The following is a 45,062-nucleotide window of genomic DNA, read 5'->3' as shown; positions in this document are numbered from 1 at the left end:
ATAATTGAGGGTCATGTTTATTTTCTCTCCTATTATTTTTTCAGAGATTTCTCAAACCATGCTAGATAATTTGTGTTATGTAATTGAATTTTTTTGATTATAATAGAATGTAGTTAGGGATAATAAAATGATCAAAAGTTATTTAAGCAAAGTGTATAAGCTTAATCTTTGATAAGAAACTCAAGCATCCAGTGATGTGGAATCAATGTTTGATTTTAGGGTTTAATAGGAGGAGAAAATGGAAAACAGCTATTTTTTTAAACAGTTATCAAATAATTGGGAGGATAAAAAATGGTTTAATGCCATTAAGGGATATGCTAACGATAACTGTATACAGACGTATGTTGTAGACCGGCCATTAGGCGTTAGTAAATTTGACTATGCCTATGATAGAGCGGTTGTATTATTAATTCCTGGGCATAAAATTGTTTTCTTGAATTTTGGAGATCCAACCAGCGATGAATTAGATGATTACATAGAGGATTTTATTGAGGAATTAACCTATAGATCTTTAAGATTTGAATATAATAGTATTCTTGGGGCAACAAGAAAATGGCGAAGAAATTATACTGAAATTAAAAATTTAAGTGAAATTGATCTAGATAATATTGGCGAGTTTTTAAGAGGTGTTAAATTTGAAGAAACTGAAGGTCAAAGAAAATCAGATTTAATTATTTCTTTAATTATCAATAGTATCAACTCAATAGAGCAGGTTGGCCTTGAAACCCCTGAAAATTTGTTAGATAAAGTTAGACAGAAAATTGTCTTGTTTGATGGTGATCAAACAAGATTTATTTTTGAAAAAGTCAATAAAAACAGAATTACAATTCAGGGATTAGCTGGAACGGGAAAAACTGAGCTGTTACTGCACAAATTGAAAGAGTTATACACAAATGGTGAAGAAAATAAAATTGCATTTACTTGTCATAGTAAAACTTTGAATTCTAGTTTGAAAAATAGAATTCCTAAGTTTTTTGATTTTATGAAAGTAGAGGAACAAATTGAATGGAATAAGAGACTATGGGTATTTCCGAGTTGGGGTTCGGAAGCTAACAAAACTACGGGCTTATATTCTTATATTTGTAATACCTACAGTATTCCATTTTACAGATTTTCAAGGAATGGAAGTAGCTTTAAAAATGTATGCAGACAAGCAGTTAAAGATTTAAAAGCATTAGGGAGTATTCCTCCTTGTTTCAACTATATTCTAATCGATGAAAGTCAAGATTTCCCTGATGAGTTTTTTGAATTATGTGAGTTAGTAGTCGAAAATGCTGTATTTATTGCTGGAGATATTTTTCAAAATATAACAGATAATGATTTAAAAGAAGTTCATCCAGATTATTTGCTCAATAGATGTTATCGTACAGACCCTAAGACTTTAATGTTCGCACATGCCGTCGGCATGGGATTGTTTGAAAGACCTGCTATAAGATGGTTAAATGATGAAGAATGGGAAGCTTGTGGATACAAATTCGAATCAAAAACAGTAGGGAATAATGAAGAATATAATCTAACTAGAGAGCCAGTTAGAAGATTTGAAGATGCGGAAGTATATGAAGTTGCTGCGACAAAAATTGTGAAAATAGCTAATATGGATTTTAGATCTGATGTTATGAACATCATTAAAGAGATCAAAACTAATCATAATACAGTGAAGCCAGATGATATAGCAATAGTGTTTTTAAATCAAGAAGATGTAAATTATACTTATATTGATTCTTTAGCAGTTAGGATAAGTAATGAGTTTGGATGGGCGACAAATATAGCGTATCAACAAAAAGAAATAGTAAAAGATCATGTGTTTGTGAGTAATAGATATAATATTAAAGGTCTAGAGTTTCCGTTCTTAATTTGCATCGCAAATATGTCAATGACGAAAAGTACTACATTTAGAAATACCTTGTATATGACTTTAACAAGATCTTTTATAACATCTTACTTAGTAGTTAACGAACACAACTCTCCGGAAATTATTAATATCGAGACTGGATTGGATGCTATTTTAAAAACCAACACCTTGAAAGTGTTCAAACCTAAAGCCAATGAAATTATGACTAGCGAAGAACCGATTATTTTGCAAGACAGAAAATATAAATCTCAAAATGAGATTATCACGGAAATTTTTGATGATCTCAAAATTCCTCAAGGGAAAAGGGATAGCTTAAAACAAATAGTTGGAGTAGTACTTCATGATAGCAATGATGAAGAGCGTATCAGAAAGATCATTGAGTCTAATAAAGGACTACTTTGATATGAGCAAATTCTATCAGTATTATATAACAGAAAACCTAAGAGAATTGTTATCAAAACCATTGAGAGATAAAGATGATGTTCTAAAAGTTCTGTTTGAAATATCATCTTATTTACTTATTGAAGATAAACCAATAAATAAAGGATTTGGAGAATTCATTATAAAAGTCGATAAAATGAGTAGAGTATTTATTACACTCTTAGAAGAGGGACAATTGTTAAAACATTATTCATTTAATTTTCCATTCATTATTCAACAAGAAGATTTGCCTAGCTTGGAATCAATTAGGCTTATCTCATCAAAAAATAGAATTGAAATTGATACCGTGTTTCTTTCGGTCTTGAAAAGTGCATCAGCCTCAGGGTGGTTTAGTACGGATGGAGAAATGTCTTTTAATTGTTTACTAGGACATTACGAAGTATTAGAGGAAATTTTAAAGGAATTAGAAGGGACTAATGATAAATATATTGATAATGTTTGGTTAGTAATGAAGGAGTTAATGCTTAGCGAACCTGGTTACTTAAGATATGATTATGATCAAGAACATCAAAACGGTAGATTACACCCTTTGCACCATCTAGATGTTAACTATACAAATCATATTACATTTAAATTAGGATTAAGTTCAGCATTTGAACAGAACACTTTTATGGACTTATTAGATTTAAGAACCAATTGTCATTATGTTTCTCACTGATAGAAATACAAAAAATATATTACAATTGATAAATTCCTACTGGTATGATAAATTATTATTAATCCGAAAGTATCGGTAAGATTCCTCGTGCGAAAGTATCGCCGAGGTTTTTTTTATTTTCTCTAACCCCTCTGAATTTTTAATGTCATTATTATTGACATTTCCTACAGCTTTATCTTTCATATTCATGCTCCATATCCTTTGTATTCTTCTTCTCATTTTCTTTCTCTAGTGTTATAAAAAATGCTAAATCTTCGTTTACATCCTTTTTTTGAGGTTTCTCAATACTTACTTGATAACTTAAGGTTTTATATTTTTCCGAAAATTTAAAGGCAGCCTCTTGTCCCCAATTGGGAGCCGGGCTGCCATCTTGATAAGTGGCGTTATAGTCGTTGTCTAAACAGAAGATGATTTCATGCATACTGTATTTGGTTAGGAAGCGCTCTAAGGCATTATCTGATAAGCAACCAAGGGAGATTCGATGATCTGTTCGCCAGTCCAGCCCGTTCAGCTTGGTGAGTGTGGCATGGCTCATGGCGTCGATGGGGCTTTCAAATACATAGACTCGCTTACAGTTGTTACTACCAGGAATGAGAAATGGGTAGCTTTTGTCTGAATGTATTCGATCCTGCTTAAAAGGGCGATTAGGGTTGCAACCTCTCATCGAACAGTACTTAGGAATTCCATCAGGATCGTATCCGATGAAAACACAGTTTCCGGTTTTGGATTGCTGATAAAGCTTTTTTTCGTGCATGAGGTGGGACAGTATTTCGGAGTCAATTCCTCGAACGTTTACGAGATACCAAGCGACTCGCCTATAGTTGGATGCCTTGTCTGGAAGAATGAGCTGGCCGGCTGTTTGAGGAGAATGGGGAGAGGAGTGAAGCGTGGGGTTTCACTCTCCAGTAGAAAAGCTACAGCTTCTTTGAAATTCATATTCCAGAATTGCATTACAAAGTCGATTGGACCGCCATGAGTATCGGTGGAGAAGTGATAGTATTTGTTGCTGTCTTTGAAAAAATAAAGACCACCACTGTGTTTTGCATGAAGAGCGCAGCGGCCGCCATTTTCAAGAATGTAGCCGTGGGATTTGGCAAATTCAATAAGCGTGATTTTGTTTGCTTGGGAGATTTGTAATTGATTAAGAGATTTGAGTTCTCTAATGATCATAACTCCTTTTCTTAGAAATAAGTATTTAACTATAAAAAAGAGATTTCACATAAACGTCATTTAAAGCCTTGAAATCATGTGTTTTATTTGAGAACAAAATATCTAAATAGTAGATAATTAACATTAGATTAATTCTGCTTATTTACAGTGCATAATAATAATTCGAAGGGAGTGGATGTTAATGTATGAAGCCATAGATATAGTCACTAATGAGCTTTATGGAATTGATGATTGGTTAAAGAATTGCGAAAATAGAAAAGAAGGTTTATGCCGTGTTTGTGGTGAGAAAATTTATATTCGGGCTGATAAATCAGAAAATACAAAAACTCATTTTTCTCATTATAGGGACTCGAAATGTCCAACAATAGAAAAGAATCATAGACCCTTCGCTCATTTAAATGCGAGTGAACTTGATCTTGAAAATGGGAAAATAATTAAAGGTAAGGTTGCTGAACATTCATTTCTAATATTTGAGAAATGTAAAGGAATGGCCGAGAATTTGAATGCTAAAGAATTTAGAGATTTAATCGATTTTGCGACGCAAAAAGAAGTCTGGAATTATAAGGGACTTACGTTTACTTATGTTCCATACATTCTTTTGACCTGCAGGGAAAAATTCACAAAAGGTGAGAGGAATTATAGGAAAAGTGATTTTTATTTTGTATTTGATCCCAACATTAAGAATGTGGACGAGCTTTGGAATCAATCAGGAAAAAAACAAAAGCTTTGGAAAGTTGATTGTAAAGATAATAATGTAACTGAATATTCTATAGACAGCGCACTTTTACCGATATGGTATGAATTCACAGACGAATATATTCGAAATAAATTTACTTAATTAGTATTACAATTCAAACAAATTAATGAATAGATGGAGGCATATATCCTCTATCTTTTTTTGTTTTCTATTAGCAGGATTTCTCACTTTCTTACATTCATGGTTAATTGTATTACTCTTAAACATCTAGATAACAAAATGTACGAATTCAATGTAAAATTAGGATATAATTACATTGTGTATTCCATTAGTATTGTTGAACTCTTTAAAGAATGATGTTGACTTTTCAAATTTAAATTGAGGAATTTAAATTTATCTGAACGGTGGGACACAAATGCTTCCAAAATTAAATTTGTCATCTTTACCTTTATGGTTAGAAAATGATGTATCTTCTAGTGAAAATGGAAGGTACAAACACAATTTACTAAGAGAGAATCCTGATGTTAGACCAACTGTACTCGAAGATTTAAAAACTCTTGTTCAAAAATCTCACGATGATGCAAGATATAGGCTTCGAAGTTTCTTAGAGGATAATTTAGACCCACTCGATGAATGGAAAGATGAGATTGATCCAGCTGAGGGATATCCTCATTTTTTTGATTTGACAACGCTCAAAGGGTATTTTGGAGAATTTTTTTCTGGATTGATTGCTGAGAATCTGACTCTTTTTGACGAAGCGCATTGGAAAGTACCAGTTTTCTCCTTTAGATGGCACGACACCGCTTTTGACCAGCTTGAAATGATGCGTCAAACTGGAAATATGAAAGGTGCTATATTTGGCCGTACTGGAGATGACTGTGTTGCTTTTGTTATGGAGAAAGGAATAATTAAAAAGATCCTTTTCTTAGAGGCAAAATGCTCAGCTGCATATGATATGGGTATGATTAATGACGCCCATGTTAAAATCAGTACTAAAAATTTGGCACCATTGGAGATAAGGCGTTTAATCGAAATCTTGCAAGATTATGAATCTAATCCTGATGCGGGAGTATGGATCCAAGCTCTTAGAGGTCTATATAGGGAATATAAAAATGTAGATAGATATGATTGTGTAAGTTACATTTGTGGTCAATTTCCAAAAAGGCCAACGGAAAGAGTTTGCTGGATGCCACGTCTAGAGCCACATCCAAGTTATAAAGGGGAAAGAATGTTAGAAGTTGCTGAGATTCATATTAATGACGTTAACAAACTTGTTAGCTTCGTTTATGGAAAGGAAGAATAGCAAGTGAATGAAAATGATTTTACATCAGAAGAGTTTGAAAACATTTATTTAGAACTGGCGGGCGATACGTTGTCCCCCTCAATAGCAAAATTATACAGTCATTATACTCGTATTAAAATGAAACAGCCTGGACTTCTTGGTTGGAGGACTGACGAGTTTTCTGAAAGATTAGAAGAAGCTGTTACATTAATTGATGTTGGACTCTTTGAGAAAGAGCATGGATTAGCAAACTGGCGTAATGCATTAAGACGCGCTGGTGAACTTTTGGAGTGGTTGTCACTTCCTGATTTAAATGACAATCAACTTCCGCTACGTTTACTGGCAGCTGCTGTATACCAGTTAGCTGGGTATCCAGCACTTTCTTTGGGTTTATTAAATAATGAAATATTAGATTCGAATGATTCTCAAATGTTGACCATGCTACTGAAGGGGGATTTTCCTCATCTTTTAAGTTTAAATATAAGTTATTGGACAAAAGAGAGAAGCCGCAAAAACAAACAAAATGATGTGGAACCCGATTCAATAAATAGCATTATAAATAATCGGATTGTAGATGAAGTGGTACGAGCTCTTGGGATATTCTGTACATATATGCGTTGGGGTGATGCAAAACGTTTGTCAACTGCACAGAAAAAGCTGCATGACTTATCAAAACTTATGATTTATGGTAATGATAGTTACTCGTGGTTACTTTCTAAAATTGTCTCTGAAGTAGTAAAGGAATTTGTTACTAATTCATTACGATCAAATGTACAGTATCTTTTGGATGGTGTATCTGCTGATGGTAAGAAAGCATTTGAAAGATATCTAAGAAACAACTATCGAATTCAGAAATCTTTAGCTTGGTATTCACAAATTAAGGGTATTGAAAGACTAATAAAAGATGAATCCTTTACACTCTGTACACCTACCGGTTCTGGAAAAACAACAATTGCTGAGCTGGCCATAATTCAAAGTATGTTTCTTAAAATAAATGAAGGTTCTTTAAATTTGTTAAACGTTGCTCCTATTACAATGTATTTGGTTCCTTCAAGAGCGCTTGCAACGGAAGTTGAATCAAAGCTTGGCAAAGTTTTAGGAGACTTAGGAAGTTCTTCGGTTAGAGTAACAGGACTATATGGCGGTATAGATTGGGGTCCCACAGATGCTTGGATTACTTCAAATGATCCAACTGTTTTAATTTGCACTTACGAAAAAGCAGAGGCGCTAATTAGATTTTTGGGTCCACTTTTTTAAATCGTGTTTCACTAATTGTTATTGATGAAGTTCATTCAGTTCAATACAATAGCATTAATCATGAGGACCTAAGAAGTGGCGACAATAGGAACCTGAGACTTGAAACGTTAACAAATCGATTATTACGTTACACTGAAGATAAAAGAACTATTGCCTTATCTGCGGTTGCCGAAGAAAATGAATTTCTTGCTAAATGGATATCTGGAAATGAAAATGCAGAACCAGTAATTTCTAGCTATCGTAGCACTCGTCAGCTCATAGGACGACTTGAGTGGATTCAGACAGGTGAGTATGAAATGCGCTTTGATATCCTCGATGGAAGTGATTTACTGTTTAATGAAACTAATGGTTCGGAAAATGTACCATTTATTCAAAGACCTTTTGATCCTTTTCCTATACCATATAAAGTGATACCCAAAAGCTTTACAAATGAGAAAAATGGTGTTAGTAAGCGGCAAAGACCACATTTATTTTGGGCTGCAATGCAGCTAGCACAGCCAGACGAACAAGGAAATCAACATTCGGTATTAATATCAATTACACAACATATTGGTGGTTATGCTGAAGATTTTTTGATTGTCTTGAATAAAGTATTAAAAGGAATAGAACTCCCCCATTCTTCATCCCCCCTCTGAAACAGAGCATATTAAATTGTTTGAAAAATGCTTACTGGCTTGCGAGGATTATTTTGGTATTGAGTCAAATGAATATCAGTTATTATTAAAAGGTATTGCTGTTCACCATGGAAACATGCCAGGGGTAATGGCTCGGCTAATGGTAGAGCTTCTACAGAAGCATATTGTTCATATTGCTCTAGCTACATCAACATTATCAGAAGGAGTGAATTTACCTTTTGAGACAGTAATAGTTCCAACATTAACTCGTGGTGGTGATGTTATTCCATTATCAGAGTTTAAAAATCTAGCAGGTAGGGCAGGAAGACCAGGATCTGGAACAGAGGGTAGAACACTAGTGTTTTTGGAAACAGGAACTAGAGTATACAGTAGTCTAAATGCTCGTCAGAACTATGATTTACTTATCGATACAATGAGAAAAGAACAGCTTATGGAAGTTAGGAGCACACTCAGCCCTTTAGGTGCATTAATTCAACATATTGCAGATGAATGGCGAAAAATTACCGGATCAAATTCTTTAAAGGAATTGTTGAATTGGCTTGAAAAAACAATTCCTTGTAATGTTGTAAATGAAGAGGATTTAGAACCTCATTATGCTGAAGAGGCATTGGATTCATTGGATGGTTATTTACTCTCTGTAATTGTTGAACAGGAAGAAGTAAACAACAAAAGTTTGAATCTAATAGAACTAGAAGACTATCTTCGCGATGTATGGAAAAAAACATATGCTTGGCAAGTGATGCAGAATAAAGAAACATGGGAAAAAGTCTTTTTAAAGCGAGGCATATCAATACGTGAAAATGTATATCCAGATCCTGAAATAAGAAGACGTCTTTATCGGACTAGCGTAGCGCCGCGTTTTGGTAAAAAAATTATTAGTGAGTATCATTTGGTAAAAGCTCATTTGGCTACAGGATTTAATTATGCCAGTTGGTCTTCAGATGAAAAAATAAATTATATTGTTGAAGCTGTAAAAGTAGTAGGAGACTTAGGGAAATTCAAAGTAAAGGAAAGCGTGAAAAGGGGCAAGAATGCTGGTAAATGGGACGAAGTATTAACATGGTGGTTGCACCCAATTAAAGTATCGAAAAAGCCAGTGAAAAATGAAGTGTCCGAATGGATCAAATTCGTTAAAGGAAACTTTGAGTATAAATTCAGTTGGGGACTAGGTACAATTATGGCGTTGATTTTAGATGATCTTAATAACGGGGTCTTGGTAGAAACCAAAATTGAAGATTGGCCCAATACGGGTCTTCCATGGGTTGTGTTTTGGTTAAAGGAGCTAATTACTTGGGGAACTCTAGATCCTGTAGCTGCATTGTTACTTGCCCACGGTGTAGAATTTACTCGTAAAACAGCAGAAGCAAAAGCAGAAGAGTATTATTCAAGTAGTGAGCTTTCCGAGGAAGAGATATTAAACCCTATAAAGATTAAAGAGTGGGTAGACATATATTCTAGAAAAGATATTAATATCCTGGATTTTTCTATAAAACCAATTAATGCGAACCTTACTCGAGATTTTAGCAATGCAAGTAATAGAAAATGGAGAGTTCTCCCGATTATATTGGAGAATAATATATCTTGGATTGATCCAGCAGGATATGAATTGGCTACGAGTGATAAATCATTGCAATGGGGTAATAATATGGAATCCAAATATGATTTTATATTAGATGTTGATACAAAGATGATTGACACCTCCACATTTTTATAAAAAAAAACTGTTTAATAATTTCTATTAAAAAATGATCAAGAAAGATTATAGGCATGAAAATAAGAATAATTAAATAAGGATGATAAATTGATGGATAAATTAACGTATCATTACCCTCCCGAAGTATTTAATTTATTAGTTGATACAATCCCTTTATTAAATCGTTCAAAGAATGACGTGCTTTTATTTTTTAAAGGAGCTGGAGTAAAGAACTCATTATTATTGGATATTGAAAATACTATTCTTACAAATAGAGCTTCAATAAATAAATATGATATGGTTCGTACAATACTGGCACGACTCAATGAGTCAGGTGAGAATACGTTAAGAGAGAGAAGAGAGGTTGTAAAAAGAGTAGTAGAGTTTGAGAGTTATGAAAGTTGTTGGGATACAGATAGATTAAAAGCAAAAGGACTAGTTTATGAAGTTAGGCAATTAGTTAATGTAAAAGATTCATTCACCAGAATGAAAAATGCAAAAGAAGAGGCTGAGCTGGAGATAAGAAAAGAATATCTTAAAAAAGCTGCTGAAGCTCAAAAACTCGCTCAAGCTAAAGAATTATTTAAGAATGAGATAAGTACACTGTTTGTTATGAAAGATCCACATAAACGTGGGAAACTATTTGAGGATATTCTAAATAGGTTGTTTAGTTCATTTGGTATTCTGATTAAAGAGGCCTTTACCTTAACTGGGGATAGTAACGAAGGGATAGTAGAGCAAATAGATGGTGTGATTGAACTAGATGGCGACTATTATCTTGTTGAAATGAAATGGTGGAATCAGGCTGTTGGCCCCGATGAAATTGCTAAACATTTAGTCAGAGTATTTACACGAGGGCAAGCACGAGGTTTATTTTTTTCAGTAAGTGGATTCACAGAAGGTGCTCTGAGCATGTGTAAGCAGTCATTAGACAAAGTTGTTATAGTTTTAGGAGATCTCTATGAATTTATAACCATGCTTGATAATGATGGAGATTTGAAAAGATTTCTAAAGGATAAAATTCAAGCGGCGATTATAGATAGAAATCCATACTATAAAAGAGAATATTGATCTCGGATTTTCGTGTGGGGAGTTGTTGTAACTTCAGCGACTCCTCAAATGGCTTGCTCCATCCTCGTTTTTGTCGTGGAGAGTGGTTCCAGTGTTTTTCCTTTCTTTGTGATGCTGTGTCCCTTGATCATAATGTTGCCCTAGCTCATTTTAATCAGTCAAACAACCATCATGCGGATGCCGGTTGTTTTTCCAGCATCTTTGGTCCCGAAATCCAAACACCTTTCGGCTGGAACATCAAAAGAAGATGATCAACAATTGTTTACTCTGATTCTTTTGGTTTCATGCTACATTTGTAAAACTGGTGGTTTATCCATACTTGCTTCCTTCCTATAATCATTAAAGTTACCTAGCGGTATTCAAATTGATTATAAAATTTCAAAGTATACATACGGTAAACGGAAAACAAACAGACTCATAACTTTATAAATGATGCTTATTCCAAGAAGATCTTCCTTGAGTACACTTTGTCTAAATAGCCTGCTAAGTGTTACATTTCATCAGATGAGCTATATTTCCGTCTCCAAGTCTTTCTCCGCTTCCTGGGCTGCTGACGTTACATGATCCTCCATAACGATCTCCTGTCCTTGGAGCTCCTTAAATTCCAACGCAAAATTGATCTCAGATTGCCGCGTGACCAGTTGTTGCAGCTTTTGCTCTTCCTCAAATGGCCTACCTAATTCTTTTTGTGCTGCAGCAAGCTGCTCCAGTGTCTCTTCCTGATTCTGTATTGTAGCTTGAAGCATTGAAGGCAGCTTCTCGATCAGATTTTCGAGACGAGAGATATTTCCCAGTGCTGCCCCCCAAGCTCTGCGGAGTGTGTTTCTGCTCCTTGGACCCGTATATGGACGTTATCATAAATTGAACGGAACAAGGAGAGCAGAAAACCACGATACTGACCAATAACTTTAGATGGTTGGTCTCTCTCGGTTAGTTTGGCTAACAGAAGAAGTACTTCCCCGGCTTGCATTCTTTCTTCATAGTTGATTCCATCTAGTTGGATCAAGAAATCCAGTTGCCGATTTTGCTCAGCTACTTGAATATCGGCCTGGAGCTTCTCCATTTTATCCTTACAGACCTCGAGCATTAGAGGATACTGCTTATGGATACGCTGCTCCAACATTACCTGTTCATTTTGCCAATTGGCCTTCAGAAGCTTGAGGCGGGAGACATCGTTATCCACCTGCATCTTTTCGGCAAGCATGGGATTACCGGTAGCTACGGCCTTGACTTCGGCAGCAGATAGGACCGTTTCATCCGTATCTTCACAGGAGCGGGAGATACTTTTCCGGTCATCACTTGGGAGATATAGCGTAACTTCTGCTCCTGAATTTGCCACAAGTACGAGTCGAAGGTTCCCTTTGTAACATAACGGAAAATTTGCACTACTGGATTGCGATTGCCCTGCCGCAGGATTCGGCCATCACGCTGGATAATGTCAGAGGGTCGCCAGGGACAATCGGTATGATGAGCAGCAATGAGACGATCCTGAATGTTGGTTCCTGTCCCAAGCTTAGAGGTGGAACCGAGCAGAATCCGGACTTCGCCGCGGCGCACCCGTTCGAATAATTCCTCTCGCTGAGCATCCGTCTTGGCATCATGGATAAAGGCGATATCGTCCTCCGGTACGCCGCGGAGTATAAGTTGACTTTTCACTTCATCATATACATTAAAGACTCCCGGCTTGGGTGTGCCGCTATCGCAAAAGACAACCTGGGTCAGTTTCTCAGTCTCTGTTTGCTGCCAGATATAATAGAGATTGTGGATGCAGCGATTTAATTTGGAGTCGGGATCAACGGGAGCGTCTTCATGAACTAACCGGGGATCAATGGACATCAGTTTGGCTTCATGTGTCAGCTTAAGCATGTTATCCTCGGAAGCGTCCACATCATTGTTCCGGATCTGCTCAGCACGTACCACAAACTCGTCCATTAGCTGCTGCTGAAACGGAGAACACTCACTGATAATAACGGTGGCTTTATCACCTTCAAGTTTTGGCGTGGGCAATTGCAGCATATCAGCGGTTTGAATATCTGCCACTAGGCGAAATAGATTCAATAGTTCTGGCAGGTTGTGAAATTTGGCAAATCGGGATTTCATCCGGTAGCCACTGCCTTCTGGTGTGATTTCCAGAGAGGATACCACTTCACCAAAGGTCGCCGCCCAGTTGTCAAAAAAGTTTAGCCCCAGCTTTTGCAGCAAATGCGTCTGGAGAAAACGCTGCATCACGTACATTTCCGATATACTGTTGCTAATCGGTGTACCTGTTGCAAAGACCACGCCACGTCCACTGTTCATTTCCTGTAGATACTGGCATTTGAGTAGCATATCGGTGGCCCGCTGGCTACTGGTTTTGCCGATTCCGGCTACATTTCTCATTTTCGTGAATGTAAAACAGTTTTTATAGGCATGAGCCTCATCTACAAATAGCATATCTACACCTAATTGTTCAAAGGTGAGCAGGTCATCCTTTTTGCCTTCATTCGCCAGACGCTCTAAACGGGATTTCAGATTATTTTCAAACACCACCATCTGCTTGATGCTCCAGTTGTCTCCCTTTTCCTTTTTCACCTGGTCAATGGTTTGAGACACATTGCGAATTTCATCTTGTAGGAGCTGCTCCTGACGTTCACTGGAAATGGGGATCTTCTCAAACTGGCTATGTCCGATAATAACTGCATCGTAGTTTCCCATGGCAATGCGTGAGACAAAACGTTGACGATTGGCCAAGGCAAAATCCTTTTTCGTAGTCACGAGAATGTTTGCTGCAGGGAAGAATCGCAAAAACTCATTCGCCCACTGCTCCGTGAGGTGATTAGGTACACAGTACATTGGTTTTTGAATTGCTCCGATGCGCTTCAACATCATGCCGGCAGTAATCATTGCGGCGGTTTTGCCTGCGCCGACTTCATGGGCCATAAGCGCCGTACCGGAGTAAAGAATTCGGGCCACTACATCTTTTTGATGCTTTCGGAGATGCATTTCCTCATTCATCCCTGCGAATACGAGATGATCACCGTTGTAATGGCGAGGACGAATATTGTTGAACTTATCGTTATAAATCGCTAGCAGATTGTCAGTGCGGTCCTTATCCCGGAATAACCAGGAAGCAAAGGCTTCCTTCATCTGCTGCTGCTTAGCACGGGCAATCATCGTTTCCTTAGCATTCACGACATACTTGATTTGTTCGTTGCCACTAGAGTCCACAAAGGTAAAAGGATCGCGGATAGTGATACTTTGCAGGTTCAGGCTGGATTCGTAAATCTCATAAGCGCTGGCGCGACGTGTTCCATAGGTTTGGTTCACTTTTATGGAATCACGCTCCAGTGATTTGCCTGATACACGCCATAGGTTAGTGAATTCTAGATAATCTAGGTCGACAGTTTGCGTGGTCTGCAGCACCTTAGCGGTGCCGAAGATTTCATACATAAATTCCCGGTAATACTGTACCGGAATCCATGGACTGCCAATGCGAAAATCAATTTCGCCGGGAAGCAGAGGGGCGGGCTGAACAGTGGTTAGTGCAGATACATTGCGCTGAAACAGATCTGGGAGCTCTTTCGCTTTTAGGATGGCGTAGGCTAACTTGTCCTTAACGTTACCGGATAGGTAATCCTCATCCAGCTCCCATCCTTCTTCTTCATCACCTGTATAGTTCTGAGGGTTTAAAAAGATACGCTCGCCCAATTCCTCACGGATTTCGGCTGTCGTTGTACGGCACAAATGAGCCATGTAGGGCAAGTCAATGCGCAGCCGTTGATTCAGACAGATTTGCAATGCTTCAATCGCAGACTCTGCGTGATCGGGGAGATGGTTGGAGCGGATTGTAGGGCGAAAAAAGATAGCTGCTTTACTCCATGTTTTCTCTGGATTCAGGTCTTCAATGGAACGAAGTAGCGGCAGTTGATCATCGTCGGCAAAAGCGGCTGTATTGGCTCGATCATTAATATAACCGCAGGAATCGACAAAGCGGTCATAAGCACTGTTTAATGTGTGCTGAGCTGCTGTCAGTTCAGTTTCTTCATAACCATATTCACGGGACTGAAGTGAAATTACTTCCAGCAGCGCAGTTCGGATTTCGCATAATCCTTTAATGCGTTCTGCCTTTTTTCCTTTAATGTTTTGGGGGAACAACTCACCCATTTCGCAATAATAGATCTGTCCTTGTTCGATGATATAGGTGAAGTTTTTGGTGCCCGCTGGTGCTTCTAAGCGCTTCGGTTCATCCGTGTCTATCAGCACCGATGGTTTTGACTCACTCTCTGAAGGTGGAAGAGAAGGGATGACAGCCTGCAATCTTTCCAGCGCCTGCTCCAGTACGTCGTATAATTGTTGGTTTTCATCGGGCACGCAAGCGGTTTGCTCGACCCCGTGCATCCCACGATCCCAAATCATCCGACCCAACAAATGGTCGGGGTTACTGAGGTAATAGCGATTTATAGGAATTCCGTCTGACGTTGTCCCGATGAACACCCATTCTGGCATGTCTTCTTTATTCAGTGAAAGCGGCTGCTCCCGTTTTTGTAAAAAGACAATATCCGTGGTTACGGTAGTTCCAGCCAGAACTTGAAAGGTCGTATTAGGTAGCCGAACAGCACCGATAAGGTCAGCTTTTTGGGCCAGAATTTCTCGAACTGAAGAATCCTGTTTGTCCATCGTTCCCTTGCTGACAATGAAGGCGAGAACACCACCGGGTTTCAACAGGTCTAGAGCTTTAATGAAAAAGTAATCGTGAATTAAATGATTGCTTTGATAGTGCTGGTCAAAGATGCGAATATTGTTGAACGGAATATTAGAAAACACCGCATCAAAACGAGTATTTCTCCAATCTACTGTTTCAAAGCCCTGAAGGTGAACTGTGGCTTGAGGGTACAACTGTCGAGAAATTCTGCCGGTCAGTTGATCCAATTCCACCCCGTGAAGCTCGGCTTGATTCCATTCCGGCGGCAGTACAGAGAAGAAATTGCCTGTACCCATGGACGGCTCTAACAGCTTGCGTCCAATTCCATCTGTTAGCCCAAACCGCTGTAAGGTAGTATAAATCGGTTGAATAACTGATTGTTCGGTGTAAAAGGCAGTAATTGTAGAATTACGTGCTGCGTCGTACTCTTCATTATCAAGTAATTGTTTCAACTCGGTATATTCACCCTCCCAACCAGATGCCGTAGAGTGGAAAGCATTTGCTAATCCGCCCCAGCCCACATAACCGGCCAGGATCTGTTGTTCTTCCGGTGTAGCCTGACGCTGGTCGGCTTCTAGATGTTTAAGCAAGCGGATTGCTTCTACATTTCGCTTATACTTGCTTTTGGGGCCGGACACATAGGGAGAGGCTTCAGGATTAAAGCGATAGTTGACGGCATGGATAGGATCGGCGATAGAAGACGGCTCTGAGTTGAACGTACCTTCCTCAAAAGCGTCTTCCTTAGCCTCGCTAGGAGGTATTGGAACAGTAGCTGTATCTTCTTCAGACAGTTTAGGTAAGATTTCAACAGACTCCATAGAGTGGATGTCTAATTCCTGTTTTTCTTCATGGGATTGTTGTTCGGCAAAGTCGAATAAAGTCCACTCCGGTTCTTCCAGCGGGAAGGGGGCGAATTGTTCATCATAACGCCCTTCCTGAATTAGCTGTAGTATCATAGCTGCTACCCTATTCCAGGTAAGCCCTTCTCGATGGGTTCCATCGGCTTCCTTCCATTCCAATTCCATTCCTTTGCTATTCGTCATATATCCCTTCAGGTCATTGGCAAAGCTGCCCCATGCGCCTCCAATTCCATAGACTACTTTGAGCAGTGAGACTAGAGCGGCAGGTTTAACGGGATGCTGCTCAGTCACGAATTGGTAAATGCGTGGTTTAATCACTGATTTTCCCTGATCACTACGCAACAAGTACTCGAGCATTTCCTCGGCAGTATGTTTTTCTGCACCGTCGTCAATTTCAGGCATAAAAAAAGAACCGCTTGCAGGCGGCTCCGGGGAAGGGGGGTGCTTATGAATAGCGGGAGGTGAAGGTGCGGTTATCTCGGTCTCAGCACGATTTCGTTCAGCACCAGTTCTTCTGCTGTCGATTTGATCTGATTCAGATGGCGCGTCCGCACTAGGGTATCCTCGGTCTCCGGCATCGGCTGGAGTCGAAGCAGTTGCTCGCTCAACTGCTCCAACCGTTCCAGTGCTTCCTGTTCGACTTGGTGTATTTTCTCCATCAGATCGCCTTGCATTTGAAGAATTAGGAAGCGCTGTGGGTGATGGTTGCGTAGATGGTTCATCGCCATCCGCCCATACTTGCCTAGCGGCTGCTGGTTCGCTTCCAGATTGCCCGAGATTTGCAGGTCGGGATATAGCAGACCGTCGATCTCGTGATAGGTTAGGCTCGGATGTTCCTTCTTGTTCATAAAAGGTACTCCTTTCGTTTTCCATGATTTTAATAAATCGGGCAATATCGTTAAGCAAGCTGCGGGCGATGTCATTTACCTGATAGCCCAAACGAGCGACAAGAGGAAGAGTATCCAAATGTGTAATGGTAGCGAATTCAATTCCATTAGGTTCTGGCAGCTGGCAGCGGCGGTGGATAAGATAGCGAACGCTGTCCATAATTAGATCAGCCATATGTTGCTCTAAGCCATGCAGGGGGAGTGTACCGAGAAAGTGATTCTCGACATCGTGCTCGAAGTCTTGCAGCAGCTCATCCCAAGCAGAACCAACAGATGCTTTGGTCAGATCGAAGATGGCATTGGAAAGGTCCATGGTGTCATAGGAAGTCAAGCGTCCCGCTAATTCAACTTGGTCTATTTGCTCCAGGTTCCAGAGTGCAGGAGCCGATTTCCCTGTAGTTTGAGTGATATCAAACAGGTGATTCAGCACAGGACTCCCCAGCTGAAAATCGCAAACGGCGATACTCTTTTCCCCTTTTTCACATAACGACCTATCTGATTCCAAAGGGGGAGAGGAGCCAGCATGGTGGCAGTTGGGTTCTGAGCATAGATCAGCAGACTGTTATCAAAGGAGTATTTATAGATTCCGGCAGCGAATTCCAAATAATTCATCCAATTTTTCGGAGAGAGAGAAATCTGTGATACAGCAGATTTATAGATTACCTGGAGCATATCAACACGAGCCACGATGGTTATCCTCCCTTCCTGTGGATCGTGTGACTTTTATTGTTCCAGCTCATCATAGATGTCTTTATCTGGTACAAAGGGGAGCCAATCTCGTTTGATATCCACGGCATAGGCTGGATAGCGAAGCTTGATCCCTTCAAAGAAATATGGCATGAGTCCATTATCGAACAGATAATAGGGGCTGAAAGAGAGGGTCTCTTCTTCATGTTCTCCCGTATAGCCCGAATAGAGGTTAAATGCGAGACGGGTAAGACGGACTGTTGTGCCTGTCTGCCAGCCGTTGTTTAAGCCATCTAGCCTAATGCTGTCTTCTCTGAAATCATAAAGATCATTAATGTGACGGCGTGTATCTTCTGTAAGGCCTAACAGATAAAACAGAGCGGATCGGTAAGAATCGTGTTGACGCTCAGCGCGAATGACATTACCTTCATAAAACTGTTCATGGGCCAGATCTTTGAATACCATTAAATTTCCTCCTCTTCAATTAAGGGATGTTGTTCAGGCTCTGACTGGAGCGAAAAATATAGGGTTAAAGCTTTATCGATGATTTCCTCAACTTCTGCGGCTTTACTCTCAGGAGAGAAATATTTGGCATATACTTTATGCTTTAGTTTGAATGGAGCAGGAACCTTATTTTTTGGTTTCCGGCTAGACTCACCGGAAAGGATCGCTGATGCGGCTTGCTCAGTTAAATTATGATTTTCTGATTTTGCTCGAAGCAGCTCGGATTTTTTCATATCTACTTTAAAGCCTTGTTCATGAATTAAAGATTCCACGGTTTGTTGTTCTTGCAGTTTCAGGTAAGAGAGATCGACGGCCGGGCGAAGTTTGATTTCACCTTGATCGACTCTTTCCATGAGTTCTGGTAGAAGATGATTCAAGCGCAAATATCGTTTGATATTGGTTGGGCTCATATCGTTTTTCTCGGAAACTTCATCCACACTCCAAGTTCGCTGTCCCACTGGGACAGAGGACTCAGAATCCTCGGTGTTATAAGGGATCACGCCGTTTTCAAGCTGAATAATTTTACTTTGTTTTTGCTTAGCTTCTTTACATGCTTCAAGCTGCATCTGCAGGGCACGAGAAAGTTCACTGGGCAACATGTCCTGAATGGAGCGTTGATGAAAATTGGTGTCCACCACGATAATTACTGCTTCTGCTTCCGTCAAATGTTCTTTAACAATGGAAGGGATAGAAAGTAACCCAGCGGCTTTAGCGGCATTGACGCGATTATGCCCAGAGAGGATTTCATAGGAATCTTGTTCCATTGGGCGGACTATAACGGGAATTAGGACACCATTTTCCAGGACGCTTTCGATTAGGTCATCCAGTTTTTTGCCCTCATACAGCTTAAATGGATGTTTATGAAAGGGAAAAAGGCTGGAGAGTAGAAGAGAACTGACTCCTGAATTTTCTGGAGATGATGTTGTGTGATTTGATCCTTCAGACAAAAGTAAAAGCTCATCAATGCTTGAAAGCTTAGGAGTAGGTCGCTTATTGCTCACCTTGCATCAGCTCCTTCGCTAAACTGCAATAAGCTGTGGCTACCTTCGACTTAGGATTGAATTCAATAATGCTTTGACTATAGAAATTCGCCTCTCCGACTTTGACGGAAAGAGGGATCTGAACATCAAAGATGCGGACAGTTTCCTGGTAATAAGCTTTCACTAACCGAAAGGCTTCTTTATATAAATTGGTTCTGGTATCACACATGGTCATTAAAATCCCGGTTATGCTAATCCGCGGATTAATTCGTTTCTTTACCTTGATGATAATTTTCAGAAGCTGAGTTAAGCCTGTCGCTGACCATAACTGAGGATTTACCGGTATTAACACACTGTCGCTGGCAGCAAGAGCATTTATCGTAAGTAGACCAAGAGAAGGATTTGTGTCTATAATGATATAGTCATATCTTTGCTTCATGGATTCCAGCAATGTGGTGAGAGTCTTTTCACCACCCATTTCATCTCTTAAATTAATCTCAGCAACGGATAGTTCAATGTTACTTGGGATGAGGTCTATATTGCCATGATTATGAATGTATTCATCTGGAGCCGGCAGTGGTTCGTCGCTCATGAGGGCATTCATAATATTGAACATTGAAAACTTAAGCTGGTCTGGATTTTCAATTCCAAAGCACATACTTAGATTGCCTTGTGGGTCGAAATCAACCAGCAGCACTTTCTTATTTTCATGGGACAAGGCGCACGCCAGATTGTAGGCGGTGGTTGTCTTGCCTGTGCCACCTTTTTGATTGGCAATGGTGATAACGGTTGTTCGTGTCATTGTAAAAACCTCCCCGGAGGTTTGCTCCGAACATATTGTCAATGGTAGGGAGCGGGCTGGTTCTCTCATTTTTCTCTCCGAGTTCTCTCGCAGTTCTCTCCAAAGGCTAAATTTGCTCTTTCTGTTGCTTGTTGCCGGAAACCCTTGTGGCTCTAAGGAAAACACGAAAAACCGTAAAAAATCCTTGATTCTACAAGGTTTTTTGCGGATTGTAGGTTCCCTTATATTCCACTGCAGGGGGTTAAAGTCCAAATGACTTCTGGGACTTAAAATCCTGCGGTACGTGAGTACCGTACGGGTTCGACCCCCGTCCTCGGCATCCTTGATTTATAAGGGTTTTTCCGAAAAACCTTGGTTTTTGAAACAGCTTAGGAGAGAACTTTTTATCGAGTTCTCTCCTGCAGTTCTCTCCTTTTTCCGGAGGAGAGAACGAGGAGAAGATCGCATGACTCTCATGTAGTATTGAGGGCAGTGCGATCTTTTTTATTAAAAGACCAAAACACCACTCATTGTTGATGCTGAAGATACTTTGGAACTGTATTCCAAGTGAGAATAAATTGGCCGTTGTAGAATAGTTGCTGTGTCCCAGCCATTCCTGAATTTCTTTCATACTGACTCCATTAGCGAGTAGAAGGCTTGCACAACTATGACGCAGGTCGTGATAACGAATATGACGAAGACCATTTTTTTTAAGCGTTCTAGTGAAGTTCTGTGTGATATAGCCGGGTTTAATTCGTTGTCCTAACTTATCCAGATAGATATACTCCTCGTAATCAGTGCAGTAGGATTTACCACATATGGCTTTATTGAGAGCTTGAAGCTCACGAATACGCAGCAGTAATTCCTCAAAGGCTGGCACAAGAGGTAAGGTGCGGCGACTTGGTTTGTTTTTAGCCCGGTCCTTTTCAATGATGTGTTCCTGACCTTCAAAATAAACCGGTGTTACAGTGTGCCTAATACTAATCGTTTTGTTTTCAAAATTTATAGCTGTCCATTTCAACCCAACTACTTCACTTCGCCGCAATCCATAAAAAGCGGCAAGAATGACTGCTAGCTCTATCAGTTCGCCTTTAACTTTTTCAAACAGAATATTAGTCTCCTGCTTGTTGTAAAAACTGCCTACAAAATCATTTTTCTTTGGTCTTTCAATCTTATCTGCCGGATTAGTGTTAATTAAATCATTTTTGAGAGCATGTTTTAGAGCTTTGCGAATATTAGCGTGATAATGGAGAACCGTGTTGGTTGTTACTCCATTTTCTTCAAGCTCATATTGATAGTAATCTTGTATGTGACTTGGTAATAATTCTTTGAGAAATAACCCCTTTTCTTCGAAGTAAGGAACAATATGATTAGTAATGACATTGTGGTACGAAGCATAGGTGATAAATTCAACTTGATGTTTCATCATTGCTAGCCACTGAAGCATGAAGACAGAAAATAGGGGGCCCTGATCAAATGGCTCTTCGGCTGGCATTTCTTCGATAATTTCTTCAACTATCGGTTCTTTCTCAGTAGCATTTAAAAGAAGAGTAAATTCCCTCCTTGTCTCTAATAGCAATGCTTCTGCTCTTTTTTTGTTACCTTTCACCGTAAGTCCAGTAGGAATCCACTTTGGTTTTCTCTTACCTTCTTCGTCCTTGCAATTCAAGACTATATAAAAAAGACCCTTTTTTTCTTGTAGGTGGCCTGCTACCATGAGTATTCCTCCTTCATAGCAGCCCGCATTGATCCTACCATTGACGCATTAATTATAACACGTTGGGTGGAAAAGGTTCAATGCGGTAAAGCGCGAAAGTGAATTCTGGATTTATCAATTAGAATGCTGGAAAGATAGACTATGACATGGATTTTAGGAATTTTATATGTTCGGCCAATCTTAAAATACGAGATGGTATCGGTGTGAAGAAGTTTGTATGCGCTCTTCGTGCTAATATTACCTAGCATGATACATAACTGATTAACGTTAACGACGTCGGGATAGTCACGGTACATAAGTTGCAGGATGGTTTCAATTTCTATTTTTATTGCATCACTTTGCATATACTAATCCTCCTATTATGAAGAAATCCTATTACAAGCAGCCGTTGGTTATTCGGCATCATAGCTTTGATCTCAAAGCTCCCCCTCATCCGAGCGAGCTGCCCCCAATACCGAAACGTTGGCCGGGCAGAAGTATCATTATCCCAAATGCTGGTCATCGCGATTCATCCCACCAGAGGATGATTGGAGCCGGAAAACTAATCGCTCTGGTCCTTTATTTAGACCGTCATGGCGCCTCCGCTCTGTCGCTTTAGCTGGTCGCAGTAGCAAAAGGAATGTACCTGTATAGGAAATATGGGGTTGTCAAAGGGCATGCAGGATTACGCTTAATAACTTGTCTCCTGTAATATATATGGGGAAGAGTCATAACAAGGGCAACTCAATATTAATAAAATACAGAGACGTTTCCTGACTAGTACAGTAAAATGACTCACTGTAGTAGTGAGTCAACGAAGGGTAGCATTATTGTTTTGAATGAACAATTCGTAATCGTTGAATTATCCATCAGTGATAAAAGCGATAACGATCAAGATCAAACCGACGAATTGCTAAAATAAACTCTATGGTTAGATGTTGTTTACAATCTTCGTCAAGATATCCATTAAGTCGAGAATATTTGTTGATCAATGGTTGATAACGGAAAATTAACTCTTCTTCGGCATCACGATTGCCACTTTGAGCTAACTCTATTAAGAACTCTATTTCTTCCATGATGATACCATCCCTTATGAAGGTGTTTTTCTCTAATTTCGAATTTGAAAGTGCGAGTTGAAATAACTTTTTATTTTTATTAATGTATGAGCTTTGGTTTTGCTCACAGCTTGTCTGGTTATACCGAGGCTGTTAGCAATATCTTTATCTGTTTGGTCTCTAACATATTTTAAATACAAGATTTTCTTTTCGACAGGACTTAAATTAAGCTCATTGATTATTTGTAAGATGGCTTGCTTATCTTCAACCTGTAATAAAGATGGCAAATAAATACTTACACTGAGACTATAATTACGAATTTTCCTTTCATCAAGTAAAGTCGTATGCGCAGAATGGTGAAGCATTTTTCTGAAGTAATCCCTACTTGAATGGCGTAAGCATGTTTTTACATAACTACTAAAGGCCTTCTCTACCGCTTCATTATCTTTGTTACCATTTCGCATCATTCCATCTCCTTTCAAGTATTAAATGGGGATGAACTTAAAAAAGGCAACCAAGATACATGAATATAAAAAAGTGTTATAAATATACATATAATGGGATATGCGTTGTGCATGTTTGTTTTCTTTATCAGAAATGAAAAGACGACAGTTCATTCAGAATAGAGAATGAACGTCGCCTTTTGTGCCGAAACTAATATTCGTTAATTACTGTTCTAAACAGTACCTTGAAAATTAAATCTGAATATAAATCAAATCTTGTTCCTCCAAAACATAACTGCCCATTAGTAATTGTTAGTAAGTACTTCTGTGGTAAGCGTCAAAGTTTGTTAAAGAGGGCAAGATGTAGTTTCTCGGTCGTTTGTTAATAAGTATGATTGTTCTTTAAGATGGGGAAACCCGAATTAACTAAAGTTTTCTAGAAAAGGGGTATAACATATTTCTTTATTGACGAAGTAGTTTAAATCTGGTTTTGTATAATCTTCTCCCTTGTTTCTCCGTGAAAGTTACATCAAAAATGATTAATAATTCTAAATTAATTATATGCATCTCATAGCATAAATGAAAATAACGGAAATTAAACTTCGGATAGCGTACTTTTAACAATAACTTAGAATTAATGTATCTGTTTGATCGTCTTTCACTTTATAAGAGCCTTTCCTTTATCGTTGCTCTGATTTTTAGTTCAGCTGATCTTGTTTCTGTTCCTACAAGAACATGATACTTTTTTATTGTTTGACTATTACTCATAAAATAACGAAGGAATGGGGAACGGAATATGAAAATAGCGAGAGCCCTAACATTGTTGCAAGTTTGTTCGGACATTACAAAAAGCATAAAGAGTCTTATTTAATGCTTTACCGCTCTGGGTTATCCTATTTGGTATTAGATAACATTAAGGCAGTATGCGGCCCGAAGCCTGATCAGGAGGATTTACCTGCTTATTTCAGTGCCTGGTTTGCCGGTGCTTTGTTTGGTTGGATTGATGAATGGATTACACTGGGGATGAAGCAGGAACCGGAAGAAATGGCAGGGCTGCTGGAGGAAATGGATCGTCGTTCTAAAGCAATGTCTTAATTTGATATGGGAATGAGAGGAAGGGGGAACTGCGGCCCCTTCCCGCCTGATTCTATTCTGCGCTACTGCCTTTTGTATACTTATCAATAAATTTCACTAATCTCCCGAAACCTTCCTGTGCGTTCTTGTCTGTTCTTATATTTGCTAAATAACCATGGGCGATTTTACCATGTGCCTTATCAAGGTAGAAATAGTCATTATCTATCTGATATGACGTAAGCTTATCGGATAAGGCCTTCATATCTTTAGGAAACCCATCTCCATTGGCAGCATTGATAAATGATGGTGGATAATCGCCAGTTACATGTAATATAGCGTTATATTGATCTGCAACTTTGCTGCTTTTGAATTCATTAGTACCTATACCTAGGTAATTACCGATTATTACTCTTGTAGCAAAATTTAGTTCGTCAGTCTTTATAGGCGCATCATCAATAACTAAAGCTTTTACTTCTTTAGTAGTAAGTAAGGGATGGATATTGAAACTGTCCGCATAATCTTTGTTTGAAATGATTGCGCCATACTGACTAGCAAGTATTGCTCCTGCAGAGCTACCCATAACAACAACATTTTCCATATCCAAGTTATACTTTTCGCTGTTATCTACCAAAAAGTTAATCGCTTGATTCATTTGGATAACAGGAACCGGGAACTTATAATCTGGCACTAAAGCATAATTGACGTTAACCAGGTTGTATCCATTTTCCACGAGCTTATTGAATAGCATATTGGCGTCATCATTTACTGCCATAGGATCTCCCATTGCCTTGTCTCCTCCGAAATATCCTCCACCATGAAAGAAAACGATCGTCGGTCTTTTAATTGTGGTATCCGTATTAGGATATGATATATCCACATAACTATTAGGATATTCATCAGCATACTTGATGTCATTCACATAGAGTATGCCATTACTCTTAACAATTTTCCCCGGCGGATTAAAAGGTTCAAAGGAATTGATCGGATTTCCTTTGTATAATGCATCTTGAATAAAGCCAATAATAATTCCTGGATGCGAACGTACATATAAAAACATGCCGCTAAATATTAAAGCTAACGTTAATAGAGAGATACCCATAATCTTTAGAACTTTGTTCCTTTTTTTAGGTTTTTTATTCCTCATTTCAGAGATCGTTCCCTTGTTCTCGAGTTGTACGTTATCATTCGACTTGTCCATTTTGACTCCTCCTGGTGTTCATTAATCGTTTTTTATCGCAGACAATATTAATCCTTTAAGGCACTCTCATAAAATTGATTAATCTGATTCAACAGTTCTTTGTTTGGGGCATTCATAATGTCTCTATCTATATTGCTGTATATAGATTCCATCTTATGACCTCCTACCGGTGATTTTTAATGCTTTATGCTTTTTCTTTCTTCTAGCCGCAATTTTTAACTTTTTCGATAAATAGCTTTCCTCCTTAAACTTTTCATCGGTCGCTATATGTGGCAACAGCTCTAGTGTAGCTGTACAATATAAACTGAAACTCAACTGCATATGTTTATTTTCAATTTACTTTTCAACGGTAAAATGAGACATCTTATTGATGATAAAAGGAGATTCTTTATATGTTAAATATATTAGTGGTTGAAGATGACGAAAGTACCAGGAAATTGATGTGTGTGGTCTTACAAACGAGAGGCTTTAAAACATGCTGGGCAGAAGACGGGATAACAGCGCTTGAGATTATAGGAAAACAGCATATAGATTTAGTGGTTCTTGATTTAATGATGCCCAATATGGACGGCTATGAATTGACACGACAGCTTCGGGTATTGTCGGAGCATTTGCCGATCCTGATGGTTACAGCCAAACAGGAACCGAAAGATAAAAGACAGGGATTTCTTGCTGGTACGGATGATTATATGACAAAACCTGTAGATGAAGAAGAGCTTGTACTACGGATCAGAGCTCTTCTGCGGAGAGCAAGGATTGCTAACGAACACAAGCTGACCATCGGGAAAGTTGTACTGGATTATGATACGCTGACGGCAACACGCGAAGATGAAGTTAACCTTCTTCCCACCAAGGAATTTTATTTGTTGTTTAAGTTACTATCTTATCCGAACCTGATCTTTACCCGTTTGCAGCTTATGGATGAAATCTGGGGATGGATTCCGAAACGGATGATCACACACTGACTGTTCATGTCAATCGCTTACGCAACCGTTTTCGAGAGTGGCCAGAATTTGAGATTATTGTGATTAGAGGACTTGGCTATAAGGCGGTGCTGCATACCAAATGAAAGAATTTTTTCATAAGAGAATAAGTCTGGCGATAACTTTGGTATTGTTTGTTTTCGGTGTGCTGGTGGCGACATTTCTCCTGCTGTTCGGCTGTACTATTCTGCTGCAGTATATCGGTGTTATTTCACTTACGCCTTCCCCGAGTCAAGGATTCGGCGAACGTCTGCTCTCGATTTTTTTCTCTTTGGCTTATGTGTTTTAATAGGAACCGCACTTACTGCCTTTCTCAGCAAAAAAGCATTGAATCCCATACGAAAGGTCATTGATTCGATCCATAGGGTTGCGGATGGCGATTTTAGTGTAAAGGTAAATTTGAAGGGTATCGGAGAATTGGAAGAATTGTCGGAGAGTTTCAACAAAATGACTAATGAGCTTTCAGGTATTGAAACGCTGCGAAGTGATTTTATCAACAACTTTTCGCATGAATTTAAAACACCTATTGTCTCGGTTCGCGGTTTTGCCAAAATTCTTAAAGAGAATTCGCTATCTGAGGAAGAAAGGCAAGATTATCTGGACATTATCATTAAGGAATCCGAGCGTTTAGCCATGCTTTCCAGCAATGTTCTTACTTTGGCAAAATACGAGAATCTTGAGATTATGATGGATAAAGTCCCATTTAGGCTGGATGAACAGATCAGAAGGAGCATCATTTTATTGGAGCCCAAGTGGTCAGACAAAGACATCACTATAAATCTGGATTTGGATAAAGTAATTTATAGCAGCAATGAAGAAATGCTACAGCAGATTTGGATCAATCTAGTGGATAATGCAATTAAATTTTCCCACAAAGCTGGTTTGATCGAAATCACCCTTGCCAATGTTAATGAAGAGATTCATTTTAGTATCCAGGATTATGGGGTTGGCATGGATGAACATACGAAAGCCCATCTTTTTGATAAGTTTTTTCAGGGGATGCTTCTCATTCCAAAAAAGGGTATGGACTGGGACTTCCTTTGGTAAAACGTATAGTAGAACTTTGCCAAGGCAATATTATCGTAAACAGCGAGCAAGGCAGGGGCAGTAAATTAACGGTTGTCCTTTATAAATAAATTTTCGTGAATATAATAAGGCTAGCTTCGGCATAAAACGGAGTTAGCCTATTCTTGTTTAACCTAAATAGCTGCTAAGAAAAAATTCGTCTGGTGCAGATACAACAAGGCATGATTCTGTTAAAAAGTAAGAAGAGAGAGGGTCTCTAGCATATCGGGAACCTCTTTTGTGGTGCTTGATGAGGACCGGTCCCCTTGTATTAATTACTTAAACAATTTTTGGAGTGCCAAACTTTAGAATGCGATATATATGTTTAAATTCCTTTATTTCACCCTTAGGGCCCCTGTTCTATACTTAGGGAAAATAAGTCTACGCTAGCTTGTATAGGTCACAAAACTACGGCAAAAGGATTGGAATCTGATAGGAAGCGATAAGGCCATGCTGATTGATACCAGCTATGGCCTGACCGACATGCCGCAGGCCATTCGGAAAATCACTGCTCTCCCGCTGCTGGTCGTCAATACACACGGCCATATCGACCATACTCACGGGAATCACTTGTTTGATACTGTCTTTTTATCCCATTTAGACAACGAGGTTTTCGAACGTCACAACGATGCTCAGGCGGTGTTCGAGCTGTTTAAAAAAATGATCCCAATTCCCCTTCGACCCTTTAATTGGTTGTTATGGCCTGCCTTGAAAAGAAGGATTAAATACAGCCCGCCGGTACATCAGCCGTTGCCGAAGGAGGGATATTTGAACTGGGCGGACGCCGGGTGCGGATTATTGAAACGCCTGGACATACGATGGGATGCATCTCTTTACTGGACGAAAAGAAGTGGTGGCTATTCGCAGGCGACATTAATTGTTTTGGCGGCGTGCTGCTGTATTTCCCGGAATCCTCCAATGTGGAAACATTCCGAGATACCATCCGCAAGCTGCGTAATTTTGGAGACTTATAAACAAGCGTGCGACCGAGCCATAATGGATTGTGAATTCAAGGAGGATAGACGGGATGGTAAAAAGGCTTAAAATAGCTTTGATAAAATACGTATTAAGAAAAAAACGAAAGAAACTAATGAAAAAAAATCTTATTGGAGAGCGCTTTATTGTCCCAAGAGTTGGATTGGATGGAGTGGAGACGATTTTGTATCGTCCAAAGACAGCCGGCTCAGGAACAATTCCGGTTCTATTTAATGTACATGGCGGAGGATTTGTAGGCGGAGATGCTTCGCAGCTAGATTCTTATTGCAGTGAAATGGCAGAAAGAATTCCTGCATTTATCGTCAATATAAATTATAAAAAGATTGATATCCATCCCTTTCCCTATCCTCAAATGGAGTTGCATGATACGGTTCTATATTTTTCGGATCATGCAAACGACTATGGAATTGATCCATCAAAATTTGTCTTAATTGGTTACAGTGCCGGCGGCCATTTATGTGCGGGGGCAGCAATGAAATTAAAAGAAAACGGGTTTTCTCTCGCTGGTCAAATTCTTGCATATCCATTTCTAGATTTTACTTTTGGTAGAACAGACGATGTAAGTATAGATAAAACGGGAAAGGTGATGGGATTGATTGAAGAAGTTCTCTTTCCCGATTTAAATGTAAGAGAGGCGTTAGTTTCGCCTGTATTAGCAAGAAATGAAGATTTGGCAGGCCTAGCACCTGCAACAATTATTGTATGTGAAGAGGATGAACTTCTTCCACAAGCAGTTCAATACGCAAAGCGGCTGGAAGAGGTTGGTGTTCCTGTTCGTTTCAAACAATATCCGGAGGCCAAGCATGGTTTTTTAGAAGTAAACCACCCTGAATATGCTGCTGAGAAGAGTGTCGCTAGGTCCCCTGAGCAGGAAAAAATTATGTGTGAGTGTAAGGAGTATCTCATACAAGAATTAGCCCAATATTTCAAGGATTCGTCCGAACGGGAATGGAACATTTAAACGGAAATCCTCCGACTATTAGAACGAAAAAATTGTGAAAGCTGCACTAAGTATGTAGTAACCAATACAGAAACGACCGCAAACTGAAGCGAATGGGTTGTTGGAAAAGTGAGGATTAATATGGAATCAAAAAATCAATTGAACGCGTGGGCCAATCCGGCCCCGGCAGGATTAGTTGCATTGGCTGTTTCATGCTTCTGTTTTTTTGCTTTATTCACTAATCAAGTAACAGATGCCGCGAAACCTCTTTTGGGATGGTGGCTTATCGGAGGCTTTGTGGTCCAATTGGTGGTGGGGATCTTTGAACTGAAAGCTGGCAATACAGCGGGAGGCAATACGTTTCTCTATTTTAGTGCTTTCTTTATGTTAGTCGGAGGTTCTGAACAGCTCTTTAAATTTTATATGGCTCATAATCAGATTCTTTTGGACTCTCGTATCGATGGATGGGCATGGTTATGTCTTTCTATTTCTTTACTGCTCTGTACTCCAGCTTATTTTAAATCACCATTTTTTCTATGTCTTGTTATAGTTATTTTGGATGTTGCACTGCCGATACTGGCTTTAATGGACTTGGGAGTCTTATCGTATCGATTTTCCCATATCCCCGGCTGGCTATTATTGGCAGCTGGAACGTGTGGAATCTATCTGGCCTCAGCCATTGTGGTCAATGATTCGTTTGGACGAAAAATCTATCCGAACCCGGGACCACTAATTAAAGATAAGGAAGGTTCGATGCTGGGGGGAGATGTGCATCGAAAATATTCCATTACAAAGTGAAGCTGATTAAAAGCGATAGAATCGTTTTCGCCGGATAAGAGCGCCAAGCTGGCCATATTCACAGCGCGGTGTAACTACCCAGTAAAACGTACTCAAATTAAGAATGCGTTATCCATGTTTGATTTCCTTTATATCGAATTCTTAGTGCTTGGGCCTATAATTTGGGTAAGTCTTAAGATTAACCATGTGGGGGGAACAAGTATGAAGAAGCGATGTTTGTCAATTATTTCTGCTTTATTAGCCTTTACTTTTTTTGCTACAACGGTTATGGCTTCGGAAACGTCAATTTCAAAGGAAGTGTCTAATCCGTCAGAAACAGTAGATAGACCAGTTAAAACAGCTGCAAACTTTAAAGATCTAGCAACTGTTGATGAAGATTTAAAAGTGAAGATAGATTCGCTTCTTAAAAAAAATATTTTCGAGGGTGTTTCGGAAACATCATTTGGCATTGATGAAAACACTACCCGTTCACAATTCGCAAAGATTCTTGCCTTGGTATATAAAATTGATATTGATAAAAATGTAAAAACTTCTAGCTTTCTTGATGTTCATGCAGACGACAGTGTTAATGGATGGGCCATTCCATATATTGAGGCTGCGAAGAAAGTCGGAATACTTGAAGGGGTAAAGAAAACTGCAGAAGGCTCATTATTTTCTCCTGGAGATGGTGTAACAATTGGTGAATTTGCAGCGGCTCTAATAAGAGGTCTGGGGCTTAAAGTAGATACATCCGGTAGTCCATGGTATGAAGATGCTGTGAAGCAAGCAATAGCTAATAAGCTACTTCCCGAGCAAATAGATGGCAGTAAATTAGCAACACGATTGGACCTTGTAATTGGAGCATATGGAGCAATAGAGGCATTTGCGAAGAAACTCGGAAGCGTAAATGTGAATGATAAGTTCGCCTTAAATAAAGATAGATTTTTCGCAAAAGCATTTTCTAAAACACTTGATATGAGCCAACCGGTTACTTGGGGAAGCACAACATTGGAACAATATAATTCTTTATCAGATACGAACAAAGAGACCTTAAATCATATAAAGAGAGTAGATGAGGTTTATGAAAGCGCCAGTTTAACTTTCTATCCCAATGGTAAAGTAAGAGTTGCTAGTAAAATCACGGATAAAGTTTATAATGCATTGGCAGAAAACGACATTTTCAAATACCTTCAGAAACAGACGGTCAATGAGGTGCTGGACTACTCAGTTGACAGCGAGAAGAGGCTCATTGCTTTAGGAAATGGAGCAACATACATCTACAATCCGGAAGTTGATTCGGTATATAGACAATCCATATTAGCCAATGAGGTTTTTTCTTCTTCTGGTGAAGTAGGAGACATTCCTACGGATGAAAATGAAGATGCTTATACTATTTTTAGAAATGTTCAATATGGCTCAGATCCGACAGATATCCGAAATCAAATGGATGTGTATGTACCTAAGAATTTGGATTCGAGTAAGGAGAATGGGGCTTTCCTCCTTCTTTATGGCGGTGGATGGATATCTGGAGGGAAGGAATCCACCCAGAAGCTTGCGCGGTTTTATGCTTCTAAAGGTTATATTTCGGTCGCGATTAATATGCACAATACCTACATCAATCCAAAAACTTTTAAAGCGGAAACAACTGTTTTTGATATGTTGAATGATATTCAACATAGTGTCAAAAAGCTTAAAGAATTATCGGATGAAAAGAAATGGAATATTACGCAAATGTCTACGTACGGCGAGTCAGCTGGAGGAAATCTGGCTATGATCTATGCTTACTCCAGAGGAACGAAAATGCCTTATTTCGATACGCAAGAAATTTTGCCTGTTAAATTCGTGGTAGATCTTGTAGGTCCAGCAGATATGCATTATTCTGCCTGGGGAGGGGATAAAGAGTGGAAAGATCGCGAATTTCACGAGGCATTTGGTTCAGGACCGGGATATGCAGTTATGATGACGGGGGCAACAAATAAACCGGATTTAACGGAAGAAGAAAAGGAAAAATATATACAAGCCATGTCACCTGTATCCTATGTTGAAACATATGGTGGAGTACCAACTGTGATGGGGTATGCCAAGAGAGATACCGCACAGAATCCCAATAACGGTAAACTTTTAAAGGGATATCTAGATAACAAATCAATTCCAAATGATTTATTCACATTTCCTAATTCAATTCATGGTTTAGATAAAGATCCAAAAGAGGCTGAAGCATTCTATGCTAAATCGATCGAATATGCGCAAACCTATTTCAATAAAGCGAAATAGAGCAAAGAGTATTTCATAAATTAATAGAACCTTTACGGCTGACGATACGCATTAGCGATGTCAGCCTTTTTGTCGTTCATCCTGAATCAGATCGAATTTAGAATGCGATATGTATCATCGTCGAAATACGCAGAAATATAATAAAGCTGAAGATGTTTTGATCCTGAATTGTCAGGATTATAAATATTTTGGATGTTGCACTGCCGATACTGGCTTTAATGGACTTGGGAATCTTATCGCACCAAATCTCCTATATCCCCGGCTGGCTACTCTTGGCAGCTGGAATCTGTGGAATCTATCTGGCCTCAGCCATTGTGGTCAATGATTCGTTTGGTCGAACACTTTATCCGAACCCGGGACCCTTAGTTAAAGATAAGGACGGTTCGATGCTGGGGAAGATATACACCGAAAAATATTCCACTACTAAACCGGCGCTGAAACGTGACGGTGCGGATGCTTAACCGAAATAAGGCTCCCGAGGAACTCGCTATGAGATTCTCGGGAGTTTTTTGCATCGCTTCGTGTTTATATTCTCAAGAAATTCGATAACACGTTTGATCAATATGAATTGAATAGAAGTAGGTTCATATAGAAATGGTATTTGTAAATATAGATAGTTGGAGTAGGCTATATGACTTTCTTTTCCCAATTGTACCTATAAGAAGATGATGGTAAGTGTGGTTCGGAAAGTTGAAGATGAAGGAGTGTTGCCCCTGATCCTTGTTTACTTAATCACAGGAGTCATGGTGGCGGAAAACTGATGCTTAACTGTAAGGAACGCCACAAGGCAGTCTGCCAGTGCGATCTTGGCAAACATTCTACTGAACGAATTGGACAAAGAACTGACCGAACGAGGCCTGCGATTCGTAAGCTACACGGACGACTGTAATATCTGTGTGGGGAGTAAGCGAGCAGGAAGCATCTTCAAAAACTGGACCAAGGGATTCGAAGGAGACTCTGAATGTGTCAATGAAAGCAATGGGAACGAGAACGCACACGAATCCTTGAACTCCGGGCACTTGTGGTGCCAGAGTGGGCATGTTTCGCCATGGCTAACACGCGTTGAAGCGTATGATAAATGTCCCGGAACACGAATAATGCCCTTTCACTTCCTATAGGGAAGTAAAAGGACTGAAAAGTTCGCTTTCACGTTATCTAGAACTTTGTTCACCTTTTGGAACAAGAACTTGTACTATCGATCAGACAAATAGATGTTAGTGTTTATCTGAATAATAATTTAATTTGACTTTGAAAAGAATGAATTAAATACTTCAATCAAATCGTCCTCTGCTTGAAGCCCGAGTTTTTTTTGCTCTTCAGTTGTATATTTTAGTTCCTCATCATTTTCAGGTTTCATTACCTCTGACGTATCCATAAAAGGATGGAATGCCTTCTCGTAAGAGAATACCTGAGTCGGTACGCCTGCCTTATTCAAAACGTCTATATATGGCTTAGCAGTATTAGAAATCTCATCTTGACCGGCTAAGACAAAAGCAGTTGAGGCAAGAGGCACTTGTGAATCACTCTTGATCCCTTCCTCAATCAAATTTGGCGTAAGTATTGGAATAACATCAATTAGGTATGGAACTACTAGGACTTGTCCTGCCAATTTAAAATTTTCTGATTGCAGTAATAGGGAGGCATTTGCTACATGATAACTACCCGCACTAAAACCCATAGTCGCAAATTTACTGGAATCAATATTGTACTCATCCTCATGCTCAGCAAAATAATAGATGGTGTCTCTAATTTCTTCAGCAGGATAAGGAATAAATTTTTCATCCAGTTTTTTATAGTTAATCGAGACAATCATCGCCTGCCACTTTTCCATAACTCTAACATTAAATGAATCTAGCATGTCTGCTGCCCCACCAAAAAATCCTCCACCATGCACCATGAATATAACAGGTAATTTTTTATCTTCACTACCCTTTGGACGATATAGAATGGTTTCTACATCATCAGCTCCATCTCGTGGTACAGTAAATCGTGTTCCCAACAACTCATCATCAGACTTTACCCACTGGGCTCTATCTTCAGCCGCATCTCCCGCAACTAACCGAGCAAGTTGTACAGGATTTGTTACAAAAAAGATGGCTGTTCCAGCGACCAGGAGTATAAAAACCCCAAAACCAATGCCTAGTCTTTTCAACCATTTTCTATTTTTTTTATCTTCCTTCTTCATCAGTACAGTACTCCTTTTTGTCTATTTGATAAATACATGTTGCACATATATCATTGATCGTAGTGTATGGTTTTGATTAGGTCAATTACTATAGAAAAAATGAAACAGAAAGGCAATTGTGTAACATGAAAAATAAGGATAAGGCTAGTTATGTAAAAGAAGAAATTGCACGAGCATTTTTTCAATTGTTTGAGGAAAAAGATTTTTCGGAAATATCTATCAAAGAAATCACCCTAAAAGCTCAAGTTAGTCGGGTCTCATTTTACCGAAATTTCACAAGCAAAGAAGATATCTTGCGATATTATATCCAGCAAAAAATGAGTAATTGGAGGCACACAACCGATTTAGTAAAGGCACCTAATTTTAAATTAGTTATTGCCGACCTTTTCGAACATTATAAGCAACATAGTGAATTTTATCTTCTTCTTTATAAAAGAGGTTTTTCATATTTAATTTTAGAAGATATTCAGGCCGTTTGGGGGGCAAGAGAGAACCAAACTAATAAGAATGCTTACGTCTACGCATATCTCACTTATGGTTTATTTGGTTGGATAAATGAGTGGTTTGCAAGAGGAATGCAAGAATCCACAGAAGGTATTCTAAGGCTCTTTGAGGAAAAAGACGAAAAATAATTTACATTTAATATCTTCAGATCATAAAGATATTTATGAAACGGTTAAAAGAAGGAGCAAGCACCTGCACCTATTCGTTTTAACTGATGACATTTCACATTCTGGTTAAACTATAAGAATAAATTTGTATATTAATTCGACCTTGTACCAAAAATAAAATGCGAGCTTCTGATCATCTTTCAGAGCTCGCATTTTATTTTATGAAAAGTGATTTAAATATAATTTTCCTGCACCAATACTACCTAATGAAGATGAAACTTTTTAACTTTGCACTTCGGTTCTAGCAAATCGTTACGTTACAGGTTAATACACGTTTAAAGACACACCAGCATTTTTGCCAAGCTCTTAGTGAATTCTGGGTTCCAAGTAACGTGTTCGGAATTCCTTGTCGGGCAGAATGGAGCGGGGTAACCACGATTCTCAAGATGATTTGCGGTTTGGTAACTCCAACTAGGGGAGAGTACTCGATTTACGGCAAGGTTGGCTCAAGTCAGCTGCTTCCATGAAGCCGCGAATAGGTACGCCCGATCGTTTAAACAGCAACTTTTGAATGAGGCAATTGCCAATCCTGAATAATCTTGGATTCAGAAAGGCATTGCATCTTACTTAGGAAAAAACACACTTATGAGCTGTGAATCAATTGCACTATTTTACATCAGTTTATTTTCAGTTTAGTTTCTACTAATAGTATATGAAAGAACGAAGATACGGAGTCAAAATATCACTTATTTAGTCACCTTAAAAAAATTAAAAGGGTTAGGAGGATTGTCTAATTGAAGAGGTTGCTGGCATTTATTCAGGAACAAAATCAAAAGTGATTGAATCGGTAGTTAATGAACAACAAACTAAAGTGTTTTCGTCAATTTACAAAATGAGAGAGGTTATTATATGAGTAAAAATAATGGGATTTCAGAACAGGCTTCAGAAAAAAGAGTTTTTTCAAGCGCTACAGAGTTGCTATCCTTATCGCGTCTATTGCAATCGCAGGCATCGGTGTATTAGCGTATGATTGGTTTAATACCGCAGGTGGAACGAAAGTGAGTAAGTTTGGCGTCATGAAAATAAAGCAAAACGCTATTACGATCAGAAAAGAAGCGAATGCAAAGGATACTTTAGGCAAGAGAATCGTCATTGAACGAGATGGAAAGAACCCTGTAGAGGCCATCTGGTATGAACCAGAAGGACGCACGGAAGATCTTCCGGTGTTTGTCTATGCGCATGGTGGTGCATGGATCAGTCTGGACGCCATCGATGTGGATGAATATATGAAAAAGGTCGCAGACTCAGTTAACTGCGTCGTTGTCAATATTAACTACAAACTGCTTCAAACAGAGCCATTCCCTTATCAACAAGAAGAAATGGTTGATACGATAAAATGGCTGCAGGAAAATGCAGAATCTTTGAAAGTTCAACCTGAGAATGTTGTCATTAGCGGGGGAAGTGCTGGGGGACATATTACTGCTGGTACTGCGCTGCTCCTTTCAAGAGAAAACATTAAAATTGCTGCGCAACTCCTGGAAATGCCCTTTCTTGACTTTGCTGGGCCCGAAGAAGACGATTTAGGAATGTTTACTGGCTTAATTGGACAGCTCCATAAAACCTTCTCTCCTGATATACCAGCTGATGACCCAATTTTATCTCCCCCATGCTTCAGCGGAAGAACTGAAGAAGCTTCCCCCTGCTTATTTTATCCTTGGGAAGCAAGACCCGCTTCATTTGCAGGGGGAACGATATGCACAGATCTTGGAGAAAGTGGGCATTTATACGAATATTAAATACTTCGATACTAAACATGGGTATACGGTCGACAAGACGGATGAAAACGGCAAGACTGTTAGTGTAGTTGATATCGAAAATACCGAAGCGGGTGAACAATATAAAATTGAGTTGCTCCAAAATATATTTAATAAATGACTAATTAACCAAACAATGTGGTCGATGATTCGTTTGGACGAACACTATATCCGAACCCGGGACCCCTAATTAAAGATAGGAATGGTTCGACTTAGATGTACACCTAAATTATTCCATAACTAAAAGAAAATGATTTAATAACAGCTTTCAAGCCGGCGCTATAAGGTGACGGTGTTAACCAAAGTAAGGCTCCCGAGGAACTCGCTTTGAGTTTATTGGGAGTTTTTTCACATCACTTCGTGTTTATATTGACAAGAAATTAGATAACACAAATGAATATAAATTAAAAGAGTTGCAGCTAGCACTATCTGAATGGTTGTTTGGAATGAGATATCGAATGTTGCTTATCCGTTATTTCATGGCTGATAATATATTTCTATAATGAAAGCGTAATTAAAAATGGGTAGCTGCTGTTCTTTCTGTTGGGATGCTCAAAACTGCTAAAGAATCCTCGCGTGTAAAGGGAACATTACATGGTCCGGTAGCGTCCACCTTGTCGTCCAGAAATAAGCTACTGCTTAAAAACAAGCATTCTTTGTGATAGGTCATTAGAAGAGCGAAGAGGCTCTTAAAATTAGATTGAAAAAGCGAGAGGGGGCATAGACATGTTAATTGAACACGAAGCAAGAGGGAAACTGGAATCCCTGATAATTAAAAATGGAGAAATTACAAAATTCGAATTTGTGCAAGCTGGTGTGCCGGATTTCGGTCTTAACTTGCCGTTGCAACCACTTCCAGAGTACTGTCGCGTTTGCGTTCGATTGAACCCGGAAGGCGAATCGAATATTTTGATCGAAGTATGGATGCCACTCACCGATTGGAACAGTAACTTCCTGGGGACTGGAAACGGGGGCCACGCAGGTACCATAGACCGATTTTCTTTGATTAATGGAATCCGTCGCGGATATGCTACAGCCAATACAGATATGGGGACCTCCCCGGACCCGGATACGCTTATAGGTAAGCCGGAAAGATGGGTTGATTTCGGTTATCGGGCAACGCACCTTATGACAGTCGTTGCAAAGGAAATTATTAAAGCGTTTTATGGTAGAGCGCCTAAATTTTCTTATTTTACAGGAGGCTCCACTGGTGGTCAGCAAGGCCTTATGGAGGCACAACGGTATCCGGAAGATTACAATGGGATTCTGGCAACGGCACCAGCCAATAATCGTACGCATTTACACATTGCTTTCATATGGAATTGGCTGGCCTTAACCCAGGATCCGGATGCCGGGTTTGACGAACAACAGGCTGCAACCGTTACGGAGCAGATCCTTGCGCATTACGGCGCCGAAGGCGGATGCATCCCTGGAGACCATTTTATGGCACAGCCAGATCAGATAACCGTTAATACGAATATTTTTAAAGACGGTAAACTGTTGAATGATACACAGATCCGTGCATTGGAAATCATCTATAACGGTCCTGTAAACCCAGTAACAGGAGAACGGATTTTTGCTCCGGTTAATGTACATGGCAGCGAGCGTTTTCCTTTGGGGCTTTCCGCTCAAAGCAATAAGGATGAGTTTGCTAAAGGTTTTCTTTATCTATTCCGCTGGATTTTCGGCAAAGACTTTGACTTCACGAAGTTTGATTTTAATCATGATGTAGATTTCGTTGACGAACAGTTGGCCCCGATTCTTAATGCAAATAGCACAGAATTGCAGGATTTTAAGAACGCCGGCGGAAAAATCATCATGCTGCACGGCACGGCCGACCCGATTATTCCGTACACGGACTCCCTACAATACTATGAGCGGGTGATCGAAGCACAGAACGGTCTAGAGAATACGCAATCGTTCTTTCGGTATTTCATCATCCCGGGGCTTGCTCATGTCTTCGATGGTCCAGGCGTTCAGGACATTGGAATCGGATTCCGGGCAACGCCCAAGGATAGAGAGCATGACGCGCTTACCGCACTTTCCTTATGGGTAGAAGAGGGGATTGCTCCAGAACGGCTACTTCCTGTTGCCTTTAAAAATAGCTCTTTGCTGAATGGTTTTTTATTAGACGAATACGAATATGAAAGGCCTGTATACGCCTATCCGAACCAAGCGGTATATGAATCGGGAGATCCGAATAATCCGGAAAATTATAGGAAAGAGAAACGGATCTTTGGGGATTTTCCAAAACCTGCTCCCGAGTACCTGGCTTGATGGTACAACTCAGTTAAATGAGATAATTTATCATACAGGCAAAGATACTAGCTTTGCTGACGCGAAGTACAATGGCGTCAGCTTTTTTTATAATTGTGTACCGACAACTTAATAACGAGATATGTATGTTTATATTCCTCTATATCAACCGCTAAATACCCGGACCTATAATTATATTGTGACCGATGAAAATGAGGGGAGCAGTAGGATGGTTTACGAAAAAAGTGAAAGATATAAAATGTTAGGAAATAAGAACTTCATCCAAAGTGCTGGATTAGGATTGGGAGAGTTGCTTCTATGAAATATGGAGAAAAAGGGTGGTCACTGGTTAAGGAAGCTAATCCGGTTGTAGAGATTAATACCGGGAAAATCAAAGGGTTTAATCGGAATGGGAATGGTGTTTTTTTAGGGATTCCCTATGGTGACAACTGCGATGGAGAATACCGCTTCAAAGAGCCCCGTCCCGCTCTTCAATGGGACGGTATATGGGATTGCACGCGTTACGGTCCTATTGCAATGCAAGAGCAGGGGTCACTTGAAGGAGTACCGGAACCAGTGAGAAAAATACTGCTGGATTATGGGAATCATTTTACCGGAGGTATTCCATTTGACAAGAGTAAAGAATATTGCGATGAGAATTGCTTAGTACTGAACGTGGTAACTCCTGGAGTTGATGAGAAAAAACGGCCGGTCATGGTTTATATTCATGGCGGTGGTTATACATCCGGCTCGGGTGCAGTAACCGCAGCCATTTGTGATTCGTTGGTGGATGAAGAAGACGTAGTGATTGTGACCGTTAATCATAGATTAAATATTTTTGGCGGACTGTATCTTGGAGAGTTTGATGAGGCATACGCTAATTCTGGACTTGTAGGGCAGTTAGACCTGGTTATGGCTCTGCAGTGGGTCAAGAACAATGTTCAAAAGTTTGGCGGTGATCCAGCTAATGTTACTTTAATTGGTGAATCCGGCGGCGGAATAAAAATCGGACACCTGATGGCGATGCCTGCTGCAAAAGGCCTGTTTTCAAAAGCAATTAATATTAGCGGATCCATTCCGATCGGAGCCAAAACAAAAGAACAAGGGACGGCAGAAACCTTGAAAGTTTTGGAACAATTGGGGATTGCAAAAGAGGACTGGAGAAAGCTTCTGGAATTACCTGCAGAAACGATAACGGATAGTCTTCGAGGGTTAAGGTTGATACAGGAAGACACTACTCCTTTTTATCCAACACCGGATGGGGTACATATTCCATTTAATGTTGAACGTGAGTATAAAGCCTATGCTGTTTCAGCAGAGGTGCCGCTTCTGGTAGGTGCTTCAGAGGAAGAACTGCATATGGACTTATTAAAGAATCCGAAGATGACTTGGGAAGATGCAAGAACAGAACTGCTTAATCAAGAATTTGCGGAGGTGCAATCCTTAAAAGGCCTGTCAGAAAGTAATGTAGACACGCTAATCCAGACCTTCCGGAATGCGTGCAACGACCAAAAACGTCCATGGCAGATTTTAGTGCAAATTGTTTCCATGCGTCATTTTCTAGGAGGGGGAGCCTATAAATCGGCCATTGCAAAAGCAGGGCAAAAGACTGCGCCGGTATGGCATTATATGACGACCTATGATACTCCGATACCTGGCATGGAAGGTTTGGCTTGTGCGTGGCATACAGCTGAATTACCATTGATTTTTCGTGCTGTTTATCATGAAGAAGCTGAGAAGCTTTCACGGCTCTTGGCGCATTCCTTTGCTTCTTTTGTCCGGACCGGTTCTCCGGAAACGGATGAGCTGGATTGGCCTGAATTCACCGTGGAAGATAAGAAAACAATGTTATTTGACGAGAAATGTACCTGGAAATATGATCCCTTTAAAACTATTCACGATATTCTGGCACTCTTTTAAGTAGACAATATTATTTAGGGAGGATAGTTATGAGGAAATATGATGAATCGGATCTTAAACACTTGCAGGATAATTATGAAACTGTTGAGTTAAACGGAGTTACTATCCAGGTCAAAAAGATTCCCGGCGAAGAGCGGGAGGGTTATATGGATCCATGGGTAATTGAAACCATTAATCCGGCAGCACTTACCCGGGCTGATGGAGCTATTACAGAGAACACAAACGCAACACTGGATGCAATGATGAGCCAAATGAGTCCAGAGCAATTTTTGGTTGCCCTTCGTAATGTGATGGAAGGTTCGGCTTCTGATTCTACTTTCAAGGAAGAGTTATTTGAACGCGATATCGACGTACAACTGGAGGAGCTGATGCTTCACGGAAACCGGGTAGGACTCTGGCGTTACAATGTACCTGGTGATGAAAGCGGATTGCGCCCCTCCTTCATTCATATTCACGGCGGAGGCTGGTTTGCGGGCCATCCCAGAGGGAACGATAATTTCTTGAGATACATTGCCGAAAAAGCGGATGCAGTAGTATTTGATATTGATTATTCCCTGTCACCGGAGTTCCAGTATCCAAATGGCCTGAATGATTGCTATAACGTCTTGAAGCACATTCACGAACATTCAGAAGTTTATGGTGTTGATAAGAACAGGATCGCTGTAGGAGGCGGAAGTGCGGGCGGCAATTATACCACTGCACTCGCGCTCCGGGCCCGGGACGAAGGTCTTCCCTTGATTGCATTGCAAATTCCGATGGTTCCTGCAGTTCTTTTAGCAAAGGATGGAACCGCCGCTGGCTATACATGGGATCCGTCTCAATTTACTGTTGCACCTGAGACACAAAGGTTCGTCCCTGAGATTAAGGACCCCCAACATGATCCGCATATGGATATCATGATAGCTGGTTATCTGGGAGATGCCGATCCATCAGATCCGTATGCGTCACCCATGCTGGCAGGAAATTTTACGGGCCTGCCGCCGGCTCTGATCATCACCAGCGAATTTGACGCACTTCGCCTTCAAGGTGAATTTTATGGCAGCCAGCTGGCCAAGGCGAATGTTCCTGTGCGGATTATCCGTTATAAAGGTCAGACCCATAGCAGTGTTGGCAACAGTACATTCGGCATTGTTCCACAGAGTGAGGATTGCGCCGTCGAAATCGTCAAAGCGATTCGCGAGCTTTGATTCAAAATGCATGTTTGGATTCCATTATTGGAAAGTATTTGTATGGATGGGAGCGTTATCAGGAAAAGTGAGAGTGTAGTTAGAGCGGAATGACTAACTCTATTTTAGAGCCAATTATGAACACGCTTTTTTGTATTGGAGAATAACTTTAAAGGAGCGAAGCTTATGTTGGATAATAATATTGAAGCATATAAAAAGTATCTGCAAGAGCATCAGTTACCAGTATTGGAGGGTGTACCAGATCCAGGAAAGTGGTATAGAGTCCCGGTTCCAGGAGCTACTTGTGCAGGAGGATCTCCTTACTGGGGATATCTGAGAAAAGGAACAGAGTCAGGCCTCATTGTGTTCTTCCTAGGTGGAGGCGTATCACTTAATGCATATACGGCAGCGCGGCCAACACGGCTAAGTGTACCGGGTGAGAATTTTTATTTTGACGAGAATTCATTACCGTTTAACGATGCGGCATTTGACCGGGGAATATTTGATGATGCGCCGGAGAATCCTTTCCGGAACTGGAGCTGCATCTTTGTCAGCTATGCTACAGGTGATTTTCATGTGGGAAATGGCGATTATCACTATACAGCACCGGACGGATCTCCAGCTGTGCTGCATCATCATGGCTACACCAATTACAGCGGGCTTATGGAGCAAGCAGTAAAGCATCTTTCAACACCAGCAAAACTGCTAATTACCGGCACAAGCGGGGGCGCCTTCGGTGCTTCAGCTCTGGCCTCAGACGTCATGAGTTATTTTCCTAATTGCCGTGATGTAACTGTCTGCCCTGACAGTGCTTTGCTTCTTTATGACCAATGGAATACAATAGCCCAAAATGTCTGGCAGTCGAACGAAAAAATTTGGAAGCAGCTTCAGGGTCCAAATATTACTCTTGATTGGCTGCGCGCCCTCTATGCCGAGAAGGGGGATGGTGTACGGTATCTATATGTTAATTCCATTAGAGATAGTGCTTTCGCAATGTATCAACACTATATTGATCGTGGCACTATGGAAATTACGAGGGAACACTGCCTGAAATTCCAGAAGGATCTCAAAGAGATGGTTGATACGCTGAAGAATGAGATCCCCGGCATTAGTTTTTTTCTGTTCGAGAACCCGACTGAGAATTTACAACCAGAGTTAATGGGGACAATGCATACGCTGATCCACGATCCCGAATTTTCCCGTCCAGTCAAAGGCGGCATCAGCCTGCGGGATTGGCTGTGGAGTGCCGTGAATGATACGGTTTCCGATGTAGGTATGGAACTTCTTGACGCATAAATAATTTTTACGCCACCATACTTTTTAATAAAAGGAGAATGACGTTATTGGAATTATACCCCTATGAATTGGAGCACATCGATACCTTACGGAATCATGCATCAGAATGTATGGTTCTGTTGAAGACAAATGGCGATTTCCCACTTAGAAATACTGGTGAGATCGCCCTGTACGGCAGTGGCTCGCGCCAGACGATCAAAGGCGGTACCGGATCAGGTGACGTGAATTCTAGGTTCTATGTCACAGTGGAGCAAGGCTTGGAGAATGCTGGTTTTACTATAACCACCAAGGACTGGATTGATCGTTATGATCGTGTGCAGAAGCAGGCTCATCAGGAGTTTGTTGCTGGCATCAAGTCCAAGGCTCAGGCCACCGGCGTTCCAGCGATTATGCTGGGCATGGGCGCGGTGATGCCGGAACCGGAATACGAACTGCCGTTTGAGGGAGCGGGCGATACGGCGATTTACGTGCTTTCGCGCATTTCAGGGGAAGGATCGGATCGCAATGCTGTAGACGGTGATTTGAAGCTGACCCAGACTGAGATTCGTGACATTTTAAATCTTGCAAAAACCTACAGTCACTTTATGCTGGTGCTAAATGTGGGCGGTGTGGTCGACCTGACACCGGTGTTAGAGGTGCCCAATATCCTGATTTTGTCCCAGTTGGGCGTGGTTACCGGCGATGCGCTCGCGGATGTGCTTCTCGGCCAAAGCTATCCCTCCGGCAAGCTGACTGCAACCTGGTCTGCCTGGGATGATTATTCCCAGATTGGAGATTTCGGCCAAGAGGACGATACCCGCTACCGCGAGGGCGTATATGTCGGCTACCGCTATTTTGACAGCGCAGCCAAAACACCGCTTTTCCCCTTTGGTTACGGTCTGGGCTATACGCAATTCCGTATTGTTGAGTCAGTTGTCTCATTGGACGGCAGCCATGTCAATGTGACCGTAACTGTTAAAAACATGGGTTCTACTTCTGGTAAGGAGGTAGTTCAACTGTACGTCTCGGTTCCTTCAGGCAAACTGGACCAGCCATTCCAGACGCTCGCGGCCTTTGCCAAGACCGAAGAGCTGGCTGCAGCGCAGTCTCAGCAGGTTACCTTGAGCTTTGCAATGGAAGAGTTGTCCTCATTCGACACAGAGCGGGCGGTTGATGTGCTGGAAGCGGGTGATTATCT

Annotated in this window: 37 protein-coding genes, 1 tRNA gene and 4 pseudogenes (1 of these 42 running past the window's edge); 27 read left to right on the top strand and 15 right to left on the bottom strand. The window is 40.2% G+C overall.

Translation table 11 applies throughout. The features are described from left to right. The first annotated feature begins 238 nt into the window (after positions 1 to 238). Positions 239 to 2,254, top strand: coding sequence for an STM2767 family DEAD/DEAH box helicase (locus JI735_RS33605; RefSeq protein WP_039832553.1), 2,016 nt, complete (start codon positions 239 to 241; stop codon positions 2,252 to 2,254). Continuing rightward, positions 2,193 to 2,951, top strand: coding sequence for an STM2766 family helicase-associated protein (locus JI735_RS33600; RefSeq protein ID WP_051051385.1), 759 nt, complete (start codon positions 2,193 to 2,195; stop codon positions 2,949 to 2,951). Before JI735_RS33605 ends, JI735_RS33600 begins: the two co-directional genes overlap by 62 nt. 172 nt (positions 2,952 to 3,123) lie before the next feature. Here the strand turns inward: JI735_RS33600 and JI735_RS33595 are convergent, their stop codons facing one another. Then, positions 3,124 to 3,705, bottom strand: coding sequence for a toprim domain-containing protein (locus JI735_RS33595; protein WP_202676893.1), 582 nt, complete (start codon positions 3,703 to 3,705; stop codon positions 3,124 to 3,126). A 38-nt stretch (positions 3,706 to 3,743) separates the two neighbouring features. After that, positions 3,744 to 4,121: a CHC2 zinc finger domain-containing protein gene (locus JI735_RS33590; protein WP_202676891.1), complete on the bottom strand. Its 378-nt coding sequence runs from the start codon at positions 4,119 to 4,121 to the stop codon at positions 3,744 to 3,746. A gap of 181 nt (positions 4,122 to 4,302) precedes the next feature. Between JI735_RS33590 and JI735_RS33585 the strand changes: the two genes are divergently transcribed. From JI735_RS33585 to JI735_RS33560, 6 genes are all read left to right on the top strand, one after another. After that, the gene (locus tag JI735_RS33585) at positions 4,303 to 4,959 is read left to right on the top strand and encodes a hypothetical protein (RefSeq protein ID WP_051051387.1); all 657 of its coding nucleotides are present in this window, start codon (positions 4,303 to 4,305) and stop codon (positions 4,957 to 4,959) included. A 274-nt stretch (positions 4,960 to 5,233) separates the two neighbouring features. Next, complete coding sequence (locus JI735_RS33580; RefSeq protein ID WP_039832558.1) at positions 5,234 to 6,121, top strand: hypothetical protein; 888 nt, start codon at positions 5,234 to 5,236, stop codon at positions 6,119 to 6,121. Positions 6,122 to 6,124: 3 nt separating this feature from the next. Then, positions 6,125 to 7,357 carry a DEAD/DEAH box helicase gene (locus JI735_RS33575; RefSeq protein ID WP_202676890.1) on the top strand — a complete coding sequence of 411 codons (1,233 nt, stop codon included), beginning with the start codon at positions 6,125 to 6,127 and terminating at the stop codon, positions 7,355 to 7,357. Between the two features lie 296 nt (positions 7,358 to 7,653). Then, complete coding sequence (locus tag JI735_RS33570; RefSeq protein ID WP_202676889.1) at positions 7,654 to 7,992, top strand: hypothetical protein; 339 nt, start codon at positions 7,654 to 7,656, stop codon at positions 7,990 to 7,992. Positions 7,993 to 8,008: 16 nt separating this feature from the next. Beyond that, on the top strand, positions 8,009 to 9,706 hold the full coding sequence (locus tag JI735_RS33565; RefSeq protein ID WP_202676888.1) for a hypothetical protein: 1,698 nt from the start codon (positions 8,009 to 8,011) through the stop codon (positions 9,704 to 9,706). 90 nt (positions 9,707 to 9,796) lie between these two features. Then, positions 9,797 to 10,756, top strand: a complete 960-nt coding sequence (locus JI735_RS33560) for a restriction endonuclease (RefSeq protein ID WP_039832560.1) — start codon at positions 9,797 to 9,799, stop codon at positions 10,754 to 10,756. 509 nt (positions 10,757 to 11,265) lie between these two features. Here the strand turns inward: JI735_RS33560 and JI735_RS33555 are convergent. From JI735_RS33555 to JI735_RS33520, 8 genes are all read right to left on the bottom strand, one after another. Further along, positions 11,266 to 11,502, bottom strand: a complete 237-nt coding sequence (locus tag JI735_RS33555) for a hypothetical protein (RefSeq protein WP_202676887.1) — start codon at positions 11,500 to 11,502, stop codon at positions 11,266 to 11,268. A 17-nt stretch (positions 11,503 to 11,519) separates the two neighbouring features. Further along, a complete protein-coding gene (locus tag JI735_RS33550) occupies positions 11,520 to 11,960 on the bottom strand; it encodes a hypothetical protein (RefSeq protein ID WP_202676886.1) in 441 nt (146 codons plus the stop codon). 14 nt (positions 11,961 to 11,974) lie between these two features. Continuing rightward, complete coding sequence (locus JI735_RS36695; protein WP_233476545.1) at positions 11,975 to 13,738, bottom strand: SNF2-related protein; 1,764 nt, start codon at positions 13,736 to 13,738, stop codon at positions 11,975 to 11,977. Positions 13,739 to 16,770: 3,032 nt separating this feature from the next. Beyond that, the gene (locus JI735_RS33540) at positions 16,771 to 17,145 is read right to left on the bottom strand and encodes a TnpV protein (protein ID WP_083886332.1); all 375 of its coding nucleotides are present in this window, start codon (positions 17,143 to 17,145) and stop codon (positions 16,771 to 16,773) included. 462 nt (positions 17,146 to 17,607) lie between these two features. After that, a complete protein-coding gene (locus tag JI735_RS33535) occupies positions 17,608 to 17,871 on the bottom strand; it encodes a hypothetical protein (RefSeq protein ID WP_202676884.1) in 264 nt (87 codons plus the stop codon). Positions 17,872 to 17,907: 36 nt separating this feature from the next. Further along, on the bottom strand, positions 17,908 to 18,336 hold the full coding sequence (locus JI735_RS33530) for a DUF6075 family protein (protein WP_202676883.1): 429 nt from the start codon (positions 18,334 to 18,336) through the stop codon (positions 17,908 to 17,910). Beyond that, on the bottom strand, positions 18,336 to 19,376 hold the full coding sequence (locus JI735_RS33525) for a ParB N-terminal domain-containing protein (RefSeq protein WP_202676882.1): 1,041 nt from the start codon (positions 19,374 to 19,376) through the stop codon (positions 18,336 to 18,338). The genes JI735_RS33530 and JI735_RS33525 overlap by 1 nt, the downstream gene beginning before the upstream one ends. Continuing rightward, positions 19,366 to 20,157: a ParA family protein gene (locus JI735_RS33520; protein WP_202676881.1), complete on the bottom strand. Its 792-nt coding sequence runs from the start codon at positions 20,155 to 20,157 to the stop codon at positions 19,366 to 19,368. The genes JI735_RS33525 and JI735_RS33520 overlap by 11 nt, the downstream gene beginning before the upstream one ends. 233 nt (positions 20,158 to 20,390) lie before the next feature. Between JI735_RS33520 and JI735_RS33515 the strand changes: the two genes are divergently transcribed. Next, a tRNA-Leu gene (locus JI735_RS33515) sits at positions 20,391 to 20,476 on the top strand. Between the two features lie 300 nt (positions 20,477 to 20,776). Here JI735_RS33515 and JI735_RS36690 read toward each other — a convergent pair. The 3 genes and pseudogenes from JI735_RS36690 to JI735_RS33500 all read right to left on the bottom strand — a co-directional run. Next, a pseudogene (locus JI735_RS36690) lies at positions 20,777 to 21,562 on the bottom strand (tyrosine-type recombinase/integrase); the annotation flags it as partial. A 1,139-nt stretch (positions 21,563 to 22,701) separates the two neighbouring features. Beyond that, complete coding sequence (locus JI735_RS33505; protein ID WP_039832149.1) at positions 22,702 to 22,908, bottom strand: helix-turn-helix domain-containing protein; 207 nt, start codon at positions 22,906 to 22,908, stop codon at positions 22,702 to 22,704. A 32-nt stretch (positions 22,909 to 22,940) separates the two neighbouring features. Further along, positions 22,941 to 23,351: a sigma-70 family RNA polymerase sigma factor gene (locus JI735_RS33500; protein WP_039832150.1), complete on the bottom strand. Its 411-nt coding sequence runs from the start codon at positions 23,349 to 23,351 to the stop codon at positions 22,941 to 22,943. A 732-nt stretch (positions 23,352 to 24,083) separates the two neighbouring features. Here JI735_RS33500 and JI735_RS33495 point away from each other — a divergent pair. Further along, positions 24,084 to 24,425, top strand: coding sequence for a TetR-like C-terminal domain-containing protein (locus JI735_RS33495; RefSeq protein WP_157771213.1), 342 nt, complete (start codon positions 24,084 to 24,086; stop codon positions 24,423 to 24,425). A 52-nt stretch (positions 24,426 to 24,477) separates the two neighbouring features. Here the strand turns inward: JI735_RS33495 and JI735_RS33490 are convergent, their stop codons facing one another. Further along, positions 24,478 to 25,602, bottom strand: coding sequence for an alpha/beta hydrolase (locus JI735_RS33490; RefSeq protein WP_051051296.1), 1,125 nt, complete (start codon positions 25,600 to 25,602; stop codon positions 24,478 to 24,480). 392 nt (positions 25,603 to 25,994) lie between these two features. On the opposite strand from JI735_RS33490, the pseudogene JI735_RS33485 reads away from it, so the two are divergent. The 10 genes and pseudogenes from JI735_RS33485 (at position 25,995) to JI735_RS33445 (ending at position 33,098) form a co-directional block, all read left to right on the top strand. After that, a pseudogene (locus JI735_RS33485) lies at positions 25,995 to 26,671 on the top strand (response regulator transcription factor). After that, positions 26,668 to 26,874, top strand: a complete 207-nt coding sequence (locus JI735_RS33480; protein WP_202676880.1) for a hypothetical protein — start codon at positions 26,668 to 26,670, stop codon at positions 26,872 to 26,874. Before JI735_RS33485 ends, JI735_RS33480 begins: the two are co-directional and overlap by 4 nt. 38 nt (positions 26,875 to 26,912) lie before the next feature. Beyond that, positions 26,913 to 26,990, top strand: a pseudogene (locus JI735_RS38065) (HAMP domain-containing protein); the annotation flags it as partial. A 42-nt stretch (positions 26,991 to 27,032) separates the two neighbouring features. Further along, complete coding sequence (locus JI735_RS33475; RefSeq protein ID WP_267919092.1) at positions 27,033 to 27,632, top strand: sensor histidine kinase; 600 nt, start codon at positions 27,033 to 27,035, stop codon at positions 27,630 to 27,632. Continuing rightward, complete coding sequence (locus tag JI735_RS38060; RefSeq protein ID WP_411830026.1) at positions 27,626 to 27,721, top strand: hypothetical protein; 96 nt, start codon at positions 27,626 to 27,628, stop codon at positions 27,719 to 27,721. Before JI735_RS33475 ends, JI735_RS38060 begins: the two co-directional genes overlap by 7 nt. 358 nt (positions 27,722 to 28,079) lie before the next feature. Next, the gene (locus tag JI735_RS33465; RefSeq protein ID WP_325175648.1) at positions 28,080 to 28,694 is read left to right on the top strand and encodes an MBL fold metallo-hydrolase; all 615 of its coding nucleotides are present in this window, start codon (positions 28,080 to 28,082) and stop codon (positions 28,692 to 28,694) included. Beyond that, positions 28,678 to 29,607: an alpha/beta hydrolase gene (locus tag JI735_RS33460; RefSeq protein WP_039832154.1), complete on the top strand. Its 930-nt coding sequence runs from the start codon at positions 28,678 to 28,680 to the stop codon at positions 29,605 to 29,607. Before JI735_RS33465 ends, JI735_RS33460 begins: the two co-directional genes overlap by 17 nt. A 120-nt stretch (positions 29,608 to 29,727) precedes the next feature. Next, positions 29,728 to 30,384, top strand: a complete 657-nt coding sequence (locus JI735_RS33455) for an acetate uptake transporter family protein (RefSeq protein ID WP_051051298.1) — start codon at positions 29,728 to 29,730, stop codon at positions 30,382 to 30,384. 201 nt (positions 30,385 to 30,585) lie between these two features. Further along, entirely contained in the window at positions 30,586 to 32,637 is a 2,052-nt protein-coding gene (locus tag JI735_RS33450; protein ID WP_157771214.1) for an alpha/beta hydrolase, read from the top strand. 188 nt (positions 32,638 to 32,825) lie between these two features. Next, positions 32,826 to 33,098: an acetate uptake transporter family protein gene (locus JI735_RS33445; RefSeq protein WP_051051300.1), complete on the top strand. Its 273-nt coding sequence runs from the start codon at positions 32,826 to 32,828 to the stop codon at positions 33,096 to 33,098. A 776-nt stretch (positions 33,099 to 33,874) separates the two neighbouring features. Here JI735_RS33445 and JI735_RS33440 read toward each other — a convergent pair. After that, a complete protein-coding gene (locus JI735_RS33440; protein WP_039832156.1) occupies positions 33,875 to 34,822 on the bottom strand; it encodes an alpha/beta hydrolase in 948 nt (315 codons plus the stop codon). A gap of 125 nt (positions 34,823 to 34,947) precedes the next feature. On the opposite strand from JI735_RS33440, the gene JI735_RS33435 reads away from it, so the two are divergent. The 7 genes and pseudogenes from JI735_RS33435 to JI735_RS33405 form a co-directional block, all read left to right on the top strand. Then, a complete protein-coding gene (locus tag JI735_RS33435; RefSeq protein ID WP_039832157.1) occupies positions 34,948 to 35,454 on the top strand; it encodes a TetR/AcrR family transcriptional regulator in 507 nt (168 codons plus the stop codon). Positions 35,455 to 36,509: 1,055 nt separating this feature from the next. Continuing rightward, positions 36,510 to 37,368: pseudogene (locus tag JI735_RS33430) on the top strand (alpha/beta hydrolase). Positions 37,369 to 37,973: 605 nt separating this feature from the next. Continuing rightward, complete coding sequence (locus JI735_RS33425; protein WP_051051302.1) at positions 37,974 to 39,524, top strand: tannase/feruloyl esterase family alpha/beta hydrolase; 1,551 nt, start codon at positions 37,974 to 37,976, stop codon at positions 39,522 to 39,524. 297 nt (positions 39,525 to 39,821) lie between these two features. Further along, on the top strand, positions 39,822 to 41,423 hold the full coding sequence (locus tag JI735_RS33420; RefSeq protein WP_202676877.1) for a carboxylesterase/lipase family protein: 1,602 nt from the start codon (positions 39,822 to 39,824) through the stop codon (positions 41,421 to 41,423). Between the two features lie 29 nt (positions 41,424 to 41,452). Next, positions 41,453 to 42,610 (top strand): alpha/beta hydrolase, encoded by a 1,158-nt coding sequence (locus JI735_RS33415; protein WP_039832159.1) that lies wholly within the window; start codon positions 41,453 to 41,455, stop codon positions 42,608 to 42,610. Between the two features lie 165 nt (positions 42,611 to 42,775). Beyond that, entirely contained in the window at positions 42,776 to 43,885 is a 1,110-nt protein-coding gene (locus JI735_RS33410) for a pectin acetylesterase-family hydrolase (RefSeq protein WP_051051306.1), read from the top strand. 119 nt (positions 43,886 to 44,004) lie between these two features. Beyond that, positions 44,005 to 45,062, top strand: partial view of a glycoside hydrolase family 3 N-terminal domain-containing protein gene (locus JI735_RS33405; RefSeq protein WP_233476190.1) — the start only. 1,369 nt of this gene lie beyond the right edge of the window; 1,058 of the gene's 2,427 nt are visible here — the first part of the coding sequence; its start codon is at positions 44,005 to 44,007; its stop codon lies beyond the right edge, outside the window.

Origin of the sequence: Paenibacillus sonchi (genome assembly GCF_016772475.1) — a bacterium.
Lineage (GTDB): Bacteria > Bacillota > Bacilli > Paenibacillales > Paenibacillaceae > Paenibacillus_AQ > Paenibacillus_AQ sonchi.
Note: the sequence above shows the minus strand (reverse complement) of the source record. Positions and strands in the feature narration are given on the sequence as shown.

Coding starts and splice junctions, on each gene's coding strand:
- JI735_RS33420 (WP_202676877.1), top strand. CDS start 39,822: ATGAAATATGGAGAAAAAGGGTGGTCACTGGTTAAGGAAGCTAATCCG.
- JI735_RS33455 (WP_051051298.1), top strand. CDS start 29,728: ATGGAATCAAAAAATCAATTGAACGCGTGGGCCAATCCGGCCCCGGCA.
- JI735_RS33415 (WP_039832159.1), top strand. CDS start 41,453: ATGAGGAAATATGATGAATCGGATCTTAAACACTTGCAGGATAATTAT.
- JI735_RS33440 (WP_039832156.1), bottom strand. CDS start 34,822: ATGAAGAAGGAAGATAAAAAAAATAGAAAATGGTTGAAAAGACTAGGC.
- JI735_RS33435 (WP_039832157.1), top strand. CDS start 34,948: ATGAAAAATAAGGATAAGGCTAGTTATGTAAAAGAAGAAATTGCACGA.
- JI735_RS33425 (WP_051051302.1), top strand. CDS start 37,974: ATGTTAATTGAACACGAAGCAAGAGGGAAACTGGAATCCCTGATAATT.
- JI735_RS33460 (WP_039832154.1), top strand. CDS start 28,678: ATGGTAAAAAGGCTTAAAATAGCTTTGATAAAATACGTATTAAGAAAA.
- JI735_RS33600 (WP_051051385.1), top strand. CDS start 2,193: ATGATAGCAATGATGAAGAGCGTATCAGAAAGATCATTGAGTCTAATA.
- JI735_RS33590 (WP_202676891.1), bottom strand. CDS start 4,121: ATGATCATTAGAGAACTCAAATCTCTTAATCAATTACAAATCTCCCAA.
- JI735_RS33505 (WP_039832149.1), bottom strand. CDS start 22,908: ATGGAAGAAATAGAGTTCTTAATAGAGTTAGCTCAAAGTGGCAATCGT.
- JI735_RS33580 (WP_039832558.1), top strand. CDS start 5,234: ATGCTTCCAAAATTAAATTTGTCATCTTTACCTTTATGGTTAGAAAAT.
- JI735_RS33550 (WP_202676886.1), bottom strand. CDS start 11,960: ATGCTTGCCGAAAAGATGCAGGTGGATAACGATGTCTCCCGCCTCAAG.
- JI735_RS33605 (WP_039832553.1), top strand. CDS start 239: ATGGAAAACAGCTATTTTTTTAAACAGTTATCAAATAATTGGGAGGAT.
- JI735_RS33585 (WP_051051387.1), top strand. CDS start 4,303: ATGTATGAAGCCATAGATATAGTCACTAATGAGCTTTATGGAATTGAT.
- JI735_RS33570 (WP_202676889.1), top strand. CDS start 7,654: ATGCGCTTTGATATCCTCGATGGAAGTGATTTACTGTTTAATGAAACT.
- JI735_RS33560 (WP_039832560.1), top strand. CDS start 9,797: ATGGATAAATTAACGTATCATTACCCTCCCGAAGTATTTAATTTATTA.
- JI735_RS36695 (WP_233476545.1), bottom strand. CDS start 13,738: ATGCATCTCCGAAAGCATCAAAAAGATGTAGTGGCCCGAATTCTTTAC.
- JI735_RS33595 (WP_202676893.1), bottom strand. CDS start 3,705: ATGCACGAAAAAAAGCTTTATCAGCAATCCAAAACCGGAAACTGTGTT.
- JI735_RS33480 (WP_202676880.1), top strand. CDS start 26,668: ATGAAAGAATTTTTTCATAAGAGAATAAGTCTGGCGATAACTTTGGTA.
- JI735_RS33500 (WP_039832150.1), bottom strand. CDS start 23,351: ATGCGAAATGGTAACAAAGATAATGAAGCGGTAGAGAAGGCCTTTAGT.
- JI735_RS33490 (WP_051051296.1), bottom strand. CDS start 25,602: ATGGACAAGTCGAATGATAACGTACAACTCGAGAACAAGGGAACGATC.
- JI735_RS33530 (WP_202676883.1), bottom strand. CDS start 18,336: ATGGTATTCAAAGATCTGGCCCATGAACAGTTTTATGAAGGTAATGTC.
- JI735_RS33520 (WP_202676881.1), bottom strand. CDS start 20,157: ATGACACGAACAACCGTTATCACCATTGCCAATCAAAAAGGTGGCACA.
- JI735_RS33555 (WP_202676887.1), bottom strand. CDS start 11,502: ATGCTTCAAGCTACAATACAGAATCAGGAAGAGACACTGGAGCAGCTT.
- JI735_RS33475 (WP_267919092.1), top strand. CDS start 27,033: ATGACTAATGAGCTTTCAGGTATTGAAACGCTGCGAAGTGATTTTATC.
- JI735_RS33540 (WP_083886332.1), bottom strand. CDS start 17,145: ATGAACAAGAAGGAACATCCGAGCCTAACCTATCACGAGATCGACGGT.
- JI735_RS33410 (WP_051051306.1), top strand. CDS start 42,776: ATGTTGGATAATAATATTGAAGCATATAAAAAGTATCTGCAAGAGCAT.
- JI735_RS33450 (WP_157771214.1), top strand. CDS start 30,586: ATGAAGAAGCGATGTTTGTCAATTATTTCTGCTTTATTAGCCTTTACT.